At 51.4% G+C, this 44,036-nt stretch carries 36 protein-coding genes and 2 pseudogenes; 32 read left to right on the forward strand and 6 right to left on the reverse strand.

The window, feature by feature from the left end; all coding sequences use genetic code 11:
- Positions 1 to 607 precede the first annotated feature (607 nt).
- The 17 genes from lysS (at position 608) to ACFSX3_RS28685 (ending at position 17,311) form a co-directional block, all read left to right on the forward strand.
- On the forward strand, positions 608 to 2,170 hold the full coding sequence (gene lysS, locus ACFSX3_RS28605; RefSeq protein ID WP_209990272.1) for a lysine--tRNA ligase: 1,563 nt from the start codon (positions 608 to 610) through the stop codon (positions 2,168 to 2,170).
- A gap of 94 nt (positions 2,171 to 2,264) precedes the next feature.
- The gene (locus tag ACFSX3_RS28610) at positions 2,265 to 2,984 is read left to right on the forward strand and encodes a YebC/PmpR family DNA-binding transcriptional regulator (protein WP_209990275.1); all 720 of its coding nucleotides are present in this window, start codon (positions 2,265 to 2,267) and stop codon (positions 2,982 to 2,984) included.
- An 89-nt stretch (positions 2,985 to 3,073) separates the two neighbouring features.
- The gene (locus tag ACFSX3_RS28615; protein WP_209990810.1) at positions 3,074 to 3,508 is read left to right on the forward strand and encodes an NUDIX hydrolase; all 435 of its coding nucleotides are present in this window, start codon (positions 3,074 to 3,076) and stop codon (positions 3,506 to 3,508) included.
- A gap of 28 nt (positions 3,509 to 3,536) precedes the next feature.
- Positions 3,537 to 4,301 (forward strand): TSUP family transporter, encoded by a 765-nt coding sequence (locus ACFSX3_RS28620; protein WP_209990278.1) that lies wholly within the window; start codon positions 3,537 to 3,539, stop codon positions 4,299 to 4,301.
- A gap of 23 nt (positions 4,302 to 4,324) precedes the next feature.
- Positions 4,325 to 4,759, forward strand: a complete 435-nt coding sequence (locus ACFSX3_RS28625) for a GNAT family N-acetyltransferase (RefSeq protein WP_209990281.1) — start codon at positions 4,325 to 4,327, stop codon at positions 4,757 to 4,759.
- Between the two features lie 3 nt (positions 4,760 to 4,762).
- Positions 4,763 to 5,935 (forward strand): alanyl-tRNA editing protein, encoded by a 1,173-nt coding sequence (locus ACFSX3_RS28630; protein WP_209990284.1) that lies wholly within the window; start codon positions 4,763 to 4,765, stop codon positions 5,933 to 5,935.
- 139 nt (positions 5,936 to 6,074) lie between these two features.
- Positions 6,075 to 8,426 carry an ABC transporter permease gene (locus tag ACFSX3_RS28635; protein WP_379313577.1) on the forward strand — a complete coding sequence of 784 codons (2,352 nt, stop codon included), beginning with the start codon at positions 6,075 to 6,077 and terminating at the stop codon, positions 8,424 to 8,426.
- Between the two features lie 34 nt (positions 8,427 to 8,460).
- Positions 8,461 to 9,237 carry an ABC transporter ATP-binding protein gene (locus ACFSX3_RS28640; protein WP_209990290.1) on the forward strand — a complete coding sequence of 259 codons (777 nt, stop codon included), beginning with the start codon at positions 8,461 to 8,463 and terminating at the stop codon, positions 9,235 to 9,237.
- Between the two features lie 22 nt (positions 9,238 to 9,259).
- Positions 9,260 to 9,940 (forward strand): response regulator transcription factor, encoded by a 681-nt coding sequence (locus tag ACFSX3_RS28645; protein WP_209990293.1) that lies wholly within the window; start codon positions 9,260 to 9,262, stop codon positions 9,938 to 9,940.
- The gene (locus tag ACFSX3_RS28650) at positions 9,927 to 11,213 is read left to right on the forward strand and encodes a sensor histidine kinase (RefSeq protein WP_209990296.1); all 1,287 of its coding nucleotides are present in this window, start codon (positions 9,927 to 9,929) and stop codon (positions 11,211 to 11,213) included. Before ACFSX3_RS28645 ends, ACFSX3_RS28650 begins: the two co-directional genes overlap by 14 nt.
- Before the next feature lie 29 nt (positions 11,214 to 11,242).
- The gene (locus ACFSX3_RS28655) at positions 11,243 to 12,076 is read left to right on the forward strand and encodes a GNAT family N-acetyltransferase (RefSeq protein ID WP_209990299.1); all 834 of its coding nucleotides are present in this window, start codon (positions 11,243 to 11,245) and stop codon (positions 12,074 to 12,076) included.
- 28 nt (positions 12,077 to 12,104) lie between these two features.
- Positions 12,105 to 12,665, forward strand: a complete 561-nt coding sequence (locus ACFSX3_RS28660; RefSeq protein WP_209990303.1) for an AAA family ATPase — start codon at positions 12,105 to 12,107, stop codon at positions 12,663 to 12,665.
- Positions 12,666 to 12,760: 95 nt separating this feature from the next.
- Positions 12,761 to 13,744, forward strand: coding sequence for an aldo/keto reductase (locus tag ACFSX3_RS28665; protein ID WP_209990306.1), 984 nt, complete (start codon positions 12,761 to 12,763; stop codon positions 13,742 to 13,744).
- A gap of 9 nt (positions 13,745 to 13,753) precedes the next feature.
- The gene (locus ACFSX3_RS28670) at positions 13,754 to 15,790 is read left to right on the forward strand and encodes a GTP-binding protein (RefSeq protein ID WP_209990309.1); all 2,037 of its coding nucleotides are present in this window, start codon (positions 13,754 to 13,756) and stop codon (positions 15,788 to 15,790) included.
- Positions 15,783 to 16,184, forward strand: coding sequence for an NUDIX hydrolase (locus ACFSX3_RS28675; protein WP_209990312.1), 402 nt, complete (start codon positions 15,783 to 15,785; stop codon positions 16,182 to 16,184). Before ACFSX3_RS28670 ends, ACFSX3_RS28675 begins: the two co-directional genes overlap by 8 nt.
- Positions 16,185 to 16,369: 185 nt before the next feature.
- Positions 16,370 to 16,795, forward strand: a complete 426-nt coding sequence (locus ACFSX3_RS28680) for a DMT family transporter (RefSeq protein WP_209990314.1) — start codon at positions 16,370 to 16,372, stop codon at positions 16,793 to 16,795.
- Between the two features lie 18 nt (positions 16,796 to 16,813).
- Positions 16,814 to 17,311 carry a DMT family transporter gene (locus ACFSX3_RS28685; RefSeq protein ID WP_209990318.1) on the forward strand — a complete coding sequence of 166 codons (498 nt, stop codon included), beginning with the start codon at positions 16,814 to 16,816 and terminating at the stop codon, positions 17,309 to 17,311.
- Between the two features lie 113 nt (positions 17,312 to 17,424).
- Here the strand turns inward: ACFSX3_RS28685 and ACFSX3_RS28690 are convergent, their stop codons facing one another.
- From ACFSX3_RS28690 to ACFSX3_RS28700, 3 genes are all read right to left on the reverse strand, one after another.
- Positions 17,425 to 18,954 carry a collagen-like triple helix repeat-containing protein gene (locus ACFSX3_RS28690; RefSeq protein WP_209990321.1) on the reverse strand — a complete coding sequence of 510 codons (1,530 nt, stop codon included), beginning with the start codon at positions 18,952 to 18,954 and terminating at the stop codon, positions 17,425 to 17,427.
- A 246-nt stretch (positions 18,955 to 19,200) separates the two neighbouring features.
- Positions 19,201 to 20,256, reverse strand: coding sequence for an anthranilate phosphoribosyltransferase (locus tag ACFSX3_RS28695; RefSeq protein ID WP_209990325.1), 1,056 nt, complete (start codon positions 20,254 to 20,256; stop codon positions 19,201 to 19,203).
- 12 nt (positions 20,257 to 20,268) lie between these two features.
- Complete coding sequence (locus ACFSX3_RS28700) at positions 20,269 to 20,865, reverse strand: ANTAR domain-containing response regulator (protein WP_209990328.1); 597 nt, start codon at positions 20,863 to 20,865, stop codon at positions 20,269 to 20,271.
- 339 nt (positions 20,866 to 21,204) lie between these two features.
- On the opposite strand from ACFSX3_RS28700, the gene nirB reads away from it, so the two are divergent.
- From nirB to ACFSX3_RS28725, 5 genes are all read left to right on the forward strand, one after another.
- Positions 21,205 to 23,634: a nitrite reductase large subunit NirB gene (gene nirB, locus ACFSX3_RS28705; RefSeq protein ID WP_379256616.1), complete on the forward strand. Its 2,430-nt coding sequence runs from the start codon at positions 21,205 to 21,207 to the stop codon at positions 23,632 to 23,634.
- An 18-nt stretch (positions 23,635 to 23,652) separates the two neighbouring features.
- On the forward strand, positions 23,653 to 23,964 hold the full coding sequence (gene nirD / locus ACFSX3_RS28710) for a nitrite reductase small subunit NirD (RefSeq protein ID WP_076086655.1): 312 nt from the start codon (positions 23,653 to 23,655) through the stop codon (positions 23,962 to 23,964).
- Between the two features lie 38 nt (positions 23,965 to 24,002).
- Positions 24,003 to 24,872, forward strand: coding sequence for a formate/nitrite transporter family protein (locus ACFSX3_RS28715; protein WP_209990331.1), 870 nt, complete (start codon positions 24,003 to 24,005; stop codon positions 24,870 to 24,872).
- A complete protein-coding gene (gene cobA / locus ACFSX3_RS28720) occupies positions 24,869 to 25,636 on the forward strand; it encodes a uroporphyrinogen-III C-methyltransferase (RefSeq protein WP_209990335.1) in 768 nt (255 codons plus the stop codon). The genes ACFSX3_RS28715 and cobA overlap by 4 nt, the downstream gene beginning before the upstream one ends.
- Before the next feature lie 235 nt (positions 25,637 to 25,871).
- Positions 25,872 to 26,192: an iron-sulfur cluster biosynthesis family protein gene (locus ACFSX3_RS28725; protein WP_209990338.1), complete on the forward strand. Its 321-nt coding sequence runs from the start codon at positions 25,872 to 25,874 to the stop codon at positions 26,190 to 26,192.
- 63 nt (positions 26,193 to 26,255) lie between these two features.
- Here ACFSX3_RS28725 and ACFSX3_RS28730 read toward each other — a convergent pair.
- Positions 26,256 to 26,851 (reverse strand): annotated as a pseudogene (locus ACFSX3_RS28730) (SDR family oxidoreductase).
- Between the two features lie 135 nt (positions 26,852 to 26,986).
- On the opposite strand from ACFSX3_RS28730, the gene ACFSX3_RS28735 reads away from it, so the two are divergent.
- The 3 genes from ACFSX3_RS28735 (at position 26,987) to ACFSX3_RS28745 (ending at position 30,401) form a co-directional block, all read left to right on the forward strand.
- A complete protein-coding gene (locus ACFSX3_RS28735) occupies positions 26,987 to 28,372 on the forward strand; it encodes a sedoheptulokinase (protein ID WP_209990340.1) in 1,386 nt (461 codons plus the stop codon).
- A 344-nt stretch (positions 28,373 to 28,716) separates the two neighbouring features.
- Positions 28,717 to 29,352 carry a type 1 glutamine amidotransferase family protein gene (locus ACFSX3_RS28740; protein ID WP_209990343.1) on the forward strand — a complete coding sequence of 212 codons (636 nt, stop codon included), beginning with the start codon at positions 28,717 to 28,719 and terminating at the stop codon, positions 29,350 to 29,352.
- 131 nt (positions 29,353 to 29,483) lie between these two features.
- A complete protein-coding gene (locus ACFSX3_RS28745) occupies positions 29,484 to 30,401 on the forward strand; it encodes a class I SAM-dependent methyltransferase (RefSeq protein ID WP_209990346.1) in 918 nt (305 codons plus the stop codon).
- Here the strand turns inward: ACFSX3_RS28745 and ACFSX3_RS28750 are convergent.
- Both ACFSX3_RS28750 and ACFSX3_RS28755 read right to left on the reverse strand, forming a co-directional pair.
- The gene (locus ACFSX3_RS28750; protein WP_209990349.1) at positions 30,391 to 30,990 is read right to left on the reverse strand and encodes an AAA family ATPase; all 600 of its coding nucleotides are present in this window, start codon (positions 30,988 to 30,990) and stop codon (positions 30,391 to 30,393) included. The two genes, ACFSX3_RS28745 and ACFSX3_RS28750, sit on opposite strands and share 11 nt — an antisense overlap.
- Before the next feature lie 226 nt (positions 30,991 to 31,216).
- Entirely contained in the window at positions 31,217 to 31,690 is a 474-nt protein-coding gene (locus ACFSX3_RS28755; RefSeq protein WP_209990352.1) for a hypothetical protein, read from the reverse strand.
- A gap of 205 nt (positions 31,691 to 31,895) precedes the next feature.
- On the opposite strand from ACFSX3_RS28755, the gene ACFSX3_RS28760 reads away from it, so the two are divergent.
- The 7 genes and pseudogenes from ACFSX3_RS28760 to ACFSX3_RS28790 form a co-directional block, all read left to right on the forward strand.
- Positions 31,896 to 32,378, forward strand: a complete 483-nt coding sequence (locus ACFSX3_RS28760) for a GNAT family N-acetyltransferase (protein WP_379256613.1) — start codon at positions 31,896 to 31,898, stop codon at positions 32,376 to 32,378.
- Between the two features lie 158 nt (positions 32,379 to 32,536).
- The gene (locus ACFSX3_RS28765; protein WP_379313582.1) at positions 32,537 to 34,639 is read left to right on the forward strand and encodes a deaminase domain-containing protein; all 2,103 of its coding nucleotides are present in this window, start codon (positions 32,537 to 32,539) and stop codon (positions 34,637 to 34,639) included.
- 32 nt (positions 34,640 to 34,671) lie between these two features.
- The gene (locus ACFSX3_RS28770) at positions 34,672 to 35,367 is read left to right on the forward strand and encodes an Imm3 family immunity protein (RefSeq protein WP_209990356.1); all 696 of its coding nucleotides are present in this window, start codon (positions 34,672 to 34,674) and stop codon (positions 35,365 to 35,367) included.
- A gap of 453 nt (positions 35,368 to 35,820) precedes the next feature.
- Positions 35,821 to 39,735: a discoidin domain-containing protein gene (locus ACFSX3_RS28775; RefSeq protein WP_209990358.1), complete on the forward strand. Its 3,915-nt coding sequence runs from the start codon at positions 35,821 to 35,823 to the stop codon at positions 39,733 to 39,735.
- 356 nt (positions 39,736 to 40,091) lie between these two features.
- Positions 40,092 to 41,882 (forward strand): ABC transporter ATP-binding protein, encoded by a 1,791-nt coding sequence (locus ACFSX3_RS28780; protein ID WP_209990361.1) that lies wholly within the window; start codon positions 40,092 to 40,094, stop codon positions 41,880 to 41,882.
- Positions 41,876 to 43,627 (forward strand): ABC transporter ATP-binding protein, encoded by a 1,752-nt coding sequence (locus ACFSX3_RS28785; protein WP_209990363.1) that lies wholly within the window; start codon positions 41,876 to 41,878, stop codon positions 43,625 to 43,627. Before ACFSX3_RS28780 ends, ACFSX3_RS28785 begins: the two co-directional genes overlap by 7 nt.
- A gap of 235 nt (positions 43,628 to 43,862) precedes the next feature.
- A pseudogene (locus ACFSX3_RS28790) lies at positions 43,863 to 44,036 on the forward strand (transposase); the annotation flags it as partial.

Genomic DNA, 44,036 nt, shown 5'->3' on the forward strand with positions numbered 1-44,036 from the left:
GTTTTGCATTTGGATCTGACAAACGATAGATCTTCTGATTTTACCTATTATTTAGGAATTCCCAGGAATGTAGCAGCTTGAAAATCGGCTTTTTCAACAGTCTGTGTTTTTCCACTTGTTTACCTGAAACTACTAGAAACAGGGGATTTAAGATATATTATTCCATTTGTTTCCTGCGGAAGGCGGGTGTGTTCTGTGTGCTTGCAATTGTAGTCTTATTCGTTGACAAAACCATCCACCCCAGCGTAAAATGGCTGATAAATACTTACAGCAACAAGCGATGAAGAGAAGAGTAAGCAAGCGGCAGCGTTCACAGAGAGCTCCAGAGTGGTGAAAGGGAGCAGCGAAGCGCCTGATCTGAAAAAAGTCTCCGAGCTGCATAGGGAATTGGGCACAAGTGTCCAAGGATGGTATGCCGGGTTCTCCCGTTATAGAGATAGGGTATAAGCGTCATGGCCGTACCCGAAGAGGCGGATGAGGTAACTTGTCCGTGAACAGAGGTGGTACCACGAAGCTTATTCAAGCTCTCGTCCTCAAGATATTAATCTTGAGGGCGGGAGCTTTTTTGCTTTTCAGGCAATTCACAATAAACTTAGAGGTGATTGACATGCATTGGGCAGAAAAAATGGCAAACCGGTTAATCGCGGAGCATCCGCAGCGGCAGACGTACGTATGTGCATCCGGGATCAGTCCGTCCGGGTCCGTTCATATCGGGAATTTCCGCGAGGTGGTGACGACTGCATTTGTGGCGAAGGCGCTGCGGCGGGCGGGGAAGGAGGTGCGGTTTATTTTCTCGTGGGATGACTTCGACCGGTTCCGTAAAGTTCCGGCCCATATAGATCCCGGCTTCGCTCAGTATATTGGGCTGCCTTATTCGCAAGTGCCCTGTCCGTATGGCTGTCATGCTTCGTATGCGGCTCATTTCGAGTCGGAATTCGAGCAGGCGCTCCAGGTATTTGAGATCGAGCCGGAATTCATTTATCAGAGCCGGGAATACCAGTCAGGCCGTTATCATCCGCAGACCCTGCACGCTCTGCGCCGCCGGGGTGAGATATACGATATCCTGATGTCGTTCAAGACAGGCGGGAGTTCGGCGGAGGAACGGGCTGCATTCTATCCCATCCATCTCTATTGCGGGCAATGCGGCAAAGACTCGACCACCATTCTGGATTACGACGACACGGCGGAGACCGTGGCTTACCACTGCGGCTGTGGTCATTGCGATACTGTACATATTCCGCAGGCGGACAATATCAAGCTGCACTGGAAAATCGACTGGCCGATGCGCTGGCAGCAGGAGCAGGTCGTATTCGAGCCGGGCGGCAGGGATCATTCGTCAGAGACAGGGAGCTATAATGTGGCTGCGGTAATCGCGGAGCAGATCTACGGGTATTCGCCGCCGGTGTATGAGCCTTATGAATTCATCAGCATCAAAGGCAGCTTTGCCAAAATGTCCAGTTCTTCCGGGCACAATTACACTCCGGATGATCTGCTAGAGGTCTACGCCCCTGAGAACATCCTGTTCCTGTTCGCCAAATACCAGCCGAATGCCGCCTTCCATATCGGGCTGGATGAGGATGTGCTGCGCAATTATGCGGAGTTCGAGCGGTATGCTGCGGGAGCACGGGCAGGCACGTTAACGGGCGATCTTGCAGGTGCGCTGGAGCTGTCTCTGCTAAGCGATTCTCCGCTGAGTGCTGGAAGCACTGTTAGCTTCGGTCAGGTAGCCAGTCTGCTTCCCTTAATTAACTTCGACAGGGGAAGGCTCCGGGAGATGTTCAACAGAAACGGGGAAGATGCAGATGAGCTGCGGCTGCAGAGGACGGCAGAGCGGACGGAATACTGGATCAGGAACTGGATGCCGCACAAGCTGGTGACGATTCAAGCTTCGCCCAACTATGCATATTATCACTCCCTTACCGGAGTGGAGCTGAGATGGCTGCGGAGCTTATGCAGTCTGCTGCGGAGCAGGGAGCTGGACGAAACGCAGCGGATGACCGAAATCTACGCCATTTGTCATCATGAAGACAAGAAGACGATGCGCAGCCAGCAAAAAAGACTGTTCACCATCATCTATCAGCTGGTGCTTGGTACCGAGGAAGGTCCGCGTCTGCCTTGGCTGATTCAGGCGGCGGGGGAGGAACGGATGCTGAATTTGCTGGATTTGTGAAGGTGTGTGGACGGCCCTTTACGGGATCGATTGAAGAGAGGTATAATGTACAGGACTATTTAACATCAAATGTTGGAAAGCGAGCGGTAACGATATGGGTCGTAAATGGAATAATATTAAGGAAAAGAAAGCATCCAAGGATGCTAATACAAGTAAGGTCTACGCCAAGTTCGGGGTAGAAATCTATGTGGTTGCCAAGAAGGGCGAGCCTGATCCGGAATCCAACCGGGCGCTGAAGGTGGTTCTGGAGCGTGCCAAGACCTACAATGTGCCGAAGGCGATTATTGACCGTGCCCTGGAGAAAGCCAAAGGCAGCGGCGATGAGAATTACGTAGAGCTGCGTTATGAAGGCTTTGGTCCAAGCGGCTCGATGATTGTAGTCGATGCGCTGACGAACAACGTCAACCGTACAGCTCCGCTGGTTCGTTCTACCTTCAGCAAGAACGGCGGCAATATGGGCGTCAGCGGATCGGTTACGTATATGTTCGATCCAACGGCTGTCATCGGGGTAGTAGGTAAATCTGCGGATGAGGTGATGGAGCTTCTAATCGAAGCAGACCTGGATGTCCGCGATGTGCTGGAAGAGGATGAGGCAGTAATCGTATACGCCGAACCGGACCAGTTCCATGCAGTACAGGAAGCCTTCCGCAGCGCAGGGATTACCGAATTCACGGTTGCTGAGCTTACGCTGCTTCCACAGAATGATGTGGAAATTCCTGAAGATGCACAGGCCCAATTCGAGAAGCTGATCGACGCGCTCGAGGATTTGGACGATGTGCAGCAGGTTTATCACAACGTGGATTTGGGAGAATAGAATAGCGGTAACTTGAATAAGCGGGCATGCCGATTTCCAGGCTTGTCCGCTTATTCTTCGTGAGCGAGAGAGGAGAGGAAGAACTGGGAATGGAAGTCTTTCGATTAGTCAGTGTGGTCCATGTATTTCTAATTAAGGACGGGCAGGTCCTGCTGTTGCAGCGTGCTAATACGGGACATCATGACGGGGAGTATGGGCTGCCTGCCGGGAAGCTGGATGGTGGCGAGCCGCTTCATTCCGCCGCCATCCGCGAGGTCCGGGAAGAATGCGGTGCTGTTATAGCTCCCGCCGAGCTTACCCTGATCGGAACGATGCACCTGCGTACCTCCGGGGATGAGCGGGTGGATTTCTTTTTCAAGGCGGAGCAGTGGACTGGAGAGATTCACAACATGGAGCCGGACAAATGCGATGAACTGAGCTGGTTCCCGGTGGATGCGCTGCCGGAGAATATCATCCCCTTCGTACAGGAGGCCTGGAATACATTCAAGGACGGCGTGTGGTATGCCGCTCACGGATGGAATTAGATTAGAGTAACGGGGGGATGGCGCAGTAATGGAAGACTGGACGCTCAGTATGGTTCTTATATTGGTGGTATGCGGATTTCTGGCCGGATTAATTGATTCTGTAGTGGGCGGCGGCGGACTGATCGCGATTCCGGCCCTGCTGTCGGTGGGGATTCCGCTTCCCTTGCTGCTCGGCAGCAGCAAATTGGCCGGATCGATGTGTTCGCTGACCAGCACCGCCTCGTTCGTGCGTTCCGGCAAAATCAATTTCAAGCTAGTCCGCACCCTCATCCCGTTATCCGTCATTGGGGCGATGGCCGGAACGCTGACTGTCCGTCAGGTGCCTTCCGAGTTCCTGAAGCCGCTGGTGATAGTGATGCTGATCGTAATTACAATCTATACCTTGTTCAAAAAATCCTGGGGAGATATCTCCACCTTCTCCGCAAAAAACGGCGGGCTGCGTCTGGCGGGAAGTATGGCAGCGCTCATAATAGGCTTCTATGACGGGTTTTTCGGCCCGGGAACGGGGTCGTTTCTGATTTTTGCTTTTCTGATGATGGGGTTTGAATTTGTCACCGCCGCAGGCAACGCCAAAATCCTGAACTTCGCCAGCAATATCACCAGCCTGCTTACGTTCATTGCCCTAGGCTCTGTCAGCTACACCCATGGGCTAATTCTGGGGATTCCGATGGTGATCGGAGCCATTGTCGGCTCCCGGATGGCCATCCGCAATGGAGCTGCGTATATTCGGCCGTTATTCATTACAGTGACTGTGATATTGATTGGCAAGCAGATATGGGATACGATGCACTAAGCACAACTAATGGAGTGGATGAGATGGAGATCAAACTTATACATAAGGAAGAAGTCTGGAAGCTTAGGCATGAAGTAATGTGGCCCGAGCGGGAGCCGGATTATATTAAGCTGGCAGATGACGATCAGGGCAAGCATTACGGGCTGTATGTGGAGGATCGGCTGGTCTCGGTGTTATCTCTGTTCGTCAACGGCACAGAAGCACAGTTCCGCAAGTTCGCCACCCTGGAGCTGGAGCAGGGCCAGGGCTACGGCAGCAAGCTGCTGAAGACGGTCCTTGCGGAAGCGGAGCAGGCGGGGGTGCGGCGGATTTTCTGTAATGCCAGAACCTACAAGGCTGGCTTCTATAAGAAATTCGGCATGCAGAGGACGGATGAAGTGTTCAGCAAAGGCGGCAAGGATTATGTGGTCATGGAGAAGTTCTTCGGACCTGCAACGGATGCGAATGGGGGAGCTTAAGGGATGACCAAGAAGCTATATTATGGTTCAGCTTATATTCAAGAATGGAGTACCGTGATCACCTCCGCGTTGGAGCGTGAAGACGGGAGCTATGTAACGCTTGCGGAGACGGCCTTCTACCCGCACGGCGGCGGACAGCCTTGTGATACGGGAACTATCGGCGGGATTGCTGTACTGGATGTGGTGCTGGAGGATCAGGAGGTGCTGCATAAGGTAGCACAGCTTCCCGGGCAGACTGAAGTTGAATGCGTAATCGACTGGACACGGAGATTCGACCATATGCAGCAGCATAGCGGCCAGCATCTGCTGTCGGCGGTATTCCGCGAGCTGTATCAGGCATTGACACTCAGCTTCCATATGGGCAGCGACTATGCCACGATTGACCTCGAAATGCCGGAACTGTCAGCGGCGAAGATGGCAGAGGCCGAGCAAGAGGTGAACCGCCAGATTTATCTGAATCGCCCGATTACCAGCTACTTCGTGACAGCAGAAGAAATGGCCAGATTGCCGCTGGTGAAGCTGCCCAAGGTAACGGAGGATATCCGCATTGTTGAGATCGAGGGTGTGGAGCACAATGCCTGTGGAGGAACCCATGTTTCTTCGACCGGTGCTATAGGAATGGTTAAGCTGCTGCGGTCCGAGAAGCAGAAGGGCAATATCCGGATTACCTTCAAATGCGGCAGCCGCGCGCTGGATGAATTCAATGATAGTCTCCAAATCCTGAGTAAGCTGTCTGTTAAATTTAATACCGGCAAGGACGAAATCATCGACCGGATAGAAAAGTGGGAGCAGGAGCAGAAGCTGCTGGTAGCGGAGCTGAATGCCGTGAAGGAGCAGAATGACAGCTATCTGGCCCGGGACCTGTTAGCTTCTATGGAAAAGGGCAGCGTGGTGCTCACCCATATTTCGGACGATAGACCACTTAAGGATCTGCAGAGTCTGGCTGCGAAGCTGACGGCGCTGACCGACCTTCCGGTGCTGCTGCTGAGTGCGGCGGAGAATAAGGTAGTGCTCGCGCATAGCGGAACTGCAGATTTCGCGTGCGGCGCCTTCTTCAAGGCTCACCTGGGCGGATACCAAGGCAAGGGCGGGGGCAGCGACAAGCTGGCTCAGGCCGGATTCCCTTCATGGGAGGCGGCGCAGGCGTTCTATGATTTTGCCAGACAGCAGTTCTAATTAAGGCAAGCCAAGAGCTATGGGAGTGTGTATTCCTTAGCTCTTTTTTTGTGCGGAATGTGAGTAGACCGACTTAAGGATTATTTAATAATTACCCCCTTATAATCAGGACAGAGCTTGACGAAGGGAGAAAACAAACGTGTTCCTGACTATTCTAAAAAAGGATTTGCGGCGTAAAAAGGTGATGAATACCGTTCTGCTCATACTCATTATCCTGGCCTCGACACTCGCCGCAAGCAGCTCCAGCCTGATGTATTCCACCTCCAGCGCCCTGGACAGCTTCATTGAAACCAGCAAGGTGGCGGACCTCAATGTTACGCTGGCCAATACGCCCCGCTATAATACGGCAGTGCAGGACTGGGTGAAGCAGGAGAAGAAGTTGGAAGCTGCTTATACAGAGCGGCAAATTAGTCTGTCACTAGAGCAGATTACGATGCCTGAAGGCCGCAAGAGCTTTTCCGGAAATATAAGCTTCGTGTTGGCTACTATTCCAGAACAGGTGAACCGGGTCTTCGGGGAAAACAATGAGCCCTACAAGCTTCAGCCAGGGGAGCTCGGCCTTCCGGCCAGTCTGATGCTGAGCAGCGGTATCCAGCCGGGAGAGCAGCTAATGATCCAGTTCGGCGGGAACAAGAGAACGTTCACGGTGAACGGTTACTTCAAGGATGCGTTCATGGGGGCTGATCTGCTGGGCCTGAAGCGTATCCTGTTGTCTACAGAGGATTTCAGAGAAATAGAGAAGCAACTGCCCGAAGATACGCTGATGAATCTATGGAGTTTCATCGCGGTGCCTGGCGTAGATTCAACTGAAATATCCGCTTCCTTTGCGAACAGTGATCTGCCGGTTAACTTTGAAGTCGATAAGGCTCTGGTGACGATGACGTATATGACCGACCGGATTATCTCTGCGATGATGTTCGCGATCAGCGTGTTCCTGATCTTCATTGCGTTTCTTACCCTGCGGTTCACGATTGTCTCCACCCTGCAGGATGAATACAAGGAGATTGGCGTAATGAAAGCGATCGGGTTCAGGAACCGGGCGATTAAGCAGCTCTATCTGACAAAATACACAGGTCTGGCCTGCCTTGGCGGCATTCTCGGACTAGGCATCAGCCTCCCGCTTACTACGCTGATGTCCCGGCGGACCTCACAGTATATGATTCTGCCCGGAGGCAGCACCAGTATTATGATCTCGGCGGTTAGCACGGTGGTCATGATCGCATTTATTCTGTTGTTCTGTTTGCTCTGCATGCGCAAGATTAACAAGGCATCGGCTATTGATGCGATCCGGCAAGGCCAGACCGGGGAACGCTTCAAGGCTTCCCGGAGCATTCATCTCCATCGCAGCCGCTTCCTGCCGCCCCCGTTCTTCCTCGCTCTGAGCGATGTGATGAACCGGTTGAAGAGTTACACTTCTCTTATATTGACGCTGATCTTAAGCACGGCGATTATCCTGATTCCGGTCAATCTGACCAATACGATCGTTACTCCTAAATTCCTGGAATATTTCGGTACGGTCGGTGCAGACTTTTATACCAAGTCAGTGATTGCAGAGAAGACCGTGGAACAGATCCGGCAGGAAAAAGAGCTCCTCACGCAACGCCTGAAGGATCAGGGCTTCGAGGTCACGCTTGCCGCGAATTATGCGGTATTGACCAAATATATCTCCGATAACGGGCAGGAGAACCGGCGGATTAACGGCCAGAAGAATGATCAGAACGTGTCGGTTGAGATTCTGGAGGGAACGGCCCCGATTCTGGGGAATGAAATCGCCATTACGACCATCATGTCCGAGAAGTACGGGAAGCAGGTCGGCGACAATATCACGTTTGAAATTGACGGGGTACCCGGTACCTTCATGATCAGCGGACTGTTCCAGAGTATCTCCAACGAGGGGTATGCGGTCTGGATTGCCCGGGACTATGAGCTGAAGATGGTATCGACTTATCTGTTCTCCGGCGATCTCCAGACTCCAGAGCCAGAGAAGGCCGCGATGATGAAGGCCATTCAGCAGCAGTTCCCGGAACAAGGTATCAAAACATCGCTCGAAATGCTGGAAGAGATCACCGGCGGCTTCATGGGCCAGCTCCAAAGCATCAATGCGCTGCTTACAGCAATCATCTGCTTGATTACGTTCTTCATCACCAGCCTGTTCGTCAGACTGATGATTGCGAAGGAAGTGTACGGCATCGCGGTCATGAAAAGCATCGGCTTCACGAATGCCGCTATCCGGCTGTGGCAGGTATTGCGTATTCTGATCATCATGGCTGTCTCGCTGGTTCTGGGTGTGATCGCTGCGAATACCCTCGGCGGCCGCCTGCTGGGTCTCATCTTCCGGATCTTCGGCCTGACGAGCCTGGAGATGAATATACTCCCGCTTCAGGTCTATTTATGGTATCCGCTGCTGATCCTGGCCGTTGTTATGCTGGCCGTATACACCAGCTGCGGCCAAATCAAACGTGTGCAGATCTGGAATATGAATAAGGAATAAGCGTTTAATTTAAGAAAAGAGAAGGAGTGGCGAAATGGCAGCAGTACTCGAAGTAACCAATCTATGCAAAACCTATATCGTCAATAAAGGACAGAACAATGTCCTGCGGAATATTAATTTCACGCTTCATGCCGGGGAGTTCGTATCTGTCATGGGGCCGTCCGGTTCGGGCAAGTCCACGCTGCTCTATACCGTCAGCGGGATGGACCGCCTTACAGCGGGAGAGGTGGTCTTCGACGGGCAGAGCCTCTCCCGGCTCTCCGAGAAAGGCATGGCCGAACTGCGTCTGCACCGCATGGGATTCATCTTCCAGCAGATGCATATGCTAGGCAATCTCTCGATTTATGATAATATTATTCTATCAGGCTATCAATCGCTGAGCGGTAAGGACAACGGACGCAGCCGCAGCGAGGTGAATGAATATGCCGATGAGCTGATGCGGAAGCTGAACATCATTGAGACGGCAGGCCATGACATTACGGAGGTGTCCGGCGGTCAGCTGCAGCGGGCCTGCATCTGCCGGGCGCTCATTAACAAGCCGGCGATGCTGTTCGCCGATGAGCCGACAGGTGCGCTTAACTCCAAAGCCGCACAGGAAGTGATGTCCGAGCTGTGCCGGATCAACCGTGAAGGGACCACACTAATGATGGTTACTCATGATGTGAAGGTAGCCGCACAGAGTGATAAGGTACTCTATATGGTGGACGGCAATATTCAGGGGGAGCATGTGCTGGGCAGATTTTTGCCGGAGCAGGGTCTCAGGGAACGTGAACACAGCCTGACGGGCTGGCTGATGGAGATGGGCTGGTAGCAGGCAGCAGGGGGAGATAGCCGTGGCGGACATTCTGATCATTGAGGATAATGCGGAGCTGGCGGAGGTGATGAAGGATTTTCTGGAGGTGGAGGGATATTCCGTGTGTAATACGGCTTCCGCTGAAGAGGGATTGGCTTATTTGGAGGCGAATGCCGTCAAGCTGCTGCTGCTCGATATTATGCTGCCCGGGCTTGACGGCTTCACAGTGTGCAGACTCGCCAGGGAGAAGTTCAATCTGCCGATTCTGATCATGAGCGCACGCCACGGGGACGAGAATAAGATTATCGGTCTGGAGCTGGGGGCGGACGACTACCTGGAGAAGCCCTTCTCGGTGCCTCTGCTGACGGCCAAGGTCAAGGCGCATCTGCGGCGGAGTTATGATATGAACGAGAACAAGCTGCTGCTTACCGATGGCGAACTTACCGTGAATCAGACCTCCAGGGTGGTATATCGAAGCGGCCAGCCGCTCGGGATGACAGCCAAAGAATACGAGCTGCTGGTGCTGCTGATGGGCAACAAGGGCAAGGCGCTGCGCAAAGAGTGGCTGTTCCAGCAGGTATGGGGAGCAGACAGCTTCAGTGAGCCGTCCACGCTGACCGTACATGTGAATAAGCTGCGGGACAAAATCGAGCCTAACCCCAAAGAGCCGAGGCGTATCGTTACCGTCTGGGGGGTCGGATATAAATATGAGGGCATTTAACAGGCTGATGCTCTGGACGGTTCTTATCGGGTTGACGCTGATCGCCGCTCTGAACGGATATGTATCCTACAAGAAGACACAAGAGCCAGGTAAGGCATACCGGGTAGAGATCAACCGGATCTTAGACGAGGTGAGGAGCGGAATTCGGCCGGAGGATATCGTGCTGGATCAGAACCGTTATACATACGTGAACGGATTAAGCTGGATAGGGAAGGGTGAGGGGGCGGAGGCTGTCCAGCAGTTTTTTGCCGGTACAGACATTGCGGGAACCCATGAGTTCATGATCAAACCTGTCTATGAAGAGCAGCAATTGGCGGGGTATTTACGCTTCTCTTACCGGATGCCCGGGCCGGACTACAGTATTCCGCTGGTGCTGAATCTGTTCCTGCTGGCGGCGCTTGGAGCGGTGATGGTGTTGCTGTTCTATATCCGCAAGCAGATTCTGCGGCCGTTCCATATCTTGCAGGAATTACCCTATGAGTTATCCAGAGGTCAGGTGAACATAGGCATGAAGGAGCACCGGAGCCGGTTCTTCGGCCGGTTCATCTGGGGGCTGGATCTGCTGCGGCAGACACTGGATGCCCAGAAGCAGACCAATCTCCGCCTGGAAAAAGACCGCCAGACCCTCGTCGCCTCCCTGTCGCATGAGCTCAAAACACCCGTCGCCACGATCAGGCTCTATGCCAGCGCCCTGGAGGGCAGTCTGTATGACAGCGAAGTCAAGCGGCACACAGCCGCCCGGCTGATCGGCCAGCAAGCAGAGCAACTGGAGCAGCTGATTGGCGGTATGATTACCGCTTCAGTCTCCTCTTTGCAGAATATACAGGTTGTTCCGGGAGAGTTCTATATCAGCGGACTGATCCGCACCGTCATCCATAACCACAAGGGACGGCTGGAGCTGCTGAAGACGGAGCTGGAGGTAGGAGAATATCAGGACAAGCTGCTGCTTGGGGATGAAGAGCGGCTGCTTGAGGTGCTGAACAATCTGATTGAGAATGCCATCAAGTATGGAGACGGGAAGTCCATCTCTATTACCTTCCGTGAGGAGGATTACCGCCAGCTGATCGTCATTGAGAATTCGGGGGCCCCGCTGCTCCTGAGCGAGCTGCCCCACATCTTCACCAGCTTCTGGCGCGGCTCCAACGCCGATGGCAAGCCGGGCAACGGCCTGGGTCTCTTCATCTGCAAGCAGCTGCTACAGAAGATGGGCGGCGATATCTTCACGGAGCCGCTGGAGCGGGGGATGCGGTTTGTGCTGGTGCTGCGGTATTGAAGTGAGATACATACATGGAGGGAAGCGTAATGAATGAGCTGAATAAGCTTTTGGAGCTGCAACCTGAGAATTTTGCCGCAGTTTATGATTTTTATGCCGGTACGAAGCATCACCTTCCTGCCTTATCCGTCCTGCTTGAGAATTATCCCGGGCGGGTATTTGCTGATCATACGGAAGCGCCGACACTGGCTGTGGTATGGGCTACGGGGAGATGGATGTATGCTGCCGGAGATATCAGTGCTGAGATTAACCGGCTGAAGCTGATGGGCTTTTTGCAGACGGTAGTTGTGCCTGATTGCCTGCAAAGACAGGAGAAAGGGTTCGAGATCTATACGGAAGATAGTGATTCATGGACGGAACTATTGACGCTTGAGATTGCCGGACTGAGCGTAGACAGACATATGGAGTCGGTCTATGAGTTCAATAGCGAACGATTTGTTCAGCTGAAAAACAGGCGTGCTGCTATCCCCTTGGAGGGAGAGCTATCTGTCGCCTGCGAGGAATTTCCCGTGCTCGCCCTACCGGAGCATAACAGGTCTGCAAGAGATGACAGGTTCGTTGGGCTGACAACCACTGGTGCTGTAGTGAAGGTTAGGGATAAGGTAGTCTCCATTTGTAAAAATAACGGCTTCAGCGTGAATAACAGGTACTTCATTGATGTAGATACTTATGCAGAATCGGAGCGCGGGAAGGGCTATGCTACGCTCGCCGCTGTATCATTAATTAGTCACTATCTCGTTCAGGAAATGCTTCCCTTATGGGAAACAACTCATGAAAATGTGGCTTCACATAAGCTCGCGCTGAGGCTTGGCTTCGAGCCGGTGGAGAGTTATCCGGTATTTGCTTTTGTCATGGAAGGATAATACCTATTAACGTTAAGGAGTGGTATTAATGAAGAGGTTAGCAATCCTTACAGTCGGTAAAACGCATAGCGGGAAGACCACATTTGCCAGAGAATTAGAGCGGTGCTTACCTGAATCAGTTGTTATTGACCGGGATGATCTGGCTGAATTCATCAATACCCGGTACGAAAGTCTGCTGCCCAAGCAGGGGGCGAATACGCTCAAGGACGCCCTGACCCGAACGTTAGTGGATTATGCCGTTCATGAGTCGGAGCAGCACATTATCATGTGTAACGCTAACTCCAATAAGGAAGGCCGACTGCGAATGCTGGATTGGTTTCACCAGAAGGGATTGGTTAGTGTGCTGGTATATTTCAACTTGCCTGATGAGATGCTGTATTCGCGTATAGCGAGTAGTGAACGGAGTACAACTATCCTTAGAAAATCAAACAGCTTCGACGTATTGCTGACCCGGCAAATCGCGGATTCACATAAGGGACTGGCGCAGCCGCCAACGGAGAGTGAATCGGAGCATCTGTTTGTAATCAACGACAGCGATGAAGTACCCGGCACGATTCAGCAGATCGTCCAGCTTGCAGGCGGGAAGTGAAGTCCGGCCGCCAACTGGACCTGACCGCCCAAACCCTTCATAATAAGAAGAGTTGTGAACGGTTCCACACAAACTCATAAACGGAGGTTCATAGGATGAAATACCGCGAACTGGGAAATACGGGTCTGTCTGTTAGTGAGGTCAGCTTTGGCACTTGGGCGATTGGCGGGGATTGGGGCAGCAGCAAGGATGAAGACGGGCTGAGAGGCTTAGAGGCGGCGATGGAGCAGGGCGTGAATTTCTTCGATACCGCAGATGTCTATGGCGGCGGCCATGCGGAGGAGCTGCTCGCCAAGGCGACCCGGGGCAAGCAGGATGAGATACATATTGCCACGAAGTTCTGCCGCGCCGGAGATATCCATGACCCGGAGAATTACTCCACGCGCCGGATCAGTGAATACTGTGAGCAGAGCCTGCGGCGTCTGGAGCGGGAAGCGATTGATCTGTATCAGATCCATTGTCCGCCGATAGAGATTCTGCGCGATGGCAGTGTGTTCGCAGCGCTGGACCAGTTGAAGGCCGAGGGTAAAATCCGTCACTACGGTGTCAGCGTAGAAACTATCGAGGAGGGCTTGCTCTGCCTGGAGTATCCTGGCGTTGCGGCGCTTCAGGTGATCTTCAATCTGTTCCGGCAGCAGCCGGCACAGGTGCTATTGCCGCAGGCTGCGGCCAAGGGTGCAGGAATTCTGGTGCGCCTGCCGCTGGCCAGCGGTCTCTTGACCGGCAAGTTCACGGCGTCCAGTACCTTCCAGGAGAACGACCACCGCAGGTTCAACGCGAACGGGGAGCAGTTCAATGTGGGCGAGACCTTTGCCGGTCTGCCTTTTGGTAAGGGAGTGGAGCTGGCGCAGAAGCTGGATTGGATCGCTGAAGGACGCGGTAATATGGCACGGGCCTCCATGCGCTGGATTCTGGATCATCCGGCAGTCAGCTGCGTGATTCCGGGCTTCAAGAATGAGGCTCAGGTAAATGATAATCTGGCCACACTGGATGTACCCTCCTTCAGCCCAGGGGATATGGAGCGCCTGGCTGCCTTTTACCAGTCAGAGGTGGTTCCGCATATCCGTGGAGAGGTGTAGCGGTACTCTATGAATATAACTGTCGGACTGCTCGCCCATGTAGATGCCGGGAAGACGACCTTCGCCGAGCAGCTGCTCTACCATACCGAAGCCATCCGCAGCAGGGGGCGTGTGGACCATCAGGATACGTTCCTCGATACCCATGAGATTGAAAAAGCACGCGGGATCACCGTCTTCGCCGATCAGGCGGAGTTCACCTATAAGGATGCCCGCTATTTCCTGCTGGATACGCCGGGCCATGTCGATTTCTCCCCGGAGATGGAGCGCTGTCTGCAAGTGCTGGACTATGCAGTGGTGATTCTCAGCGCGGTGGAGGGTGTAGAGAGCCACACCGAAACGCTCTGGCAGCTGCTGCGCCAGCACCGGATTCCGACCCTGTTCTTCATTAACAAAACCGACCGTGCAGGCAGTGATCCTGAGCGAGTCCTGGAAGAGATCCGGCAGCTGCTTAGCGGTGATGCCTTGCTGTTGCCGGAGCAGCCGGAAGCTGCGTGGACCGAGGAGACGAAATCGTTCCTTGCCGAACGCGAGGAGACGCTGCTGGAACCTTATCTTGAAGGCACGCTGACGGACAGCGATTGCCGCAGTGCGCTGAGGTCTATGGTGAAGCGCGGAGAGATTTTTCCGTGTATGCAGGGCTCTGCGCTGCTGGACCAGGGCGTGGGTGAGTTTCTGGAGGTTCTGGATGCGCTCACCTTCACGGAGTACGATCATAGGCTGCCTTTTGCCGGGAGGGTCTACAAGATCCGCCACGATGCCAGAGGGACCCGCATCACCTACATCAAAGCCCTTCAAGGCGTGCTGAAGAACCGCGAGAGCTTGGCGTATGGACCCGAAGCGGAACAAACTTCCGAACGGATTACCGGAATACGCAAGTATAACGGTACCGCATATAGCGCTGCTGACTGGGCTGCCGCCGGGGAGCTGTTCGCCGTTGTCGGCCTAAGTTCCGTGCTGCCGGGTGCGGGAGTGGGTGCACTTCAGGACGCGCAGGGCAGCGGACTTATTCCCACCCTGAAATCCAAGGTGCTCTTCAAGCCGCCCGTGCACCTGAAGGAGCTGATGCATGCCTTCGGACAGCTCGGTGCGGAAGATCCGTCACTGAATGTAAGCTGGGATGAAGATCTCCAGGAGCTGCATATTCATGTGATGGGCGGGATACAGCTTGAGATTCTGGAGCAGATCGTGGGGGAGCGGTTTCAGCTTAAGATCTCTTTTGGCCCGCCGGAGATTCTCTATAAGGAGACTATTGCCGGTACGGTCTATGGCTGCGGGCATTTCGAGCCCCTGGGCCACTACGCCGAGGTTCAACTGATGCTTGAGGGAGGGGAACGGGAGAGCGGGATCACCTTCATTAACCGCTGCCACCCGGATGATCTTGCGGCAGGCTATCAGCATCAGATTGAGCAGCATCTGCTGGAGAGCGGCCATCACGGCCTGCTGACCGGTTCCCCGCTCACGGATCTGAAGATCACCCTGCTTACAGGAAGGGCGCATAATAAGCACACGAGCGGCGGTGATTTCCGGGAAGCGGCGTACCGCGCCTTGCGCCAGGGGCTGGAGCAGGCAGAGAATCTGCTGCTGGAGCCGGTCTACGACCTGAAGATCCGGATAGATCCGGACGATGTGGGAAAGGTTATGAGTGATATCCAGCAAGCCGGCGGCCGCTTCAATCCCCCGGATATTACACCGTCCAAGGCGGTAATTACGGGCACAGTTCCGGCGGCAAGCTTCATGAATTACGGGGTGAGACTGGCGGCGATGACGCAGGGCAAGGGAGCGATGTCGCTCAGAGTAGCCGGATATGAGCCCTGCCACAAGACCGGGGCGGTGGTGGAGCAGCGGAATTATAATAAAAATGCAGATCCGGCCTATTCCTCGGCGTCTATTTTTTGTGCCAAGGGTGAGGGGTATGCTGTACCCTGGGAAGAGGCCGGAGCGCATATGCATATTCAAGCAGCAAGCAGGAACGGGTACACGGTTCTTAAGAGAGCAGTACCGTTTCAGCGTGAAGTAGAAGGAAAGGTGCAGATTAACAATGACTAATGTAATAGATAAAGTAGCCTGGATCTATGTTGTGGACGGCAAGGTGCTGGGTGCGCGTTCCACAGGCAAGGACACCTATTATTTCCCCGGCGGCAAGCGGGAGCACGGTGAAGGTGATGCCGAGACCCTGGTCCGCGAGATTGAAGAGGAGCTGTCGGTGCAGATCCTGCCGGAGACGATTGCGGAGTTCGGAAGCTTCGAGGCCCCGGCCCATGGCAAAGCGGAAGGCGTCCTCGTGCGAATGACCTGCCTGACCGCAGATTTCACAGGCGAGCTTGCCCCGGCTTCGGAGATTGAAGAGCTGGCCTGGTTAACCTATAAGGACATAGACCGGGTGTCGGCGGTCAGCGTCGTCATCATGGACAAGCTGCGGGAGATGGGCCTCATCTCCTGAATATAGAAGAGAGAGTAAGCCCGTTTTGAGCCGGAACCCGGCCTGAAACGGGCTTACTCTCTCTTTAGCAGGGCGATGCAGGCGGCGCGGCAAGCACACTTTTACCGAATAGGACATATGTCCTTCCCGAATCCGGCGAACTGGCTTTTAATAAGTACAGAGAAGCAAAAAGAGGAGAGAGACAGATGAGAGGGATACTATTCGCATTTTTGGCCGGGGCCTGCATTACACTTCAGGGGGTAGCCAATGCCAGAATCAGCCAGGATATCGGCACGTGGCAGGCTGCCACCATTACCCAGCTTACCGGATTCATTATGGCGTTAGCGATAGCGCTGGTGGTACGGGACGGCAAAAAGCACGGCTTCCGCAAGGTACATCCGTTATACATCAGCGGCGGCGGTCTGGCCGCCTTCGTGATTTTCAGTGAGGTGACGGCCATTCAGAACATTGGGGTTACGCTTACGATCTCGGCGCTGCTGATTGCCCAGCTCTGCCTGACCTTTATCATTGATATCAGGGGCTGGTTCGGAGTCGTCCGGCAGAAGATGAAGCTTCCGCAGTTTATCGGCATCGGGATGATGATTCTCGGGGTAGTTGTACTGAAGTTCTAAACGAAGGGGGCAAGAGAAATGTTAACAGGGTTAGTACTTGCACTGATCGCGGGGGCGCTGGTCAGTTTACAGAATATTTTCAACACTAAAGTCAATGAACACACAGGCTCTTGGTCGACCACTACACTAGTGCTGGGCATGGGCTTCGCCGCTTCCCTCGTCATGGGGCTGATTATGGAAGGGAAAAATATGTTCACGCTGCAGCACATGCAGCCCTGGTACTGGTTAAGCGGAATGATCGGCGTGGGGGTCGTGATCTGCCTGGTCCAGGCCACCAGAATCCTTGGCGCCACCTATGCCATCTCAATTGTACTAACTGCCCAGCTCGGCTTCGCCTTGCTCTGGGATTCCATGGGCTGGCTGGGCCTTGCGAAGGTTCCGTTCTCGTTCAACCAGCTGATCGGCGTGCTTATTATCGTAGGCGGGATATTGGTGTTCAAGCTGGGTGGAGCGCGTGAGCCCCAAGCTCAAGACGACCACTCTGGAGCAGAGCATAAGAAGCATGCAGTGGAATAGAAGTAGGCATGCTGGAGATCAATAATGAATGATTCCAGAAACAAACAAGAAGCGCATGTTCGTGACTAACACGGGCATGCGCTTCTATTGTATGCAGATAATGGCAGCTTCGGTTAACGGGAGTCCTGTATCGTAGCAGTGCTGTTATTAGCGCTAAGAGCTGTCAACGGATCAAACGGAGGACCTGTAATCGTTCCAACGAGCAGTGCGATATCCACAGCATTCACCGGACTGCCCCAGGCGTTGCCTGAATACACCATAACGGCCCGGTCATTTACGAAGCCGCGTGTATTGTAAACAATGTTATTAATGACCTCACCCGTTGCGTTCTGATTAAAATAGGCTGGCTGGCGCAATGAATAAAAAACATTGTTCCGCACGATCAAATTGGTCATGTTGTTGGCAGCTGAAATTAACCCCCGGTTTACCACCCAGCCGGAGGAAGGTCCGGCCTGCGGCGGACCATAGATCACATTATTGATGATGGTATGATTGGTTCCCGCCACTTGAATGAACTCAACAGCATATGGGTTATCACTCGTTATGGTCAGGCCATCGATCGTCACTCCGCTGCCGGTAACAGTAAAGACGATGACCGCTGCCTGAAGAATAATCAGGCTATTTGGAAATCCTTTTATGGTTACACCTGCTTTACTAATTCCGATATTAGCCGTTATTGGATACGTCCCGCCCATAATATAAACTGTACCATTGGGTGATACGGCTGTCACACCCTGTTGAATGGTACCAAAAGGGCTGGCTTGTGTCCCGTTTCCCCCAACAGCTCCTGCCTGGACGTATACCTGAAAAGGATCTGGCAGTACCGTTCCCGTAGCCCCTGTGGTTCCAGTAACTCCCGTAGCCCCCGTAGCCCCCGTAGCCCCCGTAACACCAGTAGCACCCGTAGCCCCAGTAGCACCCGTAGCCCCAGTAGCACCCGTAGCCCCTGTAACACCCGTAGCCCCTGTAACTCCAGTCCCCGTAGCTCCAGTCGCTCCAGTCGGTCCAGTGGCACCCGTCGCTCCAGTCGCACTGCCAGAGGGACCAGTTTCTCCTGTAGCCCCAGTCAACCCTGTCACTCCTGTCACTCCCGTAACCCCTGTAACCCCTGTAGCCCCAGTCAACCCGGTAACTCCTGTAGCCCCAGTCAACCCGGTAACCCCTGTAGCTCCCGTAGCACCTGTAGCACCAGTCAACCCGGTAACTCCTGTAGCCCCCGTAGCCCCAGTCCCTCCTGTAGCCCCGGTCAATCCGGTAGCACCTGTCACTCCCGTGGCTCCAGATATGCCTGTTCCACTTCCTATCATTTCTGAAGCTACTAAACGATGTGCTGTAACAAGCGCCCCGGTACTGCTTTTGCCCCATGATGAAGCTGCGAAGTTCGCGGAACTCACACCTGTGAAGGTAATCACAAAGTCAAAGCTGAAATTCGCATAATAATTATTGGTGGCTACTCCATTTGGAGCAAGCGAAATAGATTGACTGACATACAATGTTCGGCTTCCATTCAGCATATATCCTTGAATCGTTACTGAGGCGAAATTGGAAGGGTCGCTATTTTCGAGCTTAACGGTTAATGATTGGGTAGGTCTTGTCCCATTTACTGGATTGTTTTCAATGGGACCAGTGGATAGAACAGCCATTGTCATTCCTCCTAATAATCTGATAATTGTGTAAAGCACTCGAATCCCGGTTGTTTAATATATTCAAGGAAAGGTGAAAGGTTCATAGATGTAATAAAATAGACAAAATAGATGAGATTAGGAGATTTTAAGCCTTTGTTTGATACAGGAGTGCTAATATTCGATCTATTATCAATAGTAGCTGAATGTCGCACTAAAAAAGCAGACTGATGATCAGTCTGCTTTCATTGCTAGAGCTAGTGTCCGTCAAGCCTGGGCTTGCCCAAGAGAAGCCGCTGTGCTGCAGAGTACTGCACTTTTCCATTTTGAATACGCGGTCCAAGCCCGCCCGTTATCCAGCAGAGGCTTACAGGTATAGACGCCTTCCTCAATAGAGTTCACACGCCCGGCGGCATGCAGTCTCGCAGCGGCGTTCAGCAGCGTCTGGTTGTAGTAGGCCATGTGCCCGCCGCCTTGCAGGACCTCCTCTGCTATACGGAGCTGCCGCAGAGCCGTCCACTCCTGCTCCTCAGGCAGTGTCACCTCCAGGCCAAGCGCCTCGGGGTCGATGATATCCAGCTCCGCTGCTCCATCCTGAATCCGGTATACGCGGTTCGGCCGGTCAATGTACAGATCCTCCGAGCCTTCCACACCCTGCACCACCAGCCCGCGCTGATAGCCGAGCTTCACAATGAGCCGGGAGATCCGGTCGAATACCGTATTATGGAATATCCCGAATACAATAAACGGTGAGCAGGAATAGTCGATCAGCTTCTCAGCCGTATTAAAAATCGTCCGCATCCCAATGTCCTCACGGAGTCCGCGAAGCTCTCCCAGCGGCGGGCACCACTGCTCCGACTTCACGAACAGAACCCCGCTGGCTTCAGCGGCATGAACCGCGTCGCTGCGGCTCAGTCCGGCTATATCCACTCCGCCGGCCTGGATAATATCCTGTAGCGTAATGCCCCATTTGGGCGGCAAACCCGCTGAACCATGTAGGGTAACCGGCAGACCTGCGGCTGACAGCAGAAAGGCCGTGGGGAAGGTTGCGATGAATGAATGCACTCTCCCGTCATACGGACCGGCACAGTCGATTCCCTGGTGAACAGGCTCACGGAAGGCGTATTTACGGCAGACTGCTACAAAAGCCTCCAGCTCCTCCAGGCTCTCCAGCTTCATGCGCTCTGCGATCAGGAACGCGCCGATCTGGACCGGTGAAGCGGTCTGATGGAGTATGGCTTCCGCCGCATATTCAGCTTCCCCGTAGCTTAAATCCTTCGCACCGCGTTTGCCGCGGGCAACTTCCTTGAGAATATTAATCATATGGCGTTCTCCTTAAGTTTGATCCTGCAGCATCTGGTAGACCTTGACGATGGAGGTTGCTACATCCACGATCCGTTTGCGTTCATTCATCGCCTGCTTGCGCAGCAGGTCGTAGGCTTCCGATTCGCTGATATTCTTGGCCTTGGACAGAATGCCCTTGGCCATATCAATCCATTTGCGTTCCTCGATCCGGGAGAGCAGCTGCTCCCGTTCCTTCAGCCATTGCTTACGCTCGAAGCATTGCCTGGCACTGAAATGAAGCGTCCAGTGAATCTCCGGCGGCTTCATGGCAGGGGACAGAATGCCGTCCACCATAATGTCGTCGCCGCAGGCAGAGACGGAGAGGTTAGCGGTATGCGGGGTACACCACCAGATTACCGGCGCGATCCTTTGCCGCACCAGCAGGGATCTCCAGTGGCTGATATCCGTCACCGGAAGATTGAGGATGAAGGCGTCGGCGTCGCCGATGAACGGAGCGGCCTGCTCCGGTGATGCTGCGGTTCCTACTACATAGCCGCAAGAGCTTAAGATGTGGTCAGGGCCTCCAGAGGAGCGCGCTTCTGCGGGATTCTCTGTTCCGGCAGGTTCTATAACCAACAGGGAATGCATGGGGGACGACGCTCCTTTTACCTAAGAATAGAGACATCTTGAATGATTGCTGACAATCCAATTAGAGGATAGATTATGTTATATTATATAACACGAATTCAGTATTCTTGTCGATAAATTAAATTAATTAAATTTTATATGTCATAATTATTGACGTATAGTAGACGGCTGTAGTATAGTCGTTTTAACAAATTCAACAATTCACGAATACAACGATGTATTCGGCTGAAGCGGCAATGGCGCCTGCTCTCACTTATATCGCTTACGGGAAATGTATCTTTTCCGGGCGGAGTGAAGCGGGCTATTTCTGTTGTTTACCTGGAGAGGAGAGAGATACAGATGACAGTGAAGCGTAAAAAACTGATATTAATCGGCAATGGGATGGCGGGGGTCAGAGCCATTGAGCATCTGCTCAAATTGGCGCCGGAGGCGTACGAGATTACGATTGTTGGCACAGAGCCTTATCCCAACTATAACCGCATCATGCTGTCTTCCGTGCTGGCAGGCGGGGCAAGCCTGGATGAAATCATAATTAATGATCTCGAATGGTACAGCAGCTTCAATATTACCTTATATACGGGACACACAGTGACTTCTATTGATACTGCTGCACGTACAGTTAATACGGATAAAGGAGTTACCGCCGCGTATGACGAGCTGATTCTGGCGACCGGCTCCAATCCCTTCATGCTGCCGATCCCCGGAACGGAGAAGGAGGGCGTCATTGCCTTCCGTGACATCAAGGATACGCAAATCATGCAGGACGTCTCGCAAAAATACAGCAAAGCGCTCGTCATCGGCGGCGGTCTGCTCGGACTGGAGGCGGCCAGAGGGCTGCTTCATCTGGGGATGGATGTCTCGGTGGTTCACATTCACGAGTATATTATGGAGCGTCAGCTGGACGAGGCGGCATCCCGGATGCTGCGGGGAGAGCTGGAGGCTCAGGGCATGAAGTTCCTGCTGAAGAAGCAGTCGGAAGCCATTCTCGGCAAAAAGAGAGTCAAAGGCCTGCTGTTCGCAGACGGCGAGATGGCGGAGGCCGATCTGATCGTGATGGCGGTCGGGATCAAGCCGAATGTTATGCTTGCCCGCAGCTGCGGGATTGAGGTGAACCGGGGCATCGTGGTGAACGATTATATGGAGACCAGCCTGCCCGGCATTTACGCCGTCGGGGAGTGTGCAGAACATCGCGGCATTGCCTACGGTCTGGTAGCCCCGCTGTATGAGCAAGGCGCTGTGCTGGCCAAAAGACTGGCAGGCGCTCCCACGGAGGGCTACGCCGGTTCGGTGACTTCTACGAAGCTGAAGGTGTCCGGCGTCGATGTTTTCTCGGCAGGACAGTATATCGAGCAGCCCGGAACGAAGGCACTCCGTTTCCAGGATGAGACGGAGGGGATCTACAAGAAGCTGGTGATCCAGGAGGATAAGCTGATCGGCGCTGTCCTGTTCGGCGATACGAATGACGGCGCGCAGCTCTTCTCGATGATCAAGAAGGGCGAGAATATCAAGGGGCGCGAGAAAGAGCTGCTGCTCGGCATTCCGGCCGATGCGCTGGCTTCGCCCAAGGGCAACCGGCTGGAGGGGATGCCGGATGACGAGATCATCTGCGGCTGCAACGGAGTAACGAAGGGAACCATTGCCGAAGCGATTACCGCCGGCGGCTGCACCAGTGTCGGCCAGATCAAAGCCTGCACCAAAGCCTCTGCTTCCTGCGGCGGCTGCAAGCCATTGGTAGAGGGACTGCTCCAGCTCTATGCCGGAGAGGCGGCCGTTACGGTCAAGGAGGGAATCTGCGGCTGCACGATGCTCGGCCGGGATGAGATTGTCGCCGAGATCAAGCGGATGAAGCTGACCACGGTGAAGGAAGTCATGCATGTATTGTCTTGGAGCAATGAGGAAGGCTGCCCGAAATGCCGCCCTTCGCTGAACTATTACCTGGGCATGCTCTGGCCGGAAGAATACGTGGATGAGAATGAATCGAGATACACCAATGAGCGTTACCATGCCAATATCCAGAAGGACGGGACGTATTCGGTTGTTCCGAGAATCTACGGCGGGGTCACTTCTCCTGCGGAGCTGATCAAGATAGCGGAGGTCGCGGTGAAATACGATGTGCCGCTGGTCAAATTCACCGGCGGGCAGCGCCTGGATCTGCTGGGTGTGAAGAAGGAGGATCTGCCGAAGATGTGGGAGGAGCTGGATATGCCTTCCGGCCATGCCTACGGCAAGACGCTGCGCACCGTAAAGACCTGCGTAGGCTCCACCTTCTGCCGGTTCGGGACCCAGGATGCGCTGGGGATGGGGATTCGGCTGGAGAAGGCTTTTGAACGGCTGAATGCACCAGGGAAGGTGAAGCTGGCTGTATCCGGGTGTCCGCGCAACTGTGCGGAAGCGACAATCAAGGACTTCGGGGTGGTGGCGATTGACGGCGGCTGGGAGCTGCATGTCGGCGGCAACGGCGGTGTTCATGTCCGTGCGACCGATCTGCTCTGTGTAGTGAAGACCGATGATGAGGTGCTGGAATGGGCAAGCGCGTTCCTGCAATATTACCGCGAGCAAGCCGGATGGAATGAACGGACCGCACAGTGGATCGAGCGCGTGGGCCTGGACAGCATCAAGCAGGCGCTGGAATCCCCGGAGGAAAGGGCGGCGCTGGTGGAACGAATTCAGAAGACGCTCAGTCTGACCACCGATCCATGGAAGCAGATTGTGAATACGCCGGAGCTGCGCAAGAATTTTGAGGCGATCTCGTTACCCGAGACGGTCTAAGGAGGAACCGAAATGACAATGACCAAACTGCTAATCGGCAACCTGAATGAGGTGGATATCAAAGGATCACGAAAATTACGGGTAGGCGATACCGAGATTGCCTTGTTCCGGCTAAGCAGCGGAGAGGTGCTGGCGGTGGAGAACCGTTGTCCGCACAAGGGCGGCCTGCTCTCCGAGGGCATGGTCTGTGGCTCCAAGGTGCACTGCCCGCTCCATGACTGGCGGATCGAGCTGCATACAGGCGAGGTGCAGGCTCCCGATACGGGACATGTGACCACCTATGAGGTGGAAGTCGATCACGCTACAGGCAGCTTGTACTTAACGATCTGATTCATTCATACATGGACACGTATAAAGGGGGATTCATAATGGACTATGTCAAACCAGGCGAAGTGCTGGGCTCCATGATTGAAGCGGGAAAAACCAAAGCAGAACTGGGCATCATGCAGCTCATTGTCCGCGGCAGTCTCGGCGGTGCTATTCTGGCATGCGCCACGACACTGGCCTTCACCGCAGCGGCACAGACCAAGATCCCTATGGCGGGCGCGATTCTTTTTCCGGTAGGCTTCGTGATGATTATTCTCCTCGGACTGGAGCTGGTTACCGGCAGCTTCGCCTTGATTCCGCTGGCTGTGCTGGAGAAGCAGACCACCATCGGGCGCATGCTGGGGAATTATTTCTGGGTCATTCTCGGGCATTTGATCGGGTGTGCCGTCTATGCCGCATTATACGGGTTGACGATTACTAAGATGGGCACTGATCTGTCGAACCCGATGGTGCAGACGCTGATTACGGCAAGTGAAGGGAAGACGACGGCTTATCAGAGCCTGGGGGCAGAGGGGCTGGCGCTGGCCTTCATCAAGGCGATGCTCTGCAACTGGATGGTTACACTGGGTGCGGTGATGGCGATGACCTCGAAATCCACCTCCGGCAAAATCCTCGCCATGTGGCTCCCCATCCTGACCTTCTTCGGACAGGGCTTCGAGCACACGGTTGTCAATTTCTTCGTCATTCCGGCGGGGATGATGCTTGGAGCGAATGTGACTATGGCGGACTGGTGGATCTGGAACGGCGTTCCGGTGCTGCTCGGCAACTTCGCGGGCGGTCTGCTGTTCACGGGCCTGCTATTCTACTTATCGCAAAAAGGCAGCAGACCCGGAGCTACTGCGGCAGCAGAGCTTCCGGGACGCGGAGAAGCGGGACTCCCGGGTACACCTGCCCTGGAGAAAAGCCTATGAAGCAGGGCAGCATATCCATTGTAGGCGCAGGTCCGGGTGATCCCGAGCTGATTACATTGAAGGCGCTGCGGCGCATTCAACATGCCGATGTGATTCTGTACGACCGGCTGGTGAATGAGGAGCTGCTGGACTATGCCCCGGGCGATGCGGTGCGCATCTACTGCGGTAAAGCGCCGGGCCTTCATTCGATGCCGCAGGAGACCACGGAGCGGCTGATGATCCGCCATGCCGCAGCCGGAAGCCACGTGGTCCGGCTGAAGGGCGGCGACCCGTTCGTGTTCGGCAGGGGCGGGGAAGAGGCGTTGTCCGCAGCTGCAGCCGGTATTCCCTATGAGGTGATTCCGGGAATCACCTCGGCGGTCGGCGCAGCCGCTTCTGCGGGCATTCCGCTGACCCATCGCGGTGTGGCAGCTTCCTTCGCCATCGTGACAGGCAGCCGCTGCCAGACCCAAGATTCGCCGCTGCGCTGGGATGCGCTGGCCCATGGTGTGGATACGCTTGTGATCTATATGGGCGTAAGCAAGCTGGGGGAGATCCGCAAGGAGCTGCTGGTACACGGCAAAGATCCGCAGACCCCGGTTGCCTTAATTGAGAACGGAACAACGGTGCGCGAACGGATCGTGACCGGCACGCTTGGCAATATCGACAAGGTCGCCGCAGCGATGAAGATCAGCAATCCGGCCATCATTATTATCGGTGAAGTCGTCCAGGTCAGAGCGGACCTGCTCAGTCTACAGGAAGCCGTACGTTCGCAGATCGGGTGAAGCAGAATAGAGAAGGCGTTGACATCCCCAGGCGGTGGGCCGGGTTATGGCAGCGCCTGTTTCTGTGTTATATTCAGGAAGGAGATTTCATCGCTTATGTGGCATGCTGCGCTGAAAGTCATATTTTCACATTCACAGTGACTGCTGTCACACGAGTCTGCGCAGATTAGGGACTATACTTGTCGCCTACAGATACAGCATACCGGGCAGGTTGTCCTGAAAGGAGAAATTACAGATGCAGATTGAGCTTAATGCAACCACCCGCGAACGGCTGGAGCAGAGTCTGGCCGGGAAGCCCGGGCAATTCAAAATGTTCTACGATACGGAGGACTGCGGCTGTAATGGCATACTGGTCATCCGGGTAGTCAGCGAGCCTTCGCCGACCGATATTGTGTTTCAGACCGAGCCGTTCACCTTCCTCTGTGACCGCCAGCAGGAATTGCTGTTCGATGACGTTATGCGCCTCGAAGCAGAGGCTGGATATCCGGCCTACAAGCTGACGAGTGATTCCACCTTGTTCGGGAGCAATATCAGGGTGCAGGATGCACGGAACTGAAACAGATGAAGGCAGTATAAGCAAGGAGGCCATCTTCCCGCAGCATGCAGGGGATGGCCTTTGCTAATAAGCAGTCCATCCGCCGTCTGCGGTAATGACAGTCCCATTCACAAAGCCTGCTTCCTCTGAAGCCAGGAACAAGGCGAGCTGTGCGATTTCAGCGGGCTGGCCCATCCGTGGATTAAGCGCCATACCCGGCTGTGTACGTTCCATGCCAAATGGATTGATATGGGTCATGGTTGATTAATGATAACACCCTGTTGTTTTTCCAGGAAAATAGGCAGTACCTTGCGCGTAGCACGCATCACCGAAGTTGTATTGACAGCGAGAACCCGCTCCCAGCTCTCATCCTCAACATCACCCGCCGGTTCAAAATTATCCATGATCCCCGCATTATTCACCAGAATATCTACTGTGCCGTAAGTGTTGACTGTACTATCGATCAGATTCTGGATATCAGACTCATCTGCAACATTCGCTTGTACCGCTAGGGCTTCCCCGCCGCCAGCTTTAATGTCACCGGCCACCGTCTCCGCAGCCTCCAGATGAATATCCGCCACTACGACCTTGGCCCCTTCCTTCGCATACAGGACGGCAATCGCCTTCCCCATCCCGGATGCCGCTCCGGTCACTACTGCTACTTTGTTGTGAAGTCTCATATATGTACCTCCGTGTATAGTTATTTTTCTCTGGTCTAGTATCTTTTGCTTCCTAGTGTTTTATGCGCCTGGTTGACGCTGTCCTTCGCCAAGGCTTAACATATGGGCTATACAACAGGGAAGAGGATGGAGCCTATGATTACGGCCGGACTAGATATCGGAACCACATCCATCTCCGGGCTGCTCTACGATCTGGAGAAACGTACGATTCTGTATAGTATTACAGAAGCACAAGCGAGCCTGCCTTTCAGCCTGAATCAGGAATGGGAGCGGCTGCAGGACCCGGAATTGATTGTGAAGCAGGTGGAACATATACTTGAACGTCTGCTGGCGCACCAGCCGGAAGTAACGGGAATTGGTTTAACCGGGCAGATGCATGGCATTGTCTATTTGGATACAAGCGGGAGAGCTATAGGTCCGCTGCATACCTGGCAGGATGGACGGGCGGGACAGCTCACCGGAGGGATGGACAGTCCTACCTATGCGCAGCAGTTCAGTAACCTTACCGGGTACACTGTAGCTCCCGGCTATGGACTCGCCACCCATTACTATAATGTGTCCGGGCAGCTTGTCCCGGAAGGAGCAGTCGGCTTCTGCACGATTGCGGACTATATTGCGATGAGGCTGGCGAACGGTGATATTCCCCTGATCGATGCAACGCAGGCAGCGGGGATCGGGGGCTTCAGTCTGGGGACAGGGGATTTCGATAGAACCCCGATTAGTATGGCCGGCATCGATTGTTCGTTATTGCCGAAGGTCGTACCCTCCGGGACGGCAATCGGTAGCACGGCACAAGGCATTCCCGTATACACTTCGCTCGGAGATAATCAGGCCAGCTTCCTGGGCAGTGTACCGCAGCCCGGAGAATCCCTGCTGCTGAACATCGGCACAGGGAGCCAGCTCTCGGCCTGGGTGCCTGACTGCGCCAACGCTCCTTCCACTATGGAGGTACGCCCGTTCCCAGGCGGCGGAGTGCTGATGGTGGGAGCCGCTCTGAGCGGCGGCAAGTCTTATGCCCTGCTGGAGGGATTCTTCCGGCAGCTGATTACCGCATACACCGGAGAAGCGCCGACAGATGTCTATTCCCTGATGTCCAGGCTGCTCAGTGAAGAGGTGCCGGGAAGCGGCATCACTGGACTTATGGTGAACACACAGTTTCTGGGGACGAGGACAGACCCGGAGAAGCGCGGCAGTGTGGAGGGAATCACGCTGGAGAATTTTACTCCCGGCGGGCTGGCCCATGCTTTTCTGCAAGGGATGGTAGATGAATTGCACAGCTTCCTGGCAGAGCCTGAACAGCAGGGCGCGGGCACATTCAGCCGCCTTATAGGCTCAGGCAATGCGCTGCGGAGTAATCCGGTGCTGTGCGCCAAGGCCGAAGCAGCCTTCGGACTGCCTCTTGAACTTGGTGAGCATGCTGAAGAAGCGGCGGTAGGGGCGGCACTTTGTGCCGCTGTCGGCAGCGGGGAGATCGCAAGCTTCAGAGAAGCAGGGGCTTATCTTAGAGCAGAGCCTAGCTGAGTTAACGGGAAGGGGGCTGTCTCAAAAGTGATTTTCTATGGCGGCGATAGCCCTTTGCAGAATCTCCCGAAGCCCCGGTTGTTCTTCAGTTCGCGCTTAAACAGCAGAGCGGGCAGAACGATTGTGTACAAGCGAAGCGTTCGCCTTTGTGTCCGGATTTTCACCGCTAAGGGGGATGAAAAAAAATCTGGACACAACAGCGATGGGAACAACGTTCTGTTTGCGGAGCGTCCACCCAAGTGCTAACGTAGATTCTTCCCATTCTCCCCAACTTCCCTGACACCATCTGTCAGGGAAGTTTTACTATAATAGGCTATATCAAATAGTGATGGGAGAGTTGAATTATGCACGACAGACAAGCTTATCTATATGTATTCAATACGATGTCAGACTGGGAATACGGGTATTTGGCCGCTGAACTGAACACAGGAAGATACTTCAAAAAGGGGACAGCCCCTTTAAAAGTCATCACAGTATCCGCCACCAAAGAAAAGGTTACAACTATGGGCGGACTGACGGTACTGCCGGATCTCACCCTGGATGAGTGCAGACTGGCCAGCGGCGATCTTTTGATTTTGCCTGGAGGGAATACGTGGGGAGAGGCGGAGAACCAGCCGGTCTTGGATAGGGCTCACGAAGCGCTCAAGCTCGGTGTTGCCGTTGCTGCTATCTGCGGGGCGACGGCGGCGCTGGCGGATAAGGGGTATCTGGATGCTGTCCCGCATACAAGCAACAACCTGGATTACCTGAAAATGGTCAGCCCCGGTTATAAAGGGGAAGCTTATCATGAGGATGGGCCTGTAGCTGTCAGCGGGAAGCTGGTCACGGCATCGGGTATCGCTCCGCTGGAGTTCGCGAGGGAAGTGCTGAGGGTCTTAGAGGTATTTGCTCCAGCTACTTTGGATGCATGGTATAGTCTTAATAAGAAACAGGAGACCGAATTCTTTTTCCAGCTAATGGGCTCGTTAGATCAGGAATGAACAGGGAATATTGTAACATCTGTCATTGACAAAAAATATTATATATGCTATAATTTACATATTAATAGTTTGTGTATATAATAAGGTTCTCCTGGCCAGGGGAATCTTATTTTTGTATGGAGGAACCACCAATGAAGCAGAACAAGTCCAGCATGACTGCCCTAGTGGCCGCTTTTGGCCGTGCTTATCACAGTCAGTATGACAGTCCCAAGATCTTCAATGATGATGTGGCACAAAAGCTGATATCACCGCAGGAATTCGCGGATATCCGCAGGAATATGGTCCAGGGGATTGCTTTCTTCAATCCCGAGATCGCGGAGAGGTACCTGGATGATCCTGAAGCCATCTTGAGATGGATTGTCCAGGTTCAGTTATCCCCCACACCGCTGGCACGTGCTGCCTACTGTGAGGCTATTGTGCTGCATGAGCTGAGTCTCGGGCTGAAGCAGTATGTGATTCTTGGGGCGGGGCTGGACAGCTTTGCCTACCGTTATCCTACGCTTATGGAGCGGCTCACGATTTTTGAAGTCGATGCTCCTGCTACCCAGGCATCCAAGCAGCAGAGGCTCAGGGACGCACAGCTTGCGGTTCCCAGCAATCTTCATCTCGTCCCTATGGACTTCACGGGCGAATTCTCGTATTCCAGTTTGCTTACGCAGGGATTCGATCCCGAGGCCAAGACCTTGTTCAGCCTGCTGGGGGTATCCTACTATCTTACCAAGGAGGAGAATACCCGCCTGATTATGGAGTTGCTCGCAAAGGTTCCCTCAGGAAGCTCTATCGTTCTGGATTATGCAGATGAGTATCTAATGGAAGAGCAGGGCGTGTCCGGCCGGGTGGCCAAAATGGTGCAAATGGCTGCTGCCAGCGGCGAACCCATGCAATCCTGGTTCAGCTATTCGGAGATAGAGGAGCTGCTGGCCGGAGCCGGGCTGCTGGTCTACGAGCACCTGTCTCCGGCAGAGATCAACGAGAGGTTTTTTAGCGGCCGGAATGATGCGCTAAGCGCTTTTGAGACGATTCATTATGTTCATGCGGTTAAACAGTAGCTTCCTCACCATAAATAAAAGCCTCCACCGCCGCTACCGCGACATTCCGGTCGGGATGGGAATTGTCGATCTTCGCCACCTGTGCAGGCGGAAGCGGCCAGGCTACGGTGCGGGGGCCTAGAGAAGCGCTGAAGTTCTCCCAATGGGCGAACTTCCAGGCGTCGAGCGCGGAATGTCTGCCTTCAAGCCGTTCACGGAACATGGCTGCATCCGCAAGTCCTACCAGGACTACCTTGACCTCAACTTCCTCTAGCGTGCGCCCGATGCGCGCCAGTTCGCGGCCGATCCACTCCGGATCGGCCGCTTCTTTGGTAAAGGGACCTACCACGTAGATATCGCTGGATAGACCGATATTATCGAGCGCTGCATCCATGGTAATGCGGTAGCCGAGGTCGCGGCATAGTCTTTTATACTCATCGGAATCTCTATCATCAGGGTCAAGCCCATGCATAGTCATGATCGCGGTTGCTGCCGGACGCAGCAGAATATCCATATCGAACACTGCCGCCGGACGCCGGGCTGCAACAGCCTTAGCTAATGTGGTCTTGCCCGCCCCTCCGGGTCCGAGGAAAAACACCAGCTTGTTCATCTGTCTCACTCCTTAAATTGCCTACAGTTACGCTGCCCAGAAGCTATGTGGTCATATAGTTGGTAGTATGTGAGCTGTCACGCGAATTTTAGTATAGCAGGAAGGGGCTTAAGGAGAAAGTCTAGGAAGAATATGCCGGATGTGTGGTTTGACCATAAGCCACCAAAAAGGATGTGCCGGGTTTAGGATTTCCCGTTAATTTAACAAACCAAGCTATGTCTAATTTTTAATAATCAGTTTCAAATATTTTTTTGTTTTCAATACTTAAGAAAGTGATTTTTAGTTGAGCAGTAGGATTCCATATTCTATTATCCTTGATGATTAGATATTTCTCTCCTCCGTATTGATACTCTCTTGTTTTGCCATCTATAAGTACTACATAGGTCTTAGCATCTCTCAAGACTTGTAAATTATTTATTATCAGTCCTATTGAATCCTTCTCTAGACCACCGATGACAATCCCTTCTTTAATTAATCCAGTTGATTTAACATAATCAGAGGAACTTCGATAAATATAAACATATGGTGAGCTGAAAATATAATATTCATTGTTATCTAATTTCTGTATCGACACATGTTCGAGGTTCTTACTGTTAATAAATTGATCAATTTCTTTTTGGGTGATAGCTTCTCTATCCTTACATCCTACTAACAGTAATAATAAACAAAAAAAGATTAGGTTTCTCCATTTGAATTTCATGTATCCTCCAACTATTTTATTGAATAAAATGTAATGTATTTACTCTTGAAGTATAGATACACAAGTTGCATTTTACAAGATTTCTATCACTGCTCTGAGCAGTACTTATCATTGTGACAGCGATCAGAGGGAAATGATATGATAGGTTAACTGTACATCGAAGCAGGAAACCAAGCAGATAGAGGGTAAAAGGAGGACAACTATAATGATTACCATCCGTCCCATTGAGCGCAGGGATAATGCGGCCATTGAGGGGATTATCCGGGAGTGCCTGATTGAATTCGGCGGTAACCGCGAAGGCTTGGCCTGGGCAGATGACAGCCTGCATGACTTATATACCTATTATAATAGCACGGCGAACCGGGCTTACTGGATTATAGAAGTGGATGGGCAGGTGCTCGGCGGCTGCGGGATTGCAGCTTTTGACGAAGCACGACAGATCTGTGAATTGCAGAAAATGTACCTGTCCGCAGCCATCCGCGGCCAAGGCGTTGCAGCAGAGCTGTTGGATACGGCGCTTGCATTCGCTAAGCAGCATTACCGTAAGTGTTACCTGGAGACGCTGCTGACGATGCATGCCGCCGGCCGTTTCTATGTCAAGCACGGATTCAGCCCGCTGGATGGCCCGCTGGCCGGTTCCGAGCATTATGCCTGCGATGCATGGTATATCCGGGACTTACATAACTGATTTCCTGTGGAAATATGGACACAATGAAGAATTCACTTCTATAAACTTAATGGAAAATAAATCCGATGATAAAGGGATATGTATATCATTAATGGGTATATTTTGAATCCTAAAATTGTACATTGGAATCCATTCTGGAGAAGGAAGCAGGGGTCATAGTGTCTTCCACGAAGCTTGTATTTAACGAAGATGAAGTCAGGCGCCTGCAATCGAAGATTGGCCAGGTGAGCCAGGACACCAATCGGTTATATCTTCAATTGAAGGGCCAGTCCAGTAGCTGGGGCGGTATTCCCATGGGCGACCATATGGTCAGGGCCCAGGTTCTGATCAATGAATTAACCGTTGAAGCGGAGAAATTAGAGGATATCATCCGGGTCGCCCTGAGAGGCGTCTCGGAGCTACAGGAAGAGAATAAACGGCAGGCGGACAAGCTGACAGGCCAATTTAATCTGTTGCTCGCGGCTTTCGGAAGCTTGGGGCTGCAACCAGCCGCCGGACGGGTCTCCATCCCTGAATTTGTGCAGCGAAGTGCGACGAATCTCATCACTTCGATTGCGGCTCTATCAGGAAAAGATGAACTCAGCAGGGACCCGGTGGTGCAGCAGCTCAGGAATGTCATTCAGACCTCAGGCCTGCTGACCGTAGAGAGTATAGCTGCACAAAGTAAGCTGAACGATATCTTCGCGGCGCGGAATCAGATCGCCAAGGCACAGTTGGCCTTCAAAGTGTATCAGGCGTTTGGAAACCAGTCGCAGATGGAGGCAGTTCATGCACAGGCGACAGAGGCCCGGCAGAAACTGGCTTCTCTAGGCGTAGCCAAGATCTACTATGAAGAAGGTAAGGATCTAAGCGCCCATTATAAGCAACCAGCGGTTAACGCCTGTGAGTATGATCCGTCAATTACGGCGGACAAGGTCCCCTTACTACATAACGAAGAATATTTACTGCTCCTGCGGCTGGCGATGGAGAAGACCGCTGCTGGAGCGTACGCGCGGGGTCAGCTTGCGGCGAAGCGGCAGGAAATTCAGCTCGCAGCGGCTCTTAAACAGGTTCAAGAGCAGATTGAAGCGCAGCAACGATTGAACGGGCCGCCGCTTACCCTGCCGGATGGCACGCCAATTACCGCAGACAACAAGGAAAATGAAACCACGTTGGACTTTTATCAAGCGAAAGTCTATGTGCCAAATGAATATCTTACCCCGATGTACACAAGTTATCTGGGGTGGCTGGATCAGACTTACGGGCTTACGAAATGGGAGAGTCGGGTTCATCAGGCGGACGCGGTGGTGCTGGCGTTTACCGAAGGATTGGTGAAAGAGGTCGTCATGGGCGTGGCAGATACGGCTACTTTTGTCTTCAAACTTGTTGTAGACCCGGTCAAGACTACCACAGAAATGAAGAATCAGGCGAAATATCTGATTGACCATCCAGAAGTGCTAGTGGAAGCGGCGAAGATGGCGTATCGTCAGTTTGACGAAGGCACACCTGAAGAGAAAGCTGCGATGCTGGGTTCGGTTGCCTCCATCCTCGTCCCCGGACTACAAATCACCAAAACAGGTAAAGCAGCGAAAGTGCTGGGTGAGGTAGAAGACGTCGTCAGCCAAGCGGCGAAGGATGCCCTGCAAGGGATCAAGCAGAAGCTCCCGAATCTGGGTCCGGTGGTGCAGACACCGGAAGGGTTTGTTTTCAAGATAGGAGAGATCACCGATACTCCAGCCTTGCCGAAGACGCCGGTGCAGCAGCGGTATATGGATGGGCTGGAGGGGACGGGTAAAGGTACATTCCCAACCAAATTGATTGATCCAGAAGCTGATAAACATATAATTGATAAAGTGGCTGAAGCAAGAAGCGGATTATCTAATAAATATAAAAATAGTGGTAATTTTGCATATGCAGAAGTGAACGTTGCAGGTGTAAATAAAACAGATTTCTTTGCACATAGTGGTGTTCATGACGCATCAAAAGGAATTTCAGGGACAGGGGAGTTTTCATTCAAGCCCAGTGATCCGATATATAAGGCGACCGAAGCGCCTGATAATGCAGGGAACATTTATCTGAGGGATGGAGATACAGAGTATAAAATACTAAATGATGTTGCTAGTAAACTAGGCGATAATAAAGATGCAGCAGGAACAATTAGACTGTTCACTGAAAAGGATACATGTGGTAGTTGCAATAATATCATTCAGCAATTTCAAAAAGACTTTCCCAATATTAAAGTTGAAGTACTGCATAATGGCGATACACCCATCTCACCTTAAACTTCAAATAGTAAAATTAGGAGGTTGTATACATGATTTATAGCTGTAGTGAATATTCAGAATATATAAATGATACTTATAATGAATATATAAACGATGAAAAAGTGAGTAGAAAGGAGGCTATTGCACGAACATTTAATGAGTATGATATGTTAATGAAAAAAAGCGAGACAGATAAATTGGTCATAAGTGTAATAATTGCTGAAATTTTAGCTTCACATTCCAAAGCGTCCAATACATTTAAGAATTATATGGTAGAAACGTTATCAAATATAAATAATAATTTAATTGAACAGGAACATAAACTTACACAGGAGCAACACGATGATTTCTTCTTTCGTAAGAAACAAGTACTTATACAATTAGAAAAAATGCCATCAGACTTTTATCCCAGAGTATGTTGGTACTACGAAGAATTAACAGACGAAGTTAATAAGTTTTTTAGTGAAATCAACTTTAAGGATAGAGATGAAAAAGAGGTCGTTGAAAAAGTGATCAACCGTTTTGAGCGTGATTGCAAAAATACAGTAAGTGAAAAAATTGTAGTGTATACAACATTAGCTGAAAATTTAGTGCGACATGATTTAACGCAACAAATAAAGGGCATCAGTTTTATAGAAGATTTAAAGGGTTTTACAGTAAACAGTATTCAAGGTGAACAACTATCTGATGTTGAGAAAGAAAACTTGGCACAGCGCATACAAGTGGTTTTAAATTCCTTAGCTTGAAGCTTAAGCCTGAATTTTTAATCAGGCACAATATCTCAATTTGGTATTCACAACATTACAATACGAGCTAATGGCCCTTATTGTGGCTATTTTCATTCTGTGATATGGATGGGGCGGTAAATGAAATAGACACTACCCAGTGACGAATAAATCCATCATTCAAGCAATCACGCTAATAACGCTCTTATGTTCAATAGTACAGGTCAATTATGGTCAGATACTGCCATAGTTGATCTTTTTTTATGCTTGTCTAATCTCAATGATCAGTTTCATAGAATCACCTATCTTTTCCGTAGAAATAGCTCTTAAAGTGTTCTCTGCATTAAACCTATAATGAGTGTGTATTGCAGCGAGGGGAGGGTGGGATAGGGATCTCAATAATTGTAATCGCTATCATTGTAAGGCTATGAATAAAACTGTGTGTCGTTCCACATCAGATTAAGGAGGAATAGAATGCGCAACAAGTATGTTACATGGTCGCTTGTAGTTACGCTGCTTATCTCAACGCTATTCATGGCGGCTGGACCGCTTACCCGTTCGTCGGCAGCGGGCGGACCGAATCTGGTACTTAACAAAACCATTACCGCCAGCGGGCAATCCCAGAATTATACGCCGGATAACGTTAAGGACAGTAATCAGAATACGTATTGGGAGAGCGCAAATGATGCTTTTCCTGGGTGGATTCAAGTGGATCTGGGTACGCTCACCAGTATAGACCAGCTTGTATTGAAGCTTCCGGCAAGCTGGGAGACGCGGGCGCAGACGCTGGCTGTACAAGGCAGCACGAACGGCTCCACCTTTACGGATATCGTGGGTGCAGCAGCATATGTATTCGATCCATCGGTTGCGGGCAACAGTGTGACGGTTAACTTCACGGCAACGGGTACGCGTTATGTCCGCCTCATGTTCAGTGCGAATAACGTCTGGCCTGCCGCCCAGTTGTCCGAGCTTGAGATCTACGGTGCCAGCAGCGCGACGGCTGCTCCTACAAGTACACCCTCTGCTACATCTGCCCCGGCAGGCAGCTATGAAGCAGAAGACGCTACACTCTCCGGGGGCGCAAAAGTGAACACGGACCATGCCGGATACTCCGGCACAGGATTCGTTGACGGCTATCTGACTCAAGGACCGAATATCACCTTCACGGTGAGCGTGTCCGCAGCAGGTACGCGGAATGTTACGCTGAAGTATGCCAATGCAAGCGGCAGCGACAAGACCCTCAGCATCTATGTGAACGGAGTCAAGCTGCGCCAGACCACATTGCCCAATCTGGCTAACTGGGATACCTGGAGCACGAAGGCTGAAGCCCTGCCGCTCAATTCCGGCAGCAATACCATCGCTTACAAATATGATGCCGGGGATACGGGGAATGTCAATCTGGATCAGATTACGGTAGCGCAAGCCGTGATCGCCACGCCAGCCCCTTCACCTACGGCTGCCCCTACACCAACGCCAACGCCGGTAACTACCCCGGCCCCTACAGCTACGGTGGCACCAACTTCCGCACCAACACCAGCACCGACAGCAACACCGGTGCCCACATCAACGGTGTCCCCTGGAGGGAACATCGCCATTGGTAAGGCGATCAGTGCATCCTCCAACACGCAGAATTTCATTGCCGGTAATGCCAACGACAACAACACGGCTACTTACTGGGAGGGTAACGGCAATCCTAGTTCTCTGACGCTTGATCTGGGAGCGAATCATAACATTACTTCCCTTGTGCTGAAGCTGAATCCGGCGACAGAATGGGCAACACGGACCCAGAATATTCAGGTGCTTGGACAGAATCAGAGCAGTACAACCTTCAGCAATCTGGTATCCGCCCAGACGTACACATTCAATCCGGCTTCAGGCAATACGGTAACGATTCCTGTTACAGCTACGGTTAAGCAGCTGCAGCTTAACATTACGTCTAACTCCGGTGCGCCCGCCGGACAGATTGCCGAATTCCAGGTATATGGTGCACCGGCCGCGAACCCGGATCTGAGCATCACAGGCATGAGCTGGACGCCTGCTTCTCCCGTTGAGAGCAGCACGGTCACCCTGAATGCAGTGGTGAAGAATATTGGCAATGCCGTAGCGGCAGCTACAACGGTTAATTTCTATCTGAACAATGAGTTGGCCGGTTCTGCACCAGTAGCGGCATTGGCAGCAGGAGCTTCAGCTACTGTATCCTTGAATGCCGGTATGCTAACTGCCGGAACCTATCCGCTGAGTGCCAAGGTGGATGAGGCTAACCAGATCATTGAGCAGAATGACAACAACAACAGCTACACTAATTCAACGCCGCTTGTTGTGGCTCCTGTATCGAGCTCCGACCTTATCGGGACCACCTCATGGTCACCGGATACACCGGCAGCAGGCAGCAGCGTGACCTTCTCTGTCAATCTTAAGAATCAGGGCAATCTTGCTTCCTCCGGGGGTGCACACGGAATCACTGTTGCACTGAAAAACCAGGCAGGCGCCACAGTGCAGACCTTCACAGGGTCATACAGCGGTGCAATTGCTGCCGGGGCTTCGGTGAATGTCTCTGTTCCGGGCACATGGAGTGCAGTGAACGGAAGTTACACCGTCACTACGACGATTGCCGCAGATGCCAATGAAGTTATAGCCAAGCAGGCCAACAATGTAAAAACCGTTAATCTCGTCGTATACGCTCTGCGCGGAGCAAGCGTACCCTACAGCCGGTATGACACGCAGGATGCGACCCGCGGCGGTTCAGCGGCGCTGAAATCGGCACCGAATTTCGATCAAATGCTAACTGCTTCGGAGGCTTCGGGCCAGAGCTATATTGCTTTGCCGTCCAACGGCTCTTATGCACAATGGACAGTGAGAGCGGGTCAAGGCGGCGCCGGGGTCACCATGAGATTCACGATGCCGGATTCGGCAGACGGCATGGGCCTTACCGGAGCGCTGGATGTGTACGTGAATGGCGCCAAAGCCAAAACCATCCCGTTAACCTCCTATTACTCCTGGCAGTACTTCTCCGGCGACCAGCCTGGTGATGCACCGAGTGCCGGACGCCCATTGTTCCGCTTCGATGAAGTACACTGGAAGATGGATACACCACTTCAGCCTGGGGACACGATCCGTATTCAGAAGAGTAACGGGGACAGCCTCGAGTATGGTGTAGACTTCCTGGAAATTGAGCCAGTACCGGCAGCAATTGCCCGCCCGGCTAACTCCGTATCGGTTACTGATTACGGTGCAGTGGCAGGTGACGGGCAGGATGATCTTGCAGCTTTCAACAGTGCAGTAACAGCAGCAGTCGCAGGCGGCAAATCGCTCTATATCCCTTCCGGAACCTTCAATCTCAGCAGTATGTGGGTGATTGGCTCGGTCAGCAATATGATCAACAACTTTACGGTTACGGGTGCAGGTTATTGGCATACCAACCTGCAATTTACCAATCCCAATGCAGCCGGAGGAGGGATCTCCTTCCGTATCCTGGGCAAGCTGGATTTCAGCAATGTCTATATGAACTCGAATCTGCGGTCCCGCTACAACCAGAACGCGATCTACAAAGGCATGATGGATAACTTCGGCAATAATTCAGTCATTCATAATGTCTGGATCGAGCATTTCGAATGTGGAATGTGGGTGGGTGATTATGCCCGGACCCCGGCGATTTTTGCGAATAATCTGCTTGTGGAGAACAGCCGTATCCGCAACAATCTGGCGGACGGCATCAACTACTCTCAGGGAACCAGCAACTCTACCGTCCGCAATACCAATGTGCGCAATAACGGGGACGATGGTCTGGCCGTGTGGCCGAGCAACACCTTTGGTGCACCGGATGGTGTGAATAACACTTTTTCGTACAATACGATTGAGAATAACTGGCGTGCCGGCGCTATCGGCATCTTCGGTGGCAGTGGTCACAAGGCGGATCACAACTACATCATCGACACGGTGGGCGGCTCCGGTATCCGGCTGAATACGACCTTTCCGGGGGCGCATTTCAACAACAACACGGGGATGATTTTCTCGGATACGACGATTATTAACAGCGGCACCAGCCGTGACTTGTATGACGGGGAGCGCGGCGCGATTGATCTCGAAGCTTCGAGTGATCCGATCAAGAATGTAACCTTCACCAACATCGACATCATCAACACCCAGCGGGATGCGATCCAGTTCGGATACGGTGGCGGCTTCTCGGGTATCGTATTCAACAACATCAACATCAACGGCACAGGTCTCGATGGAGTGACAACGTCCAGGTTCTCCGGCGCCCATAAGGGAGCGGCAATCTACACGTATACCGGCAACGGTTCGGCTACCTTCAATAACCTGACTACCAGCAATATTGCGTATCCAAGCCTGTATTATATTCAGAGCGGGTTTGGGCTGTTGATTCAGTAGCCTAGAGAAAGACAGGGAGGGGCCTAAGAGGCTCCTCTTTTTTGGTTTTAGCCAGTTGAGTGCGTGAGTTGTTCAAATGGATAAAACCATTTATTCATTTGTAAATTTTAAATAGATGATTATCAAATTTACATTTTATAATTTTCATTTAATTTTATTTAAATTCAATATTATTACAAAAAGTTCGGTTTACAGATGGAAAATGCTGTGATAAGATGCGAATTAATTGGAGGGGGAATGTTTTTGGTATATTTACAAACGTAAAGTATATTATTCATTTGTTTACTTATTTGTTTTGTGCACTTTCAAAAAACCGATTTATACGTGAAAAAACTAATTCCAAAAAACAAGGTGTGATGAAGCTGCAATTACTTCGATATTGCCTGGACCCGATAAAAATCATGATAAAGTTTTGTAAAGCTCATGCCTTACTCAAAATAATTTTGTTAATAGTGTCAGCCATTTTGGCACCGTTAAGCTTGTTGCTAACCGAAGATCTAATCGACAGTGTGTCTGAATTATACAAAGGCAATACGGGTTACAACCACGTGGGTCTGAACCTGGTGCTTTTACTTATCACTATTTTGACAATCTCCCTTTGTACGTCGATGGAGGGTTACCTCAATATAAATTTTGATAGATTATTATTGAAAAACTGGACACCGGTCGTATTGAACAAGTATAAGCAGCTCAAATACAGTTGTTTTGAAGATCAAGAAACGCAGGATACTATATTTCAAATGAGCGACAATCCTAGTGAAAGTATCAAAAACAGTTTTCTTAATATCACGCAGATAGGCAGTTCTCTGCTTTCACTGGTACTACTAAATCTGGTATTTGCCAAGGTTTCTGTCTGGTTGTCAGTACTTTGTTTTGTATTCACGGTCCCCATGCTTTTTCTAAACTATAGAGCTATGACTATCCTCGACAGCCTTTTCTACAAACAATCTGCCGAAGATCGGAAGTTGGGATATTTGTTAGGGTTGTTGACTACTAAATCCTCCCTTTCTGAACTCAAATTATTTGGTGCGGTAGAATATATCGTTAATCAATGGGGAGGGATCAGAAGTAAAGTTTATAAAGAGAGGGTGGGCGCCAATGTAAAATCTCAAAAACTTATCTTTATCAATACTTTATGTGTTATGGCTTGGACAGTGCTAATTATTATTACGTTAGTAAATTATATGTACAACGGACTCATTACTTTAGGACTTTTTGTGGCTTTAATAGGCTCTCTCAATTCGATTATCAGTATATCGGAGCAGGTCTCCTGGGAATATTCCGAATACTCCCGAAATGTATTGAAGACAAAGTACTATAAGCATTTTATGTCTTTGCCTGAAAGTGAAGAGAGCGCTGATCTCAAAAGAGAGAGGTGTTTCAATAGTCCTGAAATTTGTTTCAATGATGTCTACTTTTCATATCCCCATTCTCAAAAACCGATTCTGCAAGGTGTGTCCCTGACGATAAGACATAATGAGAGAATTGCAATTGTTGGTAAAAATGGTGCTGGAAAGTCTACGCTAATTAAGCTGTTGTGCGGGCTTTATCAACCTGATAGGGGGGAGATCACTATTAATGGTATAGCGCTTTCAAACTTGAGTCAGCATGAGATTTCTGCTCTTTTCAGCGTCGTCTTCCAGGATTTCATGAAATACAGTTTAACTGTACGGGAGAATATAGCTTTAGGGAATATTACAAAAATCCATAACGATGCAGCTATAGATAAGGCCTTGGGACAGGCTGAACCAATGGGATTCCTTAAGCTTACCGGGAAAGGACTGAATACGCCTTTAGGGAAGCTTGAGGATGACGGCATAGACCTGTCTGGAGGCGAGTGGCAGCGGATTACTATAGCCAGAGCACTTTTCGCCGATTCTTCATTTATCATTCTAGACGAGCCAACAGCTTCTTTGGACCCGGTTGCAGAAAGTGAACTTTATCAATCTCTTTCTTTGGTTATACAAGAAAAAGGTTCGATTATGATCTCACATCGTTTGGCAAGTGCCAAATTGGCAGACAAAATCTTTGTTATAGATGATGGGCGGATCTGTGAAGAGGGCAATCATGATGAGTTAATCGCCAAACAGGGAATATATGCTGAAATGTTCAGAGCTCAGGCGAAATGGTATGACATCATATGTTAAAGCAGCTGGCTAAAATATTTAGAATAGCAATGGACTCTTCGCCCGGATCGCTTTTGATTATTGTAGTTAGTTCGGCTGCCGGTTTCTTATATCCCGCAGTCTCAACCAGAATTTTGTCATCAATCTTTCATGAATTTAGCAACACGGCTTTGTTAAATCTGCATAAAATCTATTTTTTCATGGTGCTATTTATAGCGATTTATATCCTGAAAACCATCCTTCAGAGTATCGCCGGGTTATTTGTGTCAATTGGGATTTACGAGAAACTGGGATATCAGCTTAATATTTATATAGGTGAAAAGTGTACGAAGCTTCCTTTTATCAGCATGGAAACACCTGAAATATTAAATAAGTTAAATAGAGCAAAAGATTGTGTAACGAGAGCGGTAATTCCGCAATTAATTATGATTACCATCAGCGTGTTCTCCAGTTTCATCTCGGTGCTTCTTGTAATCACTCTGTTAGCATCCTATAGCTTATGGTTTATTCCAATCTCCTTGCTTAGCGTGCTTCCTTATTTAATAGCCAGAATTATCCGGGGGAAAGAATTCTACTATTTGAAATGGTTTCAGGCCCCCAAGCGGAGATCCCTGGATTATTTCTGGAGTCTGTTCAATAATAAGCAGGCTGTAAAAGAGATGCGTGTTAACGGCAGCGGCGATTACTTGGCTGAGAAGTGGACCTATTATCGTGATGCTGTGTTGAGTCAAGAGTGGGATTTCAGAAGGAAAGATAGTCTGACTTTACTGGTGTGCGATTTTCTCAGGACACTTGGATACTTGACCAGCATATTTTTTGCCTACAGACTTGTTACCCATCATGAGATAACGATCGGACTGTTCGGCGCGTGTATTGCTGCTTTTGCAATAGTGCAAGACCAGACAAGATCTTTCCTGGTGGAATTTGGCCGTTTTAAAGAACACTTGTTGTTCTCGAAAGACTATCTTGATTTCTTGGAATTGGATGAAGAGGTTGAGGGCAGAGCGCAAATAAAAGGAGCTTTTAATCAAATTACTATGGACAATGTTACTTTTCGATACCCGAATAGTACAGATTATGCTCTGAAAAATGTGAGCCTGCAAATACACAAAGGAGAAAAGCTGGCAATAGTCGGAAAAAACGGGAGCGGGAAAACCACCCTGGCAAAATTAATCTTGGGGATGTATTCATCCAGCAGCGGCAGCATTTATTACAATGGAACGGATCTTAAGGATATCAATAAAACAAGTTATTATTCCCTCATTTCCTCTATATGGCAGGATTTTGTTACCTACAAACTTACCATCAGAGAGAATATTGCGATTAGTAAGACTCAAAAAATGGATAGCGATGAGGCTATTTTAAATGTTGTGAAAATAATGGGGATGGAGAAGCTTGTCAGAGAAAACGGATTGGATACCCCTATCGGAAATGAATTTGGCGGGATTGAGTTATCGGGTGGAGACAACCAGCGGCTTGGACTGGCCAGAACGATGTTCCGGGATAGTTCAATGGTTGTTCTGGACGAACCAACTTCTGCTATGGACCCGACGTTCGAATCGGAAGTGCTGGAGAAATTCCTGGAAATTTCAGAGAATAAAACATCCTTGGTTATTTCTCATAGACTGGGGCTATGCAGAGTGGTGGACAGGATTATCGTCATGAATAATGGTGAAATTGTGGGAATCGGGACGCATAAAGAACTGTTTGAGAACAATGCTGAATACATAAAACTCTATATGGCTCAAGAACAGTGGTATCACTAGTCCACCCGCAGGAGCGGAAATTTGGCACTAAAATTTAATTATTCATCTTCGATAAATTACGACAGCGTAATAACTGCCCTCCATGCTATTCTATTACTAATACATAATGGCTTACAGAAATTGGTCGAGAAAGCCCACTCCTTTAGGGGTGGGATGAATCGTCTTTGTTTAAGGGACATCCTTATGCTGTCAAAATTGACAATCCTACAGAAATACCAAAACTACCTTATCATTAATTAACTATCATTTTGTTTTTGCCCAAGATACAGACGTAAAGTGCTAGTCGATCAAGTGGAGATTCAGTTTGAACAATGTAAGCACTTGAACCACTTGCCTTCCCTCTGGACTCGTGCCTACTTGGTCAGTACGGCAGGGAACGTTTCAAGCGAAACGATCAAACGATATGTTG

Source organism: Paenibacillus rhizoplanae (assembly GCF_042684125.1).
GTDB classification, from domain to species: domain Bacteria; phylum Bacillota; class Bacilli; order Paenibacillales; family Paenibacillaceae; genus Paenibacillus_AQ; species Paenibacillus_AQ rhizoplanae.

Bases quoted from the DNA above. Each gene is read 5' to 3' on its own strand.
- lysS (WP_209990272.1), top strand. From the start codon at position 608: ATGCATTGGGCAGAAAAAATGGCAAACCGGTTAATCGCGGAGCATCCG.
- ACFSX3_RS28610 (WP_209990275.1), top strand. From the start codon at position 2,265: ATGGGTCGTAAATGGAATAATATTAAGGAAAAGAAAGCATCCAAGGAT.
- ACFSX3_RS28615 (WP_209990810.1), top strand. From the start codon at position 3,074: ATGGAAGTCTTTCGATTAGTCAGTGTGGTCCATGTATTTCTAATTAAG.
- ACFSX3_RS28620 (WP_209990278.1), top strand. From the start codon at position 3,537: ATGGAAGACTGGACGCTCAGTATGGTTCTTATATTGGTGGTATGCGGA.
- ACFSX3_RS28625 (WP_209990281.1), top strand. From the start codon at position 4,325: ATGGAGATCAAACTTATACATAAGGAAGAAGTCTGGAAGCTTAGGCAT.
- ACFSX3_RS28630 (WP_209990284.1), top strand. From the start codon at position 4,763: ATGACCAAGAAGCTATATTATGGTTCAGCTTATATTCAAGAATGGAGT.
- ACFSX3_RS28640 (WP_209990290.1), top strand. From the start codon at position 8,461: ATGGCAGCAGTACTCGAAGTAACCAATCTATGCAAAACCTATATCGTC.
- ACFSX3_RS28650 (WP_209990296.1), top strand. From the start codon at position 9,927: ATGAGGGCATTTAACAGGCTGATGCTCTGGACGGTTCTTATCGGGTTG.
- ACFSX3_RS28655 (WP_209990299.1), top strand. From the start codon at position 11,243: ATGAATGAGCTGAATAAGCTTTTGGAGCTGCAACCTGAGAATTTTGCC.
- ACFSX3_RS28660 (WP_209990303.1), top strand. From the start codon at position 12,105: ATGAAGAGGTTAGCAATCCTTACAGTCGGTAAAACGCATAGCGGGAAG.
- ACFSX3_RS28665 (WP_209990306.1), top strand. From the start codon at position 12,761: ATGAAATACCGCGAACTGGGAAATACGGGTCTGTCTGTTAGTGAGGTC.
- ACFSX3_RS28670 (WP_209990309.1), top strand. From the start codon at position 13,754: ATGAATATAACTGTCGGACTGCTCGCCCATGTAGATGCCGGGAAGACG.
- ACFSX3_RS28675 (WP_209990312.1), top strand. From the start codon at position 15,783: ATGACTAATGTAATAGATAAAGTAGCCTGGATCTATGTTGTGGACGGC.
- ACFSX3_RS28680 (WP_209990314.1), top strand. From the start codon at position 16,370: ATGAGAGGGATACTATTCGCATTTTTGGCCGGGGCCTGCATTACACTT.
- ACFSX3_RS28685 (WP_209990318.1), top strand. From the start codon at position 16,814: ATGTTAACAGGGTTAGTACTTGCACTGATCGCGGGGGCGCTGGTCAGT.
- ACFSX3_RS28690 (WP_209990321.1), bottom strand. From the start codon at position 18,954: ATGGCTGTTCTATCCACTGGTCCCATTGAAAACAATCCAGTAAATGGG.
- ACFSX3_RS28695 (WP_209990325.1), bottom strand. From the start codon at position 20,256: ATGATTAATATTCTCAAGGAAGTTGCCCGCGGCAAACGCGGTGCGAAG.
- ACFSX3_RS28700 (WP_209990328.1), bottom strand. From the start codon at position 20,865: ATGCATTCCCTGTTGGTTATAGAACCTGCCGGAACAGAGAATCCCGCA.
- nirB (WP_379256616.1), top strand. From the start codon at position 21,205: ATGACAGTGAAGCGTAAAAAACTGATATTAATCGGCAATGGGATGGCG.
- nirD (WP_076086655.1), top strand. From the start codon at position 23,653: ATGACCAAACTGCTAATCGGCAACCTGAATGAGGTGGATATCAAAGGA.
- ACFSX3_RS28715 (WP_209990331.1), top strand. From the start codon at position 24,003: ATGGACTATGTCAAACCAGGCGAAGTGCTGGGCTCCATGATTGAAGCG.
- cobA (WP_209990335.1), top strand. From the start codon at position 24,869: ATGAAGCAGGGCAGCATATCCATTGTAGGCGCAGGTCCGGGTGATCCC.
- ACFSX3_RS28725 (WP_209990338.1), top strand. From the start codon at position 25,872: ATGCAGATTGAGCTTAATGCAACCACCCGCGAACGGCTGGAGCAGAGT.
- ACFSX3_RS28735 (WP_209990340.1), top strand. From the start codon at position 26,987: ATGATTACGGCCGGACTAGATATCGGAACCACATCCATCTCCGGGCTG.
- ACFSX3_RS28740 (WP_209990343.1), top strand. From the start codon at position 28,717: ATGCACGACAGACAAGCTTATCTATATGTATTCAATACGATGTCAGAC.
- ACFSX3_RS28745 (WP_209990346.1), top strand. From the start codon at position 29,484: ATGAAGCAGAACAAGTCCAGCATGACTGCCCTAGTGGCCGCTTTTGGC.
- ACFSX3_RS28750 (WP_209990349.1), bottom strand. From the start codon at position 30,990: ATGAACAAGCTGGTGTTTTTCCTCGGACCCGGAGGGGCGGGCAAGACC.
- ACFSX3_RS28755 (WP_209990352.1), bottom strand. From the start codon at position 31,690: ATGAAATTCAAATGGAGAAACCTAATCTTTTTTTGTTTATTATTACTG.
- ACFSX3_RS28760 (WP_379256613.1), top strand. From the start codon at position 31,896: ATGATTACCATCCGTCCCATTGAGCGCAGGGATAATGCGGCCATTGAG.
- ACFSX3_RS28770 (WP_209990356.1), top strand. From the start codon at position 34,672: ATGATTTATAGCTGTAGTGAATATTCAGAATATATAAATGATACTTAT.
- ACFSX3_RS28775 (WP_209990358.1), top strand. From the start codon at position 35,821: ATGCGCAACAAGTATGTTACATGGTCGCTTGTAGTTACGCTGCTTATC.
- ACFSX3_RS28780 (WP_209990361.1), top strand. From the start codon at position 40,092: ATGAAGCTGCAATTACTTCGATATTGCCTGGACCCGATAAAAATCATG.
- ACFSX3_RS28785 (WP_209990363.1), top strand. From the start codon at position 41,876: ATGTTAAAGCAGCTGGCTAAAATATTTAGAATAGCAATGGACTCTTCG.